The organism is Nocardiopsis alborubida (genome assembly GCF_012396365.1).
GTDB lineage: Bacteria > Actinomycetota > Actinomycetes > Streptosporangiales > Streptosporangiaceae > Nocardiopsis > Nocardiopsis alborubida.
The window spans coordinates 115,222-170,529 of record NZ_JAAXPG010000015.1 but is presented as its reverse complement, the minus strand read 5'-3'; the positions used below and the strand labels follow the sequence as shown (position 1 = coordinate 170,529).

Genomic DNA, 55,308 nt, shown 5'->3' with positions numbered 1-55,308 from the left:
GGGCGGACTGGAGGAACTGCACGCCGAACAGGTTCGGGCCGCCCGCGACCAGCAGCATCAGCAGGGTCAGGGACACCGCCGCGCCGAACCCCCGCTCGGAGAACAGGCCCGGGGGCAGCAGCGGGTCGTCCAGCCGCCGCTGGCGGCGCCAGAAGAGCCAGCCCAGCGCCAGGCCCCCGGCCACGGCGGCCAGCAGCGGCGGCTCCGGCCCCCGCGAGACGACCTCCTGGAGCCCGAAGACGGCCAGGACCAGGGCGGCCGTGGACAACAGGACGCTCGCGGGGTCCAGCCGCCGCGCGCCCGGGTCGCGGAACTCCGGCAGCAGGAACGGCAGGGTCACCAGCGCGAACAGGGCCACGGGCACGTTCACCAGGAACACCGACCCCCACCAGAGGAACTCCAGCAGCAGGCCGCCCAGCGGCGGGCCCAGCGCCATCCCCACGGAGAACGCGCTCAGGTACAGCGCCACGGCGGTCGCGAACTGCCGGGCGCCGGGGAACATCTGCCGCAGCAGCGCCAGCGCGGACGGCGATATCACCGCCACGGACGCGCCCAGCACGGCGCGGGCCGCGATGAGCGTCACGGGGCCGGGGGCGAAGGCGGCCGCGGCGGAGGCGGCCGCGTACACGGCCAGACCGGTCAGGAGCAGCAGGCGCCGCCCCACCCGGTCGCCCAGACGGCCCATGGTCAGCACCAGTCCGGCGCCCAGCAGTTCGCCCACGTGCAGGATCCACAGCGACTGGGCGGCCGAGGGCAGCAGGTCGGCGCCGATCCGGGGCAGCGCCAGGTAGAGCACCGAAACGTCGTTGGCCATCATGAACACGGGCAGGGTCAGGATGGACAGCCCGAGCCACTCGCGCCACGTGGCGCGACGGTGCGGGGCCTGGATGGTCATGGTTCTCCGTGGGTTGTCGGGCGGCTCGGGCGGGGCGGCCGCGGGGGTGGGGCCCGCCGTCCCCGGCGACGGCGGGGAGCCGCCGCCCTCCCCTTCCCGGACCCTCGCTCCGGGAAGGGGAGGGGAAGGTCGTGCCGGCGGACGCGGGGATCGACTCTCCCCCCCAGGGACGGCGTGTCGGTAGCTCCCACGCTCGCCTGACCCGCACTCGGTCCGGCCCCGGTTCGCACCCGGCCCGACCCCGGCCGGCCCCGTTCAGCCCCGGATGGGGCCTTCGCGCGCGGCCCGACCCCGGTCGGACCGGTCGGGGTTTCCGCGCTCGGCTACGGTGAGGCCATGCGCTTCGGTGTCCTGGGTCCCGTCCGCGCGTTCACGGACGACGGCCGGGCCGTGCCGATCCCCGAACGCAAGGCCCGAGTCCTGCTGGCAGGCCTGCTCGCCCACCGGGGCTGGCCGGTGTCGGCGGACCGCCTCGTGGAGTGGCTGTGGGCGGACGGCCTCCGGCCCGGCAGCCCCGGACGCGCCCTGCAACGCAAGGTGTGGGCCCTGCGCCGGGCGCTGGACGAGGCCGAACCCGGGGCCCGCGACCTGGTCCGCCACCACCCGCCCGGCTACCTCCTCGACCTGCCTCCCGCCGCCGTGGACGCCGAGCGCTTCCAGTCGCTGGCGGACGCGGCCCACGGGGCCGTCAGCGCTCGCGAACGGGTCCGGCTGCTCACCGAGGCCCTGGAGCTGTGGCGCGGTCCCGCCTACGCCGACGTGGCCGACGAGGAGTTCGCCCGGCCGGCGGCCGCACGGCTGGAGGAGCGCCGCCTGGGCGCACTGGAGGAACACGCCCTCGCCCGGCTCGACCTGGGCGAACACCGAGGGGTGACCGGTCCGCTGGGCGCCCTCGTGGCCGAGCACCCCCTGCGCGAGCGACTGGTGGCCGCGTACATGCGCGCCCTGTACGAGGGTGGGCGCCAGGCCGACGCCCTGACCGCCCACACGGCCCTGGCCGGGCGCCTGCGGGAGGAGCTGGGGGTGGATCCCGGCCCCGAGGTGGCCGAGCTGCACGGCCGCATCCTCCGGCACCGTCCGGCGTCCCCGGCTTCCGGGGACGCTTCCACGTCCGGGACCTCGATGAAACCCGCTCCCGCAACGGCACGAGCTTCCGAGGCGCCGACGGGACCCGCTCCGCGCGCGGGGGCTGTCCGCACAACACCGGAAGGGCCTGTTCCTGGTACGGGGAGCGCGTCCGCGACGCAGGGGGAGCCGCCCCCGCGTGCGGAGGGCGCCCGCGCGACATCGGGGGAACCGGTCCCCGGCATGGGGAACGCGCACGGAACCCCGGAGGATCCTGCTGCGCAGGCGGGCACCGTACCCGTAGCCCCGGTCGTGCCGTCCGACGCTTCCTCCTCGGCGCCCGCGGTCACCGGCCGCGCGCTCCCTCCCCTGCCGCTCACCGCGCTCATCGGCCGCGAGGAGGAGCAACGGCAGATAACACGGCTTCTGGCCGAGGTCCGCCTGGTCACCCTCACCGGGATCGGCGGGGTCGGCAAGACCCGCCTGGCCCTCGCGCTCGCGCACGAGCTCGCCCCCGGCTTCGGCGGCGGGGCGCACCTGGTCGAGTTCGCCGCCCAGCGAGCCGTACCGGACGCCTCCGCGTCCGAACCGGATCCCGTCACGGCCCTGGCGAGGGCACTCGGGGTCCGCGACGGCGGCGGGTCGGACCCCCTGCGCCACGTGCTGGGCGCGCTGGAGGGCAGGCACACCCTGCTCGTCCTGGACGACTGCGAGCACCTCGCGGACGAGGTCGCCGACCTGGTCGGAGCCCTGCTCGGCCGTCTGCCGGACCTGCGCGTCCTGGCCACCAGCCGCGAACCCCTCGGGGTGCCCGGCGAGGTCCTGTACGGAGTCGAGCCCCTGCCCGTGCCCTCCGCCGACACCCCCGCCGACCGTGTCGGGGCCTCCGGCGCGGTGCGCCTGTTCGCCGAACGCGCCGCCGCCTCCGCGCCCGGGTTCGCCCTGACCCCGGACAACGCCGCCGACGTCGCCCTGCTGTGCCGCCGCCTCGACGGGATCCCCCTGGCCCTGGAGCTGGCCGCCACCCGCGTGCGCGCCCTCGGCGTCACCGGCGTGCTCTCCCGCCTGGACGACCGCTTCCGCCTGCTGTCCACCGCCCGGCGCCACCTGCCCCCGCGCCAGCGGACCCTGCGCGCCATGATCGACTGGAGCTGGGAACTGCTCGACGAGCGCGAGCGCGTCCTGCTGCGCCGCCTCGCCGTGTTCACCGGCGGGTGCGCACCCGAGGACGTCGAGGCCGTCTGCTCCGGCGACGGCATCGACGCCGTCGACGTCGTGGACCTGCTCACGAGCCTGGTCGACCGCTCCCTCGTGGTGGCCGCGGACGACCCCCTCACCGGCCGCCGCCACCGGCTCCTGGAGTCCATCGCCGACTACGCCCGCCAGCGCCTGTCCGAGGCCGGGGAGGCGTACGGACTGCGCGGGCGCCACCTGGACCACTACACCGCCCTGGTCCGCCGGTACGCGGGGCGGATACCGGGCCCCTCCCAGAAGGAGGCGCTCCGACGCCTGGACGCCGAGGCGCCCAACCTGCGCGCGGCCCTGGACGAGGCCGTCGGGCGCGGAGCGGAGGGGCACGCCGCCCGCCTCGCCAACTCCCTGGGCTGGTACTGGTACATGCGCGGCCGCTACCGGGAGGGCCGCCGCCTCACCGGCCGCGTCCGGGACGCGGTGCGCGGACCCGCCTCCACGGAGGCGGCCATGGCCGGGGCGACCGCCGCGGTGTTCGAGATCCTCGCCGGGGCCGGGAACGACCACACCGCCCTGGCCCACAGCGCGCTCAAGGCCTTCGACGACCTGCCCGGGCCGCCCGGCGACACCGAGCTCGAACGCGCCCGCGCGGCCTGGATGATCGGGTTCGTGCTCCACGGCCGGGGAGACCGGGCCGTCAGCGAGGACCTCGTCACCCAGGCGCTGGCCGTCTTCCGCGAGCGCGGCGACCGCTGGGGGCTGGCCGCGTCCCTGACCGCACGGGCCTCGCACGCCCTGGGACGCGGGAACCTGGTCGAGGCGGGTGCCCTGGGGAGGGAGGCACTCGCGCTCTTCCGCGGCCTCGGCGACCGCTGGGGCCAGATGAACGCCCTGACCGTCCTGGCGATGCCGGCCGAGGTCACCGGCCGCCTCGCCGACGCGGCCCGCTTCCGCCGGGAGGCCCTGGGCATGGCCGAGGAGCTGGGGCTGTGGTCCGAGGCCGCCGGGGCGGTGGCCGGGCTGGGCCGGATCGCCCTGCTGGAGGGCGACCTGGACCGCGCCGACGAGCTCCACCGGCGGGCGCTGGACCTGGTGCGGGGGCAGGGGGACGTGCCGGGGGAGCAGTACGCCCGGCTCGGGCTGGGGCTCAGCGCGCGGCGCGGGGGAAGGCTGGAGGAGGCCGAGCGGCACATGCGCCCGATAGCGCGGTGGTCGGCCCGGGTGGGCTGGTTGCCGGGCGCCGCCCTGGCCCTGGCCGAACTGGGCTTCTCGGCGGAGCTGCGGGGCGACGCGGCCGAGGCGCTGCGCCTGCACAGGGAGGGGCTGGCCGCGGCCCGCGGCAGCGGTGACCCGCGCGCCCTGGCGCTCGCGCTGGAGGGAGTGGCCGCCGCGCACACGCTCACCGGCCGCCACGGCGCCGCCGCCGGACTCCTCGGCACCGCCGAGGCCCTGCGAGAGGGGGCGGGCGCGCCGATGCCCGCCGGTGAACGGAGCGACGTGGACCGCGCGGCGGCGCGCGCACGGGCGGTTCTGGGCGAGGCGGGGTTCGGGCGCGCGTTCGCCCGGGGGCGGGCGCGTCCGCCCGCCGACCTCTTCGACGGCGAGGACCCGCACCCCGACCTGGTCTGAGAGCCGGACACGCCTCCGGCGGGGGACGCGCGCGGACCGGCTCCCGCGTCCCCGGCGCGGTGCGTGCGTCCCCCGCCCGCTCCCGTAAGGCCGTGCCGGTCCCCGCGCCCCTCCGCGGTCGTTCCCGCTTCCCTCCGTGCCGCCGCACCGCCGTCTTCGTGCCGCCGTGCCCGCGTCCCGGCCGCCGCACCGCCGTGTCCGCGGGGCCTCCTTGTGTCCTGCGGCACCCGAAAAATAATTAATTAATATTTATTCTTGACGTTGTCTGAGTCACTCTGGCATGCTCTCCAGCAGTTGAGGAAGGCGTCCGCGCAGGTGAGCGCGTGCGCCCTACGCCAAGGAGGACCTCATGGGCAGACGACCGCCGCGCCCCCCGGGCCGCGCGCTCGCCGCTCTCACCGGCGCCCTGTGCGTGCTGCTGCTCGCCGGATGCGGCGCCAGGCTCGGCGAGGACGGCCGCATCGGCGTCGTCTACATGGACGCGCAGGGCTTCTACGCGGGAGTCCGCGAGGGCATGCAGAACTACGCCGAGGACTCCGGACGCGAGCTCCAGCTCCTGGAGCTCAACGCCCGCGGCGACGCCTCGGAGGAGAGCACCTTCGTGGACGTCGTCTCGTCGGCCGACGTCGACGCGCTGGTGCTGTCCCCGGTCTCGGCCACCGCCTCGGTGCCCGCCGTGCGCCTGGCGCACGAGAGCGGGATCCCGGTGATCTGCTACAACACCTGCATCGAGGACGAGGCCGCCAGGGAGTACGTGACCTCCTACATCCTGGGCGACCCCCACGAGTTCGGGCGCCTGCTGGGCGACGCGGCCGCGGACCACTTCGAGGACGAGGGCGTGGAGGACCCCCGGATCGGCGTCCTCAACTGCGAGTTCGTCGAGGTCTGCGTGCAGCGGCGCGAGGGCTTCGAGGAGGCGCTCTTCGACCGCCTGCCCGACGCCCAGATCGTCGCCAACCAGGAGGGCGCCACCATCGACGAGGCCGTCAACGTGGGCGAGCGCCTGCTCACCGCCCACCCCGACCTCGACGCCTTCTACGGGGAGGCGGGCGGCGCCACCATGGGCGCGGTCCGCGCCGTGACCAACCGGGGCCTGGCCGGGGAGGTCGTGGTTTTCGGCAGCGACATGTCCACGGACGCGGCCCGCGCGCTGTCCGACCACCGCGTCCTCAAGGCCAACGTCGACATCTCCGGGATCGCGGTCGGACTGCTGGCCGGGGAGACGGTCGAGCGCATCATCGCGGGCGAGGAACCCGAGGAGTTCGTGACCGAGGCGCCCATCGACCTCTACACCACGCCCGAGGACGGCGAGGAGTGGCTGGAGGAGCACCCGGACGGCGTCCCCTAACCCGGGCGCGCAGCACGCCCGTCCCCTTCGTCCCACCTGTGGAGTACCCATGAGCGACACCTCCGCCGCGCCCCCGCCCGACACCGACGTCGTGGCCCGCGTCCGCGGCGCGACCAAGAGCTATCCCGGCGTCCGGGCGCTGGACCGCGCCGACTTCGAGATCCGCGCCGGAGAGGTCCGCGCGCTGCTCGGACGCAACGGCGCCGGAAAGTCCACCCTGATCCGCCTGCTGTCCGGCGTGGAGGCACCCGACGAGGGCGAGATCGAGATCGGCGGCCAGCCGCTCGGCCAGGGCGGCATCCGCCGGGCGACCAAGCTCGGCGTGGGCACCGTCTACCAGGAGCTCAGCCTGGTCCCGGAGCTGTCGGCGGCCGAGAACCTCTACCTCGGCACCTGGCCCAAGGCCGCGGGGCGCATCGACTACGGCCGCATCAGGGCCGGGGCCGAGGAGGTCTTCGCCGAACTCGGCGTCGACATCGCCCCCGACACCCGGGTCGGCGAACTGCCCCTGGCCCAGCAGCAGCTCGTGGAGATCGCGCGGGCCTTCCGCGCCCGGCCGCGGCTGCTCATCCTCGACGAGCCCACCAGCGCGCTCGCCGCCGGTGAGGCCGAGACCGTCCTCAAGGCCGTCGAGCGCGTCGCCTCCCGCGGCGTCGGCGTCATCTACGTCAGCCACCGCCTGGACGAGATCCGCAGGGTCGCCGACACGGTCACGGTCATGCGCGACGGCACCGTCGTGGAGACCACCCCGGTCCGCGGCGCCACCACCCGGCACATCGTCTCCCTCATGCTCGGAGGCGAGACCAAGGAGGAGAACAGGCCGGTGCGCCGCGCCGCCGCCTCCGGGACACCGCTGCTGTCGGTCCGCGACCTGGCGGTGCCGCCCAAGGTCGACGGCGTTTCCTTCGACCTGCACCCCGGCGAGGTCCTGGGCCTGGGCGGCCTCATGGGCTCGGGCCGGACCGAGGTCCTGCGCGCGCTGGCGGGCTTCACCCCCTCCCGGGGCACCGTGGAGGTGGACGGCTCGCCGGTGGCCCGCCCCACCCCCCGCGCGATGAAGCGCCTGGGCGTGGGCATCACCCCCGAGGACCGCAAGGGAGAGGGCGTCGTCCCCCTCCTGGGCGTGTCCGAGAACATGGTCATGACCTGGTTCGGCGGCGCCTCCAAGGCGGGGACCGTGCTCCCCTCCCGCGTCTCGGACATCGGCCGGGGCCTCATCGACCGGCTCTCGATCAAGGCCGCCGCGACCGACACCCCCATCGTCAACCTCAGCGGCGGCAACCAGCAGAAGGCCGTCATCGGCCGCTGGCTGCACGCCGGGAGCCGCATCCTCCTGCTGGACGAGCCCACCCGGGGCGTGGACGTCGAGGCCAAGGCCCAGATCTACGCCATCGTGCGCGAGCTGGCCGAGCAGGGGGCCGCGGTCCTCTTCGTCTCCAGCGAACTGGAGGAACTCCCGCTCGTGTGCGACCGCGTGCTCGCCCTGCGCGGAGGACGCCTGCGAGGCGAGTTCACCGGCGACGACATCACCCTGGACAACATCATGGCCGCCGCGATGGCGGCGTGAACGGCGAGGTAGAGCAATGACCACCACCACGAAGGTCACCGGCGAGGCGGTCCCCGCCCGCGGCGACCTCATCGGCCGCTACGGCCACCGCCTCAACGAGATCGGCCTCCTGGCCGCCATCCTGATCCTCTACGTCGTCCTCGGACTCTCCGCCTCCGGGTTCCTGAGCCTGGACAACCAGCTCGGCCTGCTGCGCAACGCCGCCACGATCGGCATCGCGGCCTGGGGCGTCACCCTGGTGATCATCGCCGGGGAGATCGACATCAGCATCGGCCCGGCCGTCGCCTTCGCCTCGGTCATCGTGGCCAAGGGCGCCACCGAGTGGAACCTGGGCGTGATCGGCGCCATCATGCTCACCCTGGCCATGGGAGTGCTGTGGGGCGCCCTCGCCGGATGGCTCCGGGCCCGGTTCAACGTGCCCTCCTTCATCACCACGCTGGGGCTGTGGAGCGTCCTGGGCGGCCTGGCGCTGTACATGACCGACGCCCTCCCCGTGCCGCTGCCCCAGAGCGGCCTGCTCGACGTGCTCGGCGGCTCCGTCCTGGGCATCCCGACCGCCGCACTGGTCATGCTCGTGCTCTTCGCGGTCTTCGCCTACGTCGCCAAGTACACCGCCTACGGCCGCTCCGTCTACGCCACCGGCGGCAACGCCGCCGCCGCGCAGCTGGCCGGGCTCAACGTGGCCCGGGTGCGCGTCCTGCTGTTCGCCACCACCGGCCTGCTCTCGGCCATCACCGGCGTGCTGCTCGCCGCCCGCCTGGGCTCGGGCAACGGCGGCGCCGCGGCGGGGCTGGAGTTCGACGTGATCGCCGCCGTGGTCATCGGCGGTACCGCCCTCGCGGGCGGCCGCGGCTCGCTCGGCGGTACCTTCCTGGGGGTCGTCTTCATCACGGTCATCGCCAACGGCCTGGTGCTGCTCGGCGTCAACTCCTTCTTCCAGGACGTGGTGCGCGGCCTCATCATCGTGGGGGCCGTCCTGATCAACGTCGTCATCAGCAGGCGCAGCGCGGCCAACCGGCTCGCCTAGCCATCTCCGAACGGGGGAAACACAGCATGAACGCAACGGCCGCCGCCACCACGCCGCTTCCCGGGACCATGCGCGGGGTGCGCCTGCCCGGGGACTCGACCGCGGTCCTGGACACCCTGCCCGTGCCCGAGCCGGGCCCCGGACAGGTGCTGATCCGGGTCGGCGCCTCGGGCATCTGCGGCAGCGACATCGGGTTCATCTACCACGATCACAAGACGCACCGGGGGGTCGACGGCCCCGCCTACCAGGGCGTCGTCGCGGGCCACGAGCCCTCGGGCACGGTCGTGCAGGCCGGACCGGGCTGCCGCAGGTTCGGCCCCGGCGACCGGGTCATCGTCTACCACATCGCCGGGTGCGGGCTGTGCGACAACTGCCGCCGCGGCTTCATGATCAGCTGCACGGACCCCTCCCGGGCGGCCTACGGCTGGCAGCGCGACGGGGGCCACGCCGAGTACCTGCTGGCGGAGGAGTCCACCTGCGTCCCCCTGCCCGACGAGCTGTCCTTCGTGGACGGCGCGCTCATCGCCTGCGGGTTCGGCACCGCCTACGAGGGGCTGCGGCGCATCGGGGTCAACGGCGACGGAGACCTGCTCGTGGTGGGCCTGGGCCCGGTGGGGCTGGCGGCCGGGATGATCGGCCGGGGCATGGGCGCGGCCCGCGTGATCGGGGTGGAGCCCAACCAGCGCCGCCGCGAGTGGGCCGCCGGCCTGGACGTCTTCGACGCCCTGGCCTCGCCCGAGGAGGCGGCCGACGAGATCGCCCGCGTCACCTCCGGCCGGGGCGCGGCCACGGCCATCGACTGCTCCGGGTCGCGCCCGGGCCGCTCCCTGGCCCTGGAGAACGCCGCCGAGTGGGGCCGCGTCTCCCTGGTCGGCGAGGGCGGCACCCTGGAGACCGAGGTGTCGGACACCCTCCTGCACAAGCAGCTCACCCTGTACGCCTCCTGGGTGACCTCGCTGCCCGCCATGGCGGAGCTGTCGGTGAACCTGGTGCGCTGGGGCCTGTCCCCGGAGCGGGTGGTCTCCGACCGCTTCGACCTCGCCGACGCCGACGCCGCCTACCGCCTGGCCGCGGGCGAGAGCCGGGGCAAGGTGTGCCTGGTCAACGGGGCCGAGCGGTGAGCCGCCCCGTCGAGGTGCGGCGCGACGCCTCCGGGGCGCACGAACTCGTGGTCCTGGACAACGGCGTGCTGCGGCTGACCGCCGCCCCCGCCCTGGGCGGGCGGCTCCTGTCCGTGCGCCACCGCGGCCGCGAGCACCTGTACCGCAACCCCCGCCTGTTGGGCGACGACCTCCAGCCGGTGGAGGGCGTGGAGCTCGGGCCGGTGGACGGTCCCATGAGCGCGTGGAACAACGTCGGCGGCGACAAGACCTGGCCCGCGCCCCAGGGGTGGGACGGCCCCGACGAGTGGGCCGGGCCGCCCGACTCCGTCCTGGACTCGGGCCCCTACACCGCCGAGACCGAGACCGCCCCCGACGGCTCCGCCGTGCTCACCCTCACCAGCGGGGACGACCCCCGCTCGGGGCTGCGGCTCACCCGCCGCCTGACCCTGGCACCCGACAGCGCCGCCTACCGGCTGGACCTGGAGGCGGTCAACGTCTCCGGCACCGCGCGCCGGTGGGCGCTGTGGAACGTCACCCAGCTCGACGGCGGGCCCGGCGGGCCCAGCGGGCAGCGGGCCGGACAGCCGGGCGGACAGGACGGGGCCCGCGGGGTCTACGTGGGCGTGAGCGGCCCGGGCCCGCACACCGTGCCGCTCGTCGCGGGCAACGGCCGCCCCCGGGTGGTCGAGCACACGCCCTCCGTCGTGCGGGTCCCCCTCCAGAACGTGGTCGGCAAGGTCGGCTTCCCCACGGCCTCCGGGTGGCTGGCGGACGTGGGCGCCGGGGGCACCCTCACCCAGCGCTTCGCCGTGCACGAGGGCGCCGAGTACCCGGACGGCGGCTCCAGGGCCGAGGTGTGGCTCGAATGCCCCGTGGACCGACCGCTGGAGCACCTGGGCGGACTGTGCCCGGTCGACCGCGTCACCGAGGTCGAGGCGCTGGGACCGCTCACCGAGCTCGCACCGGGACAGGCCACGGCCCTCAGCGTCGAGTTCGGCCTCGGGTCGGGCACGGGGCCGGTGGCCGGGGTGACCCCCGACGGGTTCTGGAGCGAGGAGCCCCGCTGGGGCGCGCGCGAGCCGGGAGGGCGGCGCCTGAGCGGGGTCTTCACGTCCTCGCGTCCGGGCACGCTCGTCCACCCCGCGTCCGGCCGCACGGTCGCGCACACCCGGCCCGGCGAACCGGCGCGCTTCGACGCCCTGGTCCCCGACACCGACACCGACACCGCGCCCGCCGTCGTGTTCGCGCCCGACCGGGCCTGAGCACCGCGGCGCCGCAGAGCAACGACCGCTCCCGGCCCGGCCGGGGACGCAGCAGAGGACGGAACGACATGACACACACCAGGCACCGCGGAGTCACCGCCGTGGTCACCGGCGCGGCCCGGGGCATCGGGGAGGCCACCGCCCGCCGCCTGGCCGCCGAGGGCGCCTCGGTGGTGCTGACCGACCTGTCCCCGCGCCTGGAGGAGGCCGCCGAACGCATCCGAGCCGAGGGCGGACGCGCCCTGGCGGTGCGGGCCGACGTGAGCGACGAGGCCTCCTGGGACGGGGTCGTGGCGGCGGCCCGGGACGCCTTCGGGCCGGTGGGCGTCCTGGTCTCCAACGCCTACACCTTCGAGCAGGCGCCCGCCCACGAGACCACGCTCGGCTCCTGGGAGCGCCAGCTCGCCGTCAACCTCACGGGGGCGTTCCTGGGGGTGCGCGCCTGCCTGGACGACCTCTCCGCCAGCGGCGGCAGCGTCGTCATCACCTCCTCGGTCCACGCCTGGTTCGGGCTCCCCGGCCGACCGGCCTACGCCACCACCAAGGGAGGGCTGACCGCCCTGACCCGCCAGCTCGCCGTCGAGTACGGGCCGCGCGTGCGCGTCAACTGCGTGCTGCCCGGGCCCATCCTCACCGCGGCCTGGGAGGACGTGGGCGAGGAGGACCGCCGCGACAGCGTCGCGCAGACCGCCGCGGGCCGCTTCGGCGACCCTGACGAGGTCGCCTCCGTCATCTCCTTCCTCGCCTCCGCCGAGGCCTCCTACGTCACCGGCACGAGCCTGCCGGTCGACGGAGGGTGGAGTATCTACAAGGCGTCGTCGTGACGGGACGCCCGGAACGGAGGAAGTGATGGCGGCCTACTCGGGGCGCGGTGTGCACGGCCAGACGGTGCGGTTGCTGGGAGAACGCGTGCTCTCCGGACGGATCGGCGAGGGGGAGACGATCGACCTGGCCGCGCTCAGCGGCGAGCTCGACCTGAGCCTGACCGCGATCCGCGAGGCGATCAAGGTCCTGGCGGCCAAGGGGCTGGTCGGATCCCGGCAGAAGAAGGGGACGTTCGTGCGCCCCCGCGGCGACTGGAACCTGCTCGACCCCGACGTGGTCCGGTGGCGGATCGCCGCGGGCGCGGGCGACGTCTTCTTCGGCGAGCTGGCCGAACTGCGCGACGCCCTCGAACCCGCCGCGGCGCGCCTGGCCGCGCGGCGCCGCACCGACGCCGACGTCGCCGAACTGCGCGCGGCGCTCACCGACATCGCCGACACCGGCCGCGGCCCGGCCGAGGAGGCCGCTCGGGCCGACCTGCGCTGGCACCGCGCGCTGCTGGCGGCCACGCACAACGAGCTGTTCACCCGCACCGACGTCTTCTTCGCCGCGGGGCTCTCCGAACGCGACCGCCTGGTCCACGGGGGCGCCCACGACGACCCGGTGCCCACCCACGGCGCGGTCACCGAGGCCGTCGCCGCGGGCGACCCGCGCGCCGCCGAGTCCGCCATGCGCTCCCTGCTGGAGCAGGCACGGGAAGACCTCCTCCGCGTCACCGAGGACGACGCGGCCGTAGACGATCTGGAGAGATCTCAATGAGAATCACCCGTATCGAGACCTTCCTGGTCCCGCCCCGGTGGCTGATGTGCCGGGTGGAGACCGACGACGGCGTCGTGGGCTGGGGCGAGCCCGTGGTGGAGGGGCGCGCGGAGACCGTGCGCGCCGCGGTCGAGGAGCTGTCCGAACTCCTCCTGGGCCAGGACCCCGCGCCCATCGAGTACCACTGGCAGCGCCTCACCAAGGCCGCGTTCTACCGGGGCGGACCCGTCCTGTCCAGCGCCGTCGCGGGGCTCGACCAGGCGCTGTGGGACATCGCGGGCAAGCGCCTGGGCGTCCCCGTCCACCGGCTCCTCGGCGGTCCCGTCCGCGACCGGGTGCGCGTGTACGGCTGGGTCGGCGGCGACGACCCGGCCGAGCTGGCGGAGGCGGTCGCGGCCCGCGTGGAGTCCGGGCTCACCGCCGTGAAGATGAACGCGTCCGGGGTGATGGGGCGCTCGGCCACCGTGCGCGAGATCGACGGCGTCGTGGAGCGCCTGGCCGGGGTGCGCGACGTGCTCGGCCCGGACCGGGACGTGGCGGTGGACTTCCACGGCCGCTTCAACGCGGCCACCGCCCGCCGGGTCCTGCCCCTGCTGGAGCCCCTGCGCCCCATGTTCGTGGAGGAGCCGGTCCTGCCCGAGTACGGGCACCTGCTCGGCGACGTCGTGCGGTCCAGCCCGGTGCCCATCGCCACCGGCGAGCGCCTGTTCGGCCGGACCGAGTTCCTGCCCGCGCTCCAGGCGGGGGTCGCGGTCGTCCAGCCCGACCTCTCCCACGCGGGCGGGGTCTCCGAGGTGCGCCGGATCGCCTCCCTGGCCGAGACCTACGACGCCCTGCTGGCCCCGCACTGCCCGCTCGGCCCCGTGGCCCTGGCCGCGAGCCTGCAGGTCGCCTTCGCCACGCCCAACTTCCTCATCCAGGAACAGAGCATGGGCATCCACTACAACCAGGACGCCGAACTGCTCGACTACGTCCTGGACACCGAGGTCTTCGCCTTCCCCGACGGGCACATCCACCGCTCCGAGGCCCCCGGGCTGGGAGTGAGCGTGGACGAGGACGCCGTGCGCGCGGCGGACCGGATCGGCCACCGCTGGAGGCCGCCGGTGTGGAGCCACCAGGACGGGTCCTTCGCGGAGTGGTGAGGAAGGGAGTGACGCGCATGCTGTGCGAACCGTGGAGCACCGACCGCTTCGAACTGGGGGAGGGGCTGCGCCTGCGGGGCCGGGACCTGCTCATGGTGGACATCCTCACCGGCCGCCTCCTGCGGCTCGACCCCCGCACGCCGGGCCCGGCCGAGGTGATCACCGCCCTCGACGTCCCCCTGGGCGCGGTCGCCCCCGTCCGGGACGAACCGGGGAGGTTCGTCGCGGCGGCGGGCACGGGCGTGGCGCTGCTGGCCGGGGACGGCGCACCGGAGTGGTTGGCCAGACCCGAGGACGGCGCGGCCACGCCGATGCGGATGAACGACGGCTGCTGCGACCCGGGCGGGAGGTTCTGGGCCGGGTCGATGGCCTACGACGGCACCCCCGGGGCCGGTTCGCTCTACCGCGCCGACCCCGACGGCCGGGTCACTCGGGTCCTGGAGGGCTACACCGTCCCCAACGGCCCCGCCTTCACCGCCGACGGCACCCGCATGTACCTCGCCGACAGCGCCGAGGGCCGCATCGACGCCTACGAGATCTCCCCCGACGGCACCCCCGGGGCGCGGACCGTCCTCGCCCGGGTCGGGGAGGGGAGCCCCGACGGGATGCAGGTCGACGCCGAGGGGCACCTGTGGGTCGCGGTCTGGGGCGCGGGCAGGGTGCACCGCTACGACCCCGACGGCACCCTGGAGCGCGTGGTGGACCTGCCCGCCGCCCAGCCCACCAGCGTGTGCGTCGTCGACGCCCCCGACCCCCGGCTGTTCGTCACCTCCGCCGCGATCGGCCTCGACCGCCCCGGGCCCGGCGACGGCGCCCTCTTCTCGGTGCCCGTGGACGTCTCCGCCCCGGCGGCCCAGACCTTCGGAGGAAACCCGTGACGCCCCAGGTCACCTGTGTCGGCGAGACCATGCTCCTGCTCACCGCCACCGAGCCGGTCCCCCTGGACGGCGCCCCGCTCCTGTCCATGGGCACCGCGGGCGCGGAGTCCAACGTCGCGTGCGCCCTGGCCGCCCTCGGGCACCGGGCCGCCTGGCTCAGCGGCGTGGGTGACGACCCCTTCGGACGGGTCGTCACCCGGAGCCTGCGCGAACACGGCGTGGACGTGTCCGGCGTGCGGACCGACCCCGACCGGCCCACCGGCCTGCTGGTCAAGGACCCCTCGCCCTCGGGCAGCGCGGTCCACTACTACCGCGCGGGGTCGGCCGCCTCGGCAATGGGCCCCGAACTGGCCGGGCACCCCCTCGTCCGCACGGCGGGGGCGGTGCACCTGTCGGGGGTCACCCCGGCGCTCTCGCCCGGCTGCGACGCCCTGGCCGAACGCCTGCTGGCCGACCCGGACCTGACGGTGAGCTTCGACGTCAACCACCGGCCCCGCCTGTGGAAGGAGGGGCAGGCGGCCCCCCGCCTGCTGGAGCTGGCCCGGCTCGCCGACGTCGTCCTCGTCGGCAGGGACGAGGCCGAGGAGCTGTGGGGCACCCCCACCGCCCGTGACGTCCGCGCGCTCCTGCCCGACGTGGAGCGCCTGGTGGTCAAGGACGCCGAGCACGGCGCCACCGAGTTCCGCGGCGGGAGCGAGGAGTACGTGCCCGCTCCGGCGGTGGAGGTCGTCGACCCGGTGGGAGCCGGGGACGCCTTCGCCGCCGGTTACCTGGCCGGAGGGCTGCGCGGCCTCGACGGGCGGGGGCGCCTGCGGCTGGGGCACCTGTGCGCGGGGCGCGTCCTGCGGGTGGTGGGCGACCTCGCCGACCCGCCCCCGGCACGGCAGGTGGACGAACTGCTCAGGGTTCCCGACGACCGGTGGACCGACCAGGCTTCGGCGGCCGTGGCCGCAGTGAGAGGAGACGGACATGAGTGACCAGGGACTGGACGGACTGTTCGGGGGGCACCGCGTACTGGCGATCCTGCGGGGCATGCCCGTGGACACCACGGTCGAACTGGCCGAGCGCGCGTGGGACCTGGGCGTCACCGCGGTCGAGGTGCCCGCACGCGACGCCCTCGGCCTGGAGGCGCTGCGCGCGACCGTCAGGGCCGGGGCCGAGCGCGGCCACCCCGTGGGCGCGGGCACGGTGATCTCCCCCGAGCAGGTGCGCGCCGTGGCCGGGGCCGGCGCCGCCTTCACCGTCGCGCCGGGCTTCGACCCGGAGGTCATGGCCGCCTCGGAGGCGGCGGGGATGCCCCACCTGCCCGGCGTGGCCACGCCCAGTGACGTCCAGGGCGTGCTCAGGGCGGGCGGCCGCTGGGTGAAGGCCTTCCCCGCCACGTCGCTCGGCACGGCGTGGTTCCGCGCCATGCACGGCCCCTTCCCCGAGGTGCGGATCGTGGCCACCGGCGGCATGGACGCCCGCAACGCACGCGAGTACCTCGACGCGGGGGCGCGGATGGTGGCGGTCGGCTCGGCGCTGGCCGACCCCGAGCAGATCCCCCTCCTCGCCGAACTCGTCTGAACGCGCCCGGGGAGCGGTCCGGGCCCCGGGCCCCCGGGTTCCTGGGAGCCCGGGCCCGGGCTCCCAGGGCGCGTCTGGCGGATGCCGTCCGTCGCGTGGCGGGCACGTGCCCGCCGGAGACGCCTCAGGCGCCCTCGGGCGGCTCCGGGTCGGTGGCCCCGGTCAGCAGGGCCGCGGACTCCCCGTCCAACCGCAGGTGGTTGGCGGGCAGGAGGTCGGCCAGCTGGCCGGTGTCGCGTGCGCTGGCCAGCACCGAGGCCACGGACGGGCGGTCCGCCAGCCACGCCAGCGCCACGGCCGCGGGGGAGGCCCCGCAGCGCTCGGCGACCGCGTCCAGGGCGTCGAGCACCCGCCGCCCGCGCGGTTCGTCCAGGTAGGCGCGGGCCTTCCCCGCGCGCGGGCTGTCCACGTCGGCGGAGCCCGGCCGGTACTTGCCGGTGAGGAAGCCGCGGGCCAGGCCGAAGTAGGGCAGCAGCGCCAGGCCGCGCTCGCGCGCCAGCGGCACCAGGTCCGCCTCGATCCCGCGTTCCACCAGGTTGTACAGGGGCTGCACGCACACCGGGGCGTGCAGCCCCCGCTCCTCGCACACGTCCAGCCACGCACGGATCCGGCCGGGCTTGTGGTTGGACAGCCCCACGTGGCGCACCACGCCCTCGTCCACCAACTCGGAGAAGGCCTCGGCGCTCTCGGCCAGCGGCGTCTCGGCGTCGTCGAAGTGCGCGTAGTACAGGTCGATGGTCTCCACGCCCAGCCGTTCGAGCGAGGCCTTCGCCGCCGCCTTGACGTTGGACGCGGACAGGCCGCGGAAGTCGGGGTGCTCGCTGACCTTCGTGGCGATCACCATGTCCGAGGGGCGTCCGCGCGAGGCGAGCCAGCGGCCGATGACCGTCTCCGACTCGCCGCCCCGGTGGCCCTCGACCCACGCGGAGTAGGAGTCGGCGGTGTCGAGGAAGTTCCCGCCCGCCGCGGTGTAGGCGTCCAGGATCTGGAAGGAGGCGTGCTCGTCCGCGGTCCAGCCGAAGACGTTCCCGCCCAGGCACAGGGGGGACACGCGCAGGGACGACTCTCCCAGTTGGCGAAGCCGTACGTGGTTCATGCTCACCCTGCCTTCCGTCGAGTGGTGGATGCGCCGACAGGCTAGACCCGCGGGTGCCGCGAACCGGTGTTTCCTCCCTTCTCGGGGTGTCACACCGGGCGGCCGTTCGGCAGGGGAGAACACCGCCATGGGTGTTTTCATCCGCGCGGGTCGTCGCCGCGGCCCGCGGAGAGGGCGGGGCCGGACTCCTCAGGCCCGTTCCCACGGTGCGACGGCGGTACCGGTGCTGCCTGCGCCCCGGTGCCCGTTCGCCGGGCGCGGTCCCGACCGGGCGCCCGGACAAGGCCCGGCAGCGGGCCCTGTCCGGAAGCGGGCTCTACACGCCGTGGGCGGAGCGGCGCGCCTCGGCGTAGCGCTCGCGCACGTGCGGCGCGTCCACGGGCTCGGCGAAGACCTCCGGCTCGCCGAGGTCCCAGGTCGGCGCCTCGGCGGTCCCCGCCAGCGTCCACGCCGCCTGCCGGGCGGCGCCCACGGCCACGTACTCGGCGGGCCGCGGCACGACCACCTGTGCGCCCAGGACGGTCGGCGCGACCGCGCGCACGGCGGCCGACTGGGCCGCCCCGCCCACGAGCAGCACCCGGCTGACCGGGATCCCGGTGTCGGTCATCGCGGACAGCCCGTCGGCCAGTCCGCACAGCATGCCCTCCACCGCCGCGCGGGCGATGTTCTCCGGGCGCATGTTGGACCGGCGCAGCCCGTGCAGCGACCCCGCGGCGTCGGGCAGCACCGGAGTGCGCTCGCCGTCCAGGTAGGGCAGCAGCACGACGCCCTCGGCACCCGGCTCGGCGGCCAGCGCCAGCTCGTCCAGCCCCGCCAGGTCCACGCCCAGCATCGCGGCGGTGGCGCCGAGCACCCGCGCCGCGTTCAGGGTGCACACCAGCGGCAGGTAGCGGCCCGTCGCGTCGGCGTACCCGCAGATGATGCCGCTGGGGTCCTGCGTGGAGCCCTCGCTCACGGCGAACACGGTGCCGCTGGTGCCCAGCGAGACCACCGCGTCCCCCGGACGCAGCCCCAGGCCCAGGGCGCTGCCCATGTTGTCCCCGGTTCCCGGGGCCACCAGCGCGCCCGAGGGAGTGTGTCCCACGGCCTCGGCCGGTTCGGCCACGCGCGGCACCCGGACCTCGCGCCCGAACGCCCGCGCCAGCAGGTCGGGGCGGTAGGCGTTGTCGGTCGCCGACCAGTAACCCGTGCCCGAGGCGTCGCCCCGGTCCGTGGTGGGCTCGGCCCCGGCCCCGGCCAACCGCCAGGTGAGCCAGTCGTGGGGGAGCATCACCGCGGTCGTGCGGTCGGCGTGCTCGGGCTCGTGCCGGGCCAGCCAGCGCAGCTTGCTCACCGTCAGGCTGGCGTTGGGCACGTTGTCCACGGCCTTGGCCCACTCGGCGGGGCCGCCCAGCTCCTCGATCAGGTCCAGGGCGGTCCCGGCCGAACGGGTGTCGTTCCACAGCAGCGCCGGGCGGACCACCGCGCCGACCTCGTCCACGGCGACCATGCCGTGCTGCTGTCCGGCGACGGAGACGGCGGCCACGTCGTCGAGCAGGCCGGAGGAGGCCTCCTGCAGGGCCGACCACCAGGCGTCGGGGTGGACCTCGGTCCCGTCGGGATGCGGGGCGCGGGCCTCGCGCACCACCGCGCCGCTGTCGGCGTCGCAGACCACGACCTTGCAGGACTGGGTCGAGCTGTCGATTCCGGCGACCAGGGGCATGGTTCTCGCTCCGTGAGGGCAGGGTGGGGTGGCAACCCCCACAACCTAGAGGATCGGGGCGGGTGCTGGAAAGCGTTGTCACTGTCCGTTGTCCCGTTGTGACCGTTTTCCGTCGCGGCGCCCCGCGGCGCGTCGCCCTTTAGTCAACTAAACAAGTAGGGAATGTGGTTAACTGCGGTCATGGCAGTCAGCGCACCACCACAGCATCCGCGGGCGGCCGTCTTCGACGAGCGGTGTCGGCGGCCCGTGTGACCGACTAGGGACCGCCCACGACCTTCCGAAGGACCACGCCATGACCGACACCGCAGCAGCGCCCGCCGCGGCGCCCACCCCGCTCACCCTGGACCGCCTGTCCGAGCTGACCGCAGAGGTCGCCCGGGAGGTCCGCGAGGGGCTCCACGAGGTCCGCTTCGACGCCGAGAACCGCTGGTCGGTCCGGCTGCGCGCCGACGACCACACCGACGTCTGGCTGATCTCCTGGACCCCCGACCAGTCCACGCGCCTGCACGACCACGCCGGTTCGCTCGGCGCGCTCACGGTCGTCGCCGGGGACCTGGTGGAGCGGTACTGGGACGCCGGGCTGCGCGAGCGCGCCCTGCCCGACGGCGGGGGAGGCCGCTTCCCGCTCGGCCACGTGCACGACGTCGTCAACGCCTCCGACTCGCCCGCCGTGAGCGTGCACGCCTACTCGCCGCCGCTGACCGCCATGCACTACTACGGGGTCGGCGGTGACGGGGCGCTGCGCCGCACCCGGAGCGTCCTGACCACCGCCCCCGAGCCGGGCGCCCCCGTCCTGGAGGGCATACCCGGCGGGGGAGGCCGCCGGTGAGCGCCGTCCAACGGCTCCTGGAGAGCGGACGCGCCCGCCTGGACCGGCTCTCGCCCGCCGAGGCGCTGGCGGCCCAGCGCGCGGGCGCCCTGCTGGTCGACACCCGCCCCGCCGCCAACCGCGAGGCCGAGGGGGAGGTCCCCGGCGCGCTGGTGATCGACCGCAACGTGCTGGAGTGGCGGCTCGACCCCACCAGCCCGGACCGGGTCCCCGAGGCCGACTCCGCCGACCGGCTCATCGTGCTGTTCTGCAACGAGGGCTACGCCTCCAGCCTGGCCGCCGTCCAGCTCCAGGAGCTCGGCCTGACCCGGGCCACCGACATGGTCGGCGGCTACCGCTCCTGGCGGGCCCGGGGGCTGCCCGTCACCGGGCCCGCGCCCGGCGGCTGACACCCCGGCCCCCGACCCGGTCCCCGCCGCGCGGCCCCGCTCCCGGGGCCGCGCGAGGGCGTCTCAGCCTCCGGCGGCGGACGCCGACGCCGAAGGCCCCTCGTAGACGTAGCCGACCCTGCGCACGGTGGTGATGAGACCCCCGGCGGGGCCGAGCTTGCGGCGCAGCCGGTGGACGTGCACGTCGATCGTGCGCGTGCTCTGTCCCTTCCGTGCGCTCCACACCCGCTCCAACAGCTCCTCACGGGGGATGGCGCGCCCGGGAGAGGCGGTCAGGCAGTCCAGCAGCTCGTACTCCTGGTAGGTCAGCTCGACCTCCCGTCCGCCGGACCAGACCCGGCGGGCGCCGCGGTCCACGAGCAGTCCGGCGCGCACGCGGGGCGGCGGCCGGTCGGGTGTGCGCGGCTCGTCCACGACGACGCCGTAGACCAGCATGTACCTGTCGCCGTCGGGCAGCGGCAGCACGCCGAGGAGCGAGTGCTCGGAGCCGGGTCCACCGGCCGGGGACGGCGGTTTCCAGGGCGGTGCGGGGACGGGTGGTGCGCCGAGGGGGCTGTGTGCGCTGGGCATGTCACCATGATGCGCCCATGATCATATAATTTCTACCTGTTAAGTAGGGAATATGGTTCGTGTGGCCGATGCCACGTGCCGGGAGCCCGGGAAGTGATAATTCCTACCAATTCGGTGGATTAGGCTCTGATCAGCTTCGCGGTATCCCACAGGGTCCGTGGAGCCGCACCTCCGCCGGGACCCGTACCGGCCGCCGCGGGGCCCGTCCCCGCGATCCTCCATCCACGATCACGAAGGAGCGCACCATGCGCACGACTCCAGCCGCACTCGGAGCAGCCGCCCTCACCCTGGCGCTCGCCGCCTGCGGTGCGCCCAGCGAGCAGGCCGCCGAGTCCGGCGGCGAGGGGGACGTGCTGCGGGTGGGCGTCAGCCCGGTGCCGCACGGCGACATCCTCGCCTTCATCGAGGAGAACCTCGCCGAGGAGGCCGGGCTGAACCTGGAGGTCGAGGAGATCTCCGACTACAACATCCCCAACACCGCCCTGGTCGAGGGCGAGCTGGACGCCAACTACTTCCAGCACCGCGCCTTCCTCGACGAGTGGGTGGCCAACGGGCCCGACGCCGAGCTCACCTACCTGACCGACGTCCACATCGAGCGGCTCGGCCTGTACTCCGACAGCGTCGAGAGCGTCGACGACCTGCCCGACGGCGCCGAGATCGCGGTCCCCAACGACCCGGCCAACCTCGCCCGCGCCCTGGGCATCCTGGAAGCCGAGGGCCTGGTGACCGTCGACCCGGAGGCCGGGGCGTCCGCCACCGAGAACGACATCGTCGACAACCCGCGCGACATCACGGTGACCCCGCTGGAGGCCGCGCAGCTGCCCCGCTCGATCTCCGACGTGGACGCCGCGGTGGTCAACGGCAACTACGCCATCGAGACCGACCTGCCTGAGCAGTCCAACGTCCTGGCCTGGGAGCCCGAGGGCGACGACTACGTCCAGTCCTACGCCAACGGCCTGGTGACCCTGGCCGAGAACGCCGAGGACGAGCGCATCCAGCTGCTCGCCGAGCTGCTGCACGACGAGCGGGTCCTGGAGTTCATCCAGGAGTCCTGGCAGGGCGTGGTCCTGGCCGTGGACGCCGAGGGCGGCATCGTCGAGACCGCCGCCGACGACGCGGCCGAGAGCCCCGAGGCCAGCGCCGACGACGCCGCCGAGGAGAGCCCCGAGGCCGACGCCGACCAGGGGTAGCGGGTCACGGGTCGGCGCCCGGCAGGCGCACGGCCCCGTACGTCCCGTCCGTTCGCGAGGGCGGTGGAGCATCGGGCTCCACCGCCCTTCGTCGTCTCCGGCGGCCGCTGCGGGCGCGACCGGAGCCGACGCGCCCGGGTCGTCCGAGTGACCCGTATCACAGGAGGCGGGAGCCGCGGGCAGCCGCGGCGCCGGGAGCGGGAACGCCGTCCCGTCCGCGGTCGGGCGACGTCCTCCCCGAAGGGCCCTGGGCTGCTCCTTCCCGTGGATCCGCCCCCGGGCTCGTCCGTGCGGCCCCGTACGGGCGCGGGCGTTCCGCGCGGCGGGCAGGAGGGCGGCGCCCTACTTTCACAAAACCTACTCGTTAAGTAGAGTTCTGTCCGGCGGTGCCGCACCCGCACCCCCGAGCCCGAACGCCCGAGCCCGCGAAGGATCCCGATGCCCCCGCGTACGCCCCCGCTCCGCGCCGCCGCCGCGGCCCTGGCCCTCGCCGCGGCCGCCACCGCGTGCGGGGCCCCGGGCGGCGCGGACGACCCCGGGCTCACCCTGGGCTACTTCCCCAACCTCACCCACGCCCCGGCGCTGGTGGGCGTGGAGAACGGCATCCTCCAGGAGGCCCTGGGCCAGGACGTCCCCCTCATCACCCAGACCTTCAACGCGGGCCCCGACGCGATCAACGCCGTCTTCTCCGGCGAGGTCGACGCCGCCTTCGTCGGCCCCAGCCCCACCGTCAACGGCTGGGCGCAGTCCGAGGGCGCCGCCCTGCGCGTCATCGCCGGATCGACCTCCGGCGGCGCGGGCCTGGTCGTGCGCCCCGGCATCGACGGCGTCGACGAGCTGACCGGCACCACCCTGGCCACACCCCAGCTGGGCAACACCCAGGACGTGGCGCTGCGCTGGTTCGCCCGCGAACAGGGGTGGAGCGTGGACACCGAGGGCGGCGGCGACCTGTCGATCCTGCCCCAGACCAACGCCGAGACCGTCAACGCCTTCGCCCTCGGCGAGGTCGACGGCGCCTGGCTCCCCGAACCGCACCTGAGCCGACTGGTCGTCGACGCCGGGGGCGAACTCCTGCTCGACGAGGCCGAGCGCTGGACCGGGACCGGCGGCGACTTCGTCACCACCAACGTCATCGTCAACGCCGACTTCCTCCAGGCCCGCCCGGAGGCGGTCGAGCGCCTCCTGCGCGGCCACATCGACACCGTCGACTGGATCAACGCCCACCCCGAGGACGCGCGGGAGGCCGCCGCCACCCACCTGGACGACCTCACCGGCAGCCGCTCCGACCCCGAGGTCGTCGCCGCGGCCTTCGCCAACATGACCTTCACCGTCGACCCGATCGCACCGTCCCTGGCCGCCGGGGCCGAGCACGCCGAGGCCGTCGGCCTGCTCGACCCGGTCGACCTGAACGGCATCTACGCCCTCGACCCGCTCAACGGCCTCCTGCGCGAGGACGGACGGGACGAGGTCGCCGGACTCCAGGAGGAACAGTGACAGCCACGACCGAGAGCGTCGGCACCGTACGTGCCTCCGCCATCGAGATCGACCGCATCTCCAAGGTCTTCGGGGAGGGCACCGGCGCCGTCACCGCCATCGACGGCATGTCCGTCTCCGTGCGGGCGCGGGAGTTCGTCGCGATCGTGGGCGCCTCCGGCTGCGGCAAGAGCACCCTGCTCTCACTCGTGGCGGGACTGACCCGGCCCACCACCGGAACCGTGGACACGGGCGGGCACCGCGTGGCCATGATGTTCCAGGAGGCCTCCCTGTTCCCCTGGCTCACCATCGGCGGCAACATCGAGATCCCCATGCGGGTCAACGGGGTGCCCAGAGCCCGGCGCCGCGAGCGCGTCGCCGAACTGCTCGACCTGGTGCGCCTGGACGGCTTCGCCCGCAAGCGCCCCCACCAGCTCTCCGGCGGCATGCGCCAGCGCGTCGCCCTGGCCCGCGCCCTGGCCCAGGACGCCGACGTGCTGCTCATGGACGAGCCCTTCGGCGCCCTGGACGCCATGACCCGCGACATCCTCCACGACGAGCTCGAACGCATCTGGCGGGAGAGGTCGCTGACCGTCGTGTTCGTCACGCACAACGTGCGCGAGGCCGTGCGCCTGGGCGACCGGGTCATCCTGCTCTCCAGCCGCCCCGGCCGCGTCATCGAGGAGTTCACGGTGGAGGGCGAGCGGCCCCGCCGGATCGACTCCGCCGAGATCGCCTCCCAGGCGGCCCGGATCACCGACCGGCTGCGGGCGGAGGTGTCGCGCCATGCCGGCTGACCCCAGCACGCGGGACCGCCACGTCCAGGGGCTGGACGCCCTGGAGATGGGGCCCCGGAGCCGGTCCGAGCGCCCCACCGCCGCGCGGGTGGCGGCCAGGGCCTGGGCGGTCACCTGGCCCAAGCTGGCGGCCGTGGCCATCGTGCTCGTGGCCTGGCAGGCCGTGGTGTGGAGCGGGTGGCGGCCGGTCTACGTGCTGCCCGGCCCCGACCAGGTGCTGCCGCGCCTGTTCGCCGAACTCTCCTCCGGCGAGTTCTGGGAGGCCCTCGGGGTCACCCTGCGGCGCGCCCTCGCCGGCTTCGCGCTGGCGCTGGCCGTGGGCGTGGCCCTGGGGCTCGCCGTGTCGCGCTTCGCGCCGCTGCGCGTGGCGATCGGCTCCCTCATCACGGGCCTCCAGACCATGCCCTCCATCGTCTGGTTCCCCTTCGCGATGCTGCTCTACGGCATCAGCGAGTCGGCCATCATGTTCGTGATCGTCCTGGGCGCGGCGCCCTCCATCGCGGGCGGGCTGACCTCGGGGATCGACTACGTGTCCCCGCAGCTGCTGCGGGCGGGCCAGGCCATGGGGCTGCGCGGCGTGCAGCACTACACGCTGCTGATCGTCCCGGCCGCCCTGCCGATGTTCGTCACCGGCCTCAAACAGGGGTGGGCCTTCGCCTGGCGCTCGCTCATGGCGGGCGAGCTGCTGGTCATCATCGACCAGCAGAACTCCATCGGCTGGGCGCTGAGCCAGGCCCGCCAGTTCAACGACTCCGAGGGCCTGCTGGCCTACGTCCTCATCGTGTTGTGCGTGGGCATCCTCATCGACGTGTTCTTCAACTGGGCCGACCGCTCCATCCGCCGGCGCTGGGGCGTCACCGCGTCATGAGCACCGGGTTCCACCCGTCGTCCCCGGCCAGGTAGGCCTCGGCGGTGTGCCCGGCGGCCTCGGCCGGGTCCATCTGCGGACGGTCCCCGGTGACCAGCGCGCCGGGGCCGCAGTTGCGGTACTCGCGCATCCGGAACCGCCGCCAGTCGTGGCCGGAGGCCATCGCGATCCACCCCTCCTCACGGAAATGGGGGCCCATCCAGGAGTCGCGGACCAGCACCCGCGGCTCGGCGTCCGGGTGCGAACTGGGCACCCAGGGGCGGCCCAGGTAGACGGTCCCGGCGGGTGCCTGGCTGGTGAAGCGGCTGCGGGTGACCAGGAAGCCGAACTCCCGGCCGGGCCGGGTGCTCGGCGCGGTCACGTAGCCGTTGTCGGTGTCGCTGCCCCGGTCCAGGGAGTGGAACTCGCACGCGTCGAACACGGCCGTGCCCCGGCCGAAGACGAAGTCCACGTCGCCCTCGACGTAGCAGCCGCGGTAGTACTGCCGGGAGGGGGTGTCCTCGTCCGGCGAGTCCGCGTACAGCGTGTCCTGGTGGCCCAGGAAGCGCACGTTGTCGAAGACCAGCCGGTCCCCGGTGGCGCGCACCGCGACCGCCTGGGTGGCGGTGACGCCGGGGTGCTCCTCGCGCAGCCAGGAGTTCTCGAAGGTCAGGTCGCGAACGTGCGTGCCGTCCCCGGAGACGACGACGCTGGCGCTGCCGGACGTGCCGTGGGTACTCCCGTCGGGCTTGGGGGTGCCCGCCGCGCGGTCGTACGTGAGGACCACGTCGCGCGGGTCGCCGGTCGCGCCGAGCAGGGTGATGCCGGGCCTGTCCGCGGGGATCACCACCGGCTCGCGGTAGACGCCCGCCCCGACGCGGATGGTGACGCGTTCGGCGCCGCCCGCGGGCACGGCGTCGACCGCGGCCTGGACGCCGGTGTGGTCGCCGGAGCCGTCGGCGGCCACGGTGATCACCCGGCCCTCCGCTCCGGGGGAGGGCCGGCCGGGGCGGGAGGCCTCGCCCGCGTGCGCTGCGCCGGAGGCGGTGGGGGAGCTGCGGCGGACCATGGGAGAGGCCCCTCTCGTGTGGTAAGCGCTTTCTTCAAGGGGGGAGACACCCCTGCAACCGATTGCAGAACTGTCTCCGACGCGGCCGCGCCCCGTCAACCCCCGGACACGTCGAGGGGCCCGGCGCGACCGCCGGACCCCTCGTCACGTGCGTTCCGCCCTAGGTGCGCACCAGCGGGGTGTCCACCAGGTGCTCGGCCACGAACCAGGCCTGGAGCTCGTTGGTGCGGATCACGTCCGACACCAGCAGGTCGTTCGTGCCGTCGTCCCCCAGCTCCTGCGTGCGCGCGGCGGCGTCGTGGCAGTCCTCCAGGATCGCCTCGTGCGCCTCCAGCAGGCGGGAGAGCATCGCGGGCACCTCCTCGACGCCGTCGGGCGGGCGCGGGATGCTGGTGATCTCCGCGACGTGCCGGGGGTCGCCGACCGCCACACCGCCCAGGGTCTGCACGCGCTCGGCCAGGTCGTCGATCAGCGCGGTCTGCTCGCCGGCGTGCTTGTCCATCAGCAGGTGCAGCTGGTAGAAGGTGTGACCGCGCATGAGCCAGTGGTGCTTCTTGTACAGGTCGTGCAGGATGCGCGTGTCGCACAGCACCTGGTTGAGCCGCTGGCACGAGTACATCCGGGTGTCGTAGGACAGCCCGACCGGGAACTGGCGGACCGTCCCGAACTCCTGGATCTCCTCGCCGCTCTGGTGCAGCCAGGGCTGGCTGCTCCTGGGCTTGGGCGCTCCGGCCTTGCGGTCTGCGGTCGTCACTCTGGTCCCCCTCCAGTCGGTGTGACTCGTGTCGCGGGGAGCGCGCACGGCGGCGCGCTCCGTCTGCCAGTCTCGGCTACCCACCGCTCCCGGGGCCCTAACCTCGCGCCAACCGCGGGTAAGTTTCCCGTGCTTTCACCGGCCAGAGGGGCCGTCAGGTCCCGGGGCGGCGGTGCGCCGGGCCGCGGCGTACCGGGACCGTCGGAGACGGCCGCTAGTGTCCGGCTGGAGCATTCCCGAGAGAGAGGGATCCCATGAGCTGGGACGTGCTGTTGACGCCGGCGCCCGCGGACGCGGAGTCCGTCGACGACATCCCCGAGGGCCCGGGGCCCGAGCCCATCGCGCCGCTGTCACGGCTCCTGGCGGCGCTACGCGAGGCCTTCCCCGCGGCGGACCTGTCCGATCCGGCCTGGGGATACCTCCGGGACGAGGAACAGGGGTGGGGGATGGAGCTCAACATCGGCACCGCCGACCCGGTCAGGAGCGTGATGCTCCACGTCCGCGGCGGTGACGCCGTGTCCGCCGTCCTCCGGATGGCCGAGGTGCTCGGCTGCCGCGCCGTCGACTGCTCGACGGGCGACTTCCTGCGCGGGGAGGACGACGACGGCGGATGGAAGTCCTTCCAGGACTACCGCGACCGGGTCCTTCTCCAGGTGTCGCCGGAGGGGGACGAGCCGTCCGCGGCGTCCTGAGCCCGTCCGTGCGGGACGGCTCAGGGGGCGACGGCGCAGGCGGTCTCCAGCACGAACCGCTGCCAGGGCCGGTGCGGGTCGTGTCCGGTCAGCTCGCGCACCCGCCGCAGCCGGTAGCGCAGCGTCTGGGCGTGCACGTGCAGCGCCTCCGCGGCCGTGGTCGCCGCGCCCTCGCGCAGGTAGGCCCGCAGCGTCTCCAGCAGGTGGGCGTTGCCCTCGGCCAGCAGCGGCCCCAGCACGGTGCGGCGGACCGCGGCCGGAGTGACCGGACCGCCGTTGATCAGCGCCAGCACGCACGCGTCGGAGGCCCCGAGCAGCCCCCGGGAGTCGAAGGCGTGCGGGGGCGCGGTCTCCAGGGCGTCGTCGGCCAGCCGGTAGGCGGCCGACATGTCGGTCAGCGCGCGCGGCTCCAGCACGCACCCGCGCCAGGGGCGCCCGCCGAGTACGGCGGTCACCCGGTCGGCGTCGTCGGGGGAGAGCAGCAGCACCACCCGCCCCGAGCGGGTGGTCACCAGCGGGTCGGCGCCCACCGGTTCCACCAGGCCCAACAGCTCCACCCCGGCGGCGAGCGCGGCCGTTCGCGGCGGCGCCCCGTCGGAGGGGCCGCCGTCGGCCTCGGCCACCACCAGCACCGCCGGGTCGGGCGGGGCGATGCCCAGGGTCCGAGCCCGGTCGCGGATGGCCCCGCGCGAGGCCTGCCGACCGATCAGCAGGTCGTCCAGGAAGGCCCGGCGGGCCCGCTCCAGGTCGGCGTCCAGGCGGTGCGCGGCCTCGGCGTGGCCAGCGGTCAGGCTCTCGGAGATCTGGTCGATCGAGGTCAGCCACAGTTCGCCCAGAGCGAACACGTCGGCGGCGTCGAGCCGGTCGGACGCGAGTTCGGCGACCAGGCGCACCGCCGCCGCCGAGCCCACCCGGTGCGCGCGCACCACCGCGCCGATCGAGCGCCCGTCGGCCGCGCGCGAGCGGCCGATGCCCCGCAGCCGCTCCACGTCCTCGGGCGGCAGCCGCGTCGCCCCGGCCGCCCACAGCTCCAGCGACCGGCCCATCAACCACCCGGTGATCGCCCGCACCTCCGTGAGCTGGGACCCGTGCAGCGCGCGGTAGGCCGGGACCTCGGCGTGCACCTCGGCGACGATGCGTTCGACCAGCCCGGCCCGCTCCCGTGCCAGCTCGGCACCGACCCGGGCACGCTGTTCGTGTCCCATCGCCCCACCTCCAGAACGGCCAGGGAAGCCTATCGGCAGCGTCTTCGTCCCCGGGGACGGGAAGGACGTGTGGGCAGGCCGCTTCCAGCGGGGCAGGAGAAAGGAGAGAGCACAGTGGCGCGTGAGAGGTTCCGCTGTGGCGGAGGAGGCCGAGGGGACGCGGCGCGGGACACCGCACCGCCCTCGCCGGGACCCTCACCGCCCGCACGGCGCCCCCTGTGTCCGGGATGTCCCTCCGTGGCGGCGGTCACCGGACGTGGACGGTAAAAAGCCCGCACAACCACGGCGCATCGGGGACCGCGACCCGCCCGGACGTGGCAGTATGCGACTGCGGTAGGGGGAAGACCGCACGCTGGAAGAACAAGGCAGACCGTTCGGCGCTGACGGGGGATGAGACAGATGCAGCAGATGACAGTTCCAGAACTCACTCTGGGTAATGGTCTGCGCATTCCGCAGCTGGGCTTCGGTGTGTGGCAGGTGCCCCAGGAGGAGGTCGTGGCGGCCGTCTCCACCGCACTGGAGACGGGCTACCGCAGCATCGACACCGCGGCCGCCTACGGCAACGAGGAGGGGGTCGGCGAGGCGCTGCGCCGTTCGGGCCTGGAGCGCGGCGAGCTGTTCGTCACGACCAAGCTGGCCAACCCCGACCAGGGCTACGACGCCACCCTGCGCGCCTTCGAGGCCAGCCTGGGGCGCCTGAACCTGGACACCGTCGACCTGTACCTCGTGCACTGGCCGATGCCCCGCAAGAACCTGTACGTGCCGACCTGGAAGGCGCTGGAGCGCCTCTACGCCGAGGGCCGTGTCCGCGCCATCGGCGTGTCCAACTTCCAGCGCCCGCACCTGGAGCGGGTCATGGAGGAGGGCGGGATCACGCCCATGGTCAACCAGATCGAGCTGCACCCCCTGCTCACGCAGGCGGACATGCGCTCCTTCGACACCAGGCACGGCATCGTCACCGAGGCGTGGAGCCCTCTGGGACACGGCAAGCTGCTCGACCACCCGACCGTGGTCGCGGTCGCCGAGGAGCACGGGCGCACGCCCGCGCAGGTGCTGCTGCGCTGGCACATCCAGCTCGGCAACGCGGTGATCCCCAAGTCGGTGACCCCCGAGCGCATCCGCTCCAACTTCCAGGTCTTCGACTTCGAGCTCTCCCGCGCGGAGATGGACCGGATCAGTGGTCTCAACACCGACAGCAGGTTCGGCCCCGACCCCGACGACTTCGACGGCGTCTGAACCTCCCCGCCGTCCGCCGGGGCGCGCGGGCGGACCCCTCCTAGCCGCGCAGCTCCCGGTGCCTGCGGGCCCCGGCCAGGACGGCCTCGGTGCCGTTGCGGCGCATGCGGCCGACGTAGACGGCACCGCCGACGAAGATGGCGGCGACCACCCCCAGCACGGCGACGAGGGCGAGGGCGGAGAGCATCAGAGTGAACGACATGCGCTCATCGTAGCCGCACGTCCGGCGGATCCCGAAAGGGGCCGTCCGGGACGGGCGGCGGGCGCGACACGGGCAGGGAGGGACCGCCGATGGGCCGGACACCGCACGAGATCGTCAACCCGCTCACCCTCGCCGAACCGACGGGCTTCTCCCACGCGCTCGTGGTCAGTCCCGGGCGGGTGGTCCACGTCGGGGGGCAGCGCGCGCACCGCCCCGACGGCAGGATCGTCGGGTCGGGACTGGCGGAGCAGTTCGACCGCGCGCTCGCCAACGCGGTGGAGGCGCTGCGCGCCGCGGGCGCCGAACCCGCCCACGTGGTGGACATGCGCGTCTTCACCACGTCCATGGCGGCCTACCGGACCCACAGCCAGAGCATCGGTGCGGTCTACCGGCGCCACATGGGCCGCTTCTACCCGCCGATGACGGTGCTGGGGGTGGTCGACCTCCTGGACCCCGACGCCCTGGTGGAGGTGGTGTGCACCGCCGTGGTCCCCGAGGCGGCCGGAAGCGGACCCATGCGCGCCGAGCAGGTCTGGACACCGGCCGAGGAGGCCGGACAGCCCGGGGTCACCGTCTCTGCGGACGGGGTCGGTCCGCTCCCGGCCCGGGAGCAGCGCCCGTAGCGGTTGCGTCCTCGCGTGCCGGTGCCCGGCCGGGAACGCCCGCGGCGGCTCCCTCCCGCCGCTCCGGCTCCCGGTCGGGAACGCCCGCGGCCGTCGCGTCCGTCCGGTCGGCGCCGCTCGCGGTCCCCCCAGTGCCCACCAGCACCACGGCCACCGCGCACACCGCCATCCCCGCCAGGGCGCCCGGACCCACCGGATCGCCGAACATCAGCCACGACCACACCAGCGTGGTGGGCGGGGTCAGGTACAGCAGGGCCGACACCCGGGCCACGCCCGTGCGGGACAGGACGGCCCAGTACAGGCCGTAGCCGCCCAGGGTGGACAGCAGCACCACCCACACCACCGCCGCCCAGAACCCGGGATCGGCGGGCGGGGCCAGGGTTCCGGTGGCCGAGGCCAGCCCCGTGAACAGCACGGCGCTCACCGCGCACTGCACCGTCAGCGCCTGCACCACCGAGCCCCCGGGGCGCGTGCGGCGCTCCAGCAGGGTGGCGGCCACCAGGGACAGCATCGCCCCGAGCGGCAGCAGGTAGCCCCACCACGGCGCGGCGCCCGGCCGGAGCAGGTCCGCGCCCACCACCAGGCCGACCCCGGCCAGTCCCAGCGCGAGGCCCGCCAGCTGGCGCGGCCGCACCCGCTCGCCCAGCAGCGGGACGGCCAGGGCGGTCGCCACCAGGGGCTGGAGGGCGGCCACCAGGGCGCTCGTCCCGGCGGCCACGCCCGCCTGCGCGGCGGCGAAAACCCCGTACAGGTAGCCGGACTGGGCCAGCAGGCCCAGCACGGCGTGCGCCGCCAGGTCCCGCCGCGACATCCGCTGGCGGCGCCACAGCCACCACCCCGCCAGCAGGGCCGTCACGACCAGGAAACGCCAGGCCAGCAGGGTGGTCGCGGGTGCGTGCCGGGCGCCCAGCTCCGCGCCGACGAAACCGGAGCTCCACATCACCACCAGTCCGGCGGCGAGCAGGAGGGGCGGTGCGGAACGGGAGGGGCGTGTCTTGGTGTGTTCCATGCGGGCAGGTAAACACACCGGTCGGTATACTCACAATGTAGTCCGCACGAGACGTCCCCCGGCGGCGGGGGACGCGACAGAGGGAGGGGCACCGTGCCCGGTACCGCGACGACACCGCTGACCCCGGCCGCGCGCCGCGTCCTGGACGTGGCGACCGAGCTGTTCTACACCCGCGGGATCAACACCGTGGGCATGGAGCTGGTCGCCGAACGGGCGGGGGTGACCAAGAAGACCATCTACGACCGGTTCGGCTCCAAGCAGCAGCTCGTCGTCCAGTACCTGCGCGCCCGCGACGCCCGCTGGCGCGCGTACCTGGACGGCTACCTGGGGCGCGCCCGGACCCCGCGGGAGCTGGTGGCCGCCACGTTCGACGCCCTGGACGACTGGATGGGCGAGGAGAACCCGCGCGGCTGCGCCATGGTCAACGCCTACGCCGAACTCTCCGACCCCGAGCACCCCGGCCGCGCCGTCGCCGAGGAGCAGAAGCGGTGGCTGCGCGGCCTCTACGCCGACCTCGCCGAGCGGTCGGGGGCCGGGGACCCGGGCGCGCTCGGCGACGCGCTGGCCATGCTGCACGAGGGCGCGGTGGTGGCCCGCAACGTCACCGGGGTCGCCGACGCCGCGCGCACCGCCCGCACCGCGGCGGACGCCCTGATGACCGCGCACGGCGCGGACTGAGGGGATCGGGTGCGGGAGAACCGCTCATGGGCCGACCGGAACCGTCGCCGGTGTGACGCAACGGTTCTGACCTGCGATGATCTTGTACTCGTAGCGGGTCTCGGCCGTCGAGGCCCGCTACGAGTACAAGATCAGGGGGGAGGGGCGGGACCGGTGGGAGCTCAGGCGTAGCCGAGCCGTGACAGCTCCGTGCCCGCCACCTCGCGCACGTCGCCGTACTGGTCGCGCGTCAGGCGCTCGCGCCACGACCCCACGCCCCAGGACTCCGCGGTCAGCAGCTCCGAGGCCGACACCCGCGCCCCGGTGAACTCCCGCAGCCGTTCGGCCGTGTCCACCTCGCCGCCGTGCACGTCCTCGTAGCGCAGGGTCAGCAGCTGCTCGGCGCTGATGGAGCGGCGCAGCAGCGCCGACATGCGGATCGCCCCGCGCCAGCGCATCGCGCACTTGGCGGCGGTGGAGCCCTCCGTGAACGCGGACAGGTCCGACTCCTCCTCCAGGCCGAAGAAGTGGTTGGGGAACTCGTGGTCGAGCTTCATGAAGCTCGGTTTGAGCCAGGCCAGCGAGCGCTCGTCCTCCATCATGTCCGCGATGACGTCGCGGCCGTCCCGGATGACCTGGACGAACAGGGCGTCGGGGAAGGCCGCGTGCAGGGCGGTGGCGCAGAACAGCAGGTCGGGGCTGGCGTCGCCGTAGCGGCGCACCTCCGCGCTGTGCTCACAGGGTTCGGCGGCGGCGTTGGCGGGCACGCGCGCCCACGGCCCCGGGCAGCGCGGGCAGGTCAGGGGCGTGAGCTGCCAGGCCTCGGCGTAGGCCTCGCGCAGCAGGCTCGCGGTCCCGGCGACCTTCTCCAGCGCGAGGGAGGGGCGTCTGGCCACGGCGTAGACGGCGTTGAGCACGCCCGACGAGCCCGCGCCGAGGTGCAACCCCGGCACGCGCGACAGGGCACGGGCGATCTCGGCGACTCCCGAGTGGGGAGCGCCCAGGACGAACACCGGGCGCTCGACCTTGGTCCCGTTGACCACGAGGATGTAGGACGGCTGCTTCATGACGGTGTCGATTTTTGCACCCTTTGCCCACCTCGTGTGCATCGGCAGGGGATGTGGCCTCCGTGCCCCTCCTGTCCCCCTGAGGTTATGCCCCGGGTTGGACCGGGGCCGCGCACCGTTCCGGCCTCGGGCGGGGCGGCGGGGCGACGGAGGGAGCACCGGGCGGAGCGGCGAGCGCGGTGTCGGACGCGGTGGGGCGAACGGTCCCCCGGCCGCGTAAGAATGGGGGGTATGGCCTCGACCACCACCGACTCAGCGCCCTTCTCCGACCCCGGGGAGTTCGAACGGGCCGCCGACCTCCTGGAGTCCGCCGAGCGCGTCACCGTGCTCACCGGGGCGGGCGTGTCCACCGACTCCGGCATCCCCGACTTCCGCGGCCCGCACGGGGTGTGGACCACCGATCCGGACGCGCAGGCCCTGTCGGACATCGACATCTACATGGGCGACGTGGACGTGCGCCGCCGGGTGTGGGCCCAGCGCCGCACCCACCCGGTGTGGCGCGCCCGGCCCAACGCCGCGCACCGCGCCCTGGCCGGACTGGAGGCCACCGGACGGCTGCGGGCGCTGGTCACCCAGAACATCGACGGCCTGCACCAGCGGGGCGGGGTGTCCGAGGACGCGGTCATCGAGGTGCACGGCACCATGCTGTGGGTGGTGTGCATGGCGTGCGGGCTGCGCACACCGAGCGAGACGGTGCTGGCGCGCCTGGACGAGGAGTCCGACCCCCGCTGCCTGGAGTGCGGGGGCATCCAGAAGTCGGACACCATCTCCTTCGGGCAGCGGCTCGACGCGGAGGTCGTCGACGCGGCGACCAGGGCCGCCCGCGAGTGCGACGTGTTCCTGGCCGTGGGCACGTCGCTGACGGTCCACCCGGTGGCGGGGCTGTGCGACGTGGCCATGATGGCGCGGGCCAGCCTGGTCGTCGTCAACGCCGAGCCCACGCCCTACGACGACTTCGCCGGCGCCGTGGTCCGCGGCCCCATCGGCGAGGCGCTCCCCGCCCTGGTGGAGCGGGTGCGCGCGGCCGGTCGGTAGGAGAGCGGGGACCGGCTCCGCCCGGGCGGAGCCGTGGTCAACGCGCTCAACCGCCGCTGGTGTACCGGCCGCTCTCGGCCGGAACCGGACGGAGCCGGGCGACGGTGTCGACGGCCTGTTGTTCCCCGGTCTCCCCGACACCGTCGGTGGCACGGAGTTCCGGTTCCGGCGCCCATGAGGCCCGGACGAGTCCGAGGACGCGGTCGAAGACCTGCTCGTGCGTGTACGGGGCCAGGGCGCGCAGGACCGGGACGACCGTCTCCTCCCGGAGCTGGGAGCCGACCACGACCGCCCGCACACCGTTGAGGTAGGAGTTGACGGTGTTCACGAGTTCGGTGCCGAACGCGGACGCCTCGGCCACGAGGGCCAGGTCCTCCGCCGCCTGCCTGAGCGCCACCAGTTCGAGGCGCCCGAGGGCCCGCTGTGCGAGCAGGCGCCGGTAGCTGCGCAGGCGCTGCTCGGGGTGTTCGGTGACGGGCTCCAGCCGCAGCCGCATGACCTCGTGGACCTCCGTCCACGCCTCCTCCGAGTGGACGTCCGCGTACCAGGTCGCCAGGTCGTCCGAGACGTGGCGCAGGTAGGGCAGCAACCCGAGCAGGAAGCGCGCGGACGTGCCGTTGACCCGCATCGCCGTCGACCGCAGCAGACGGGAGGTGGTCTTGTTGTGGGGCACGGTGATCTCGTAGGGGTCGAGTACGGACGGTTTGGCGTCCACGTTCATCCGCAGTTCGAACCCCGTGCTCTCCCCGACGTTGACCGGTGAGGAGTCGTCCAGGTCCACGACGGTGACGCCCCCGCCCGCCTCCCACCCGTTCAGGTGGCGCACGCGCAGGGCCGCCACGATGCTGAACCACTCGATTCCCGGCAGGGTCCGCCACAGCGCGGCCGTGTGCTGCCAGTCCTGGAGGGTCTCGGGGGAGTCCGGGAAAAGCTCCCGGATGTCGACCGGCTCCCCGCGCACGAGGCACAGCAGGATCATGAGGTTGCTGGTGTAGTTGGCCTCGCGGCGGGTCAGCGGCAGCCGCGTGGGCTCGTAGGCGGTGTAGGAGCGGTTGTCGGCCGGGAAGGGCGCCTCCTGGAACAGCTCCACGAGCAGCCGCGCGTAGTCCTCGCGGGCCCCCGGTTCCTCGGCGAACCGGCGTTCCAGGAGTTCGGCGAGGAAGTCCACGACCTTCTCCCGGCCCGCGTAGCTGGCGAAGGAGGACAGGGCGTACAGCTCGCCGTCGTCGGGGCGCGCGCTTCGCCCCCGGCGCCGCGAGGAGCGCGAGCGGGACTCGTCCAGCTCCTCCAGCGCGATCGCCACGGCCCGTGCCACCAGGTACTCCCCGAAGGTGGCGTGCAGGAACTCGAAGACGCTCGCGGTGCCGTCACCCGTCTGCGCGCGGGCCTCGTGGACGAAGAAGAACCTGCCCAGCACCTGGTGCGCGGGGTCGATCCGTCCGTGCAGGTCGGCGTCCTGCGCGCGCACCGCCGCGTCCGGCATGAGGACCACCAGGTCCCGGTCCAGCTCGTCGGCGTCCACACTCTGCTTGCGCCGGGTGAACATCGCCAGCGCGGTGACCTCCAGACGGCGCAGCTCGTCCTCGATCGCGTCGTCCAGGTCCCGGTCGTTGAGGTGGGGCCGGTGCTTCTCCACCTCCCTGCGGGCGAACTTCCTCAACAGGCTCTCGTACAGCTCACCGTGGGAGAGGGTGTCCGAGGCGCGCCGCAGGGCGTTGCCCTCCGCGTCGTAGATGAGCAGCATCAGCAGCAACAGGGGTTGCTCGGCCAGCTCGCGGTAGCGCACCAGGACGTCAGCGGTCAGGGGCTCCAGTCCGGAGGCGGCGAACGCCCGGGAGTTCGCCCTGTTCCACACCTGGAGCATCTGCCCGATCCGGGCGTCGTCGAAGGGCTCCAACCGCATGACCATGGAGCCGTCGGGGAAACGGGCCCGGTCCGCCACGACGGTGCGGCTGGTGACGATCACCGCCGTCGGCTGGCCCAGCGCCTCCTGCTGGCGCTGGAACTCCTGGACCCGCTCCAGGTAGTCGGAGCGGTCGACCCCGGTCGCCTGGAGGAGTTCGTCGAAGCCGTCCAGGATGACCACGGGCAGCGCTCCGTCCGCCGACTCCGCGAGTTCGCGCCAGGACACACGGGTGTGCAGCGTCGCGGCGAGTCCTTCCTCGATCTGCGTGTGGATGGGCGCGTTCGGCTGGACCGAGCGCAGCTCCACCCGGATCGGCAGGAAGTCGGCGGCGGGCAGGCTGGCCGCGAGCATCTCGGTGAACTTGGACTTGCCCGCACCCGGGTGGCCCAGAATGACCGTGGGGACCTCCGTGGCGACCGGGTGGACCAGGTGGGCCGCGATGACCGGTTGGAGGTCACCGGCCACGGGCAGCCGGTCCCACCACTCCTCGGTGGAGGGCGTACCGCTGTGCACCGCGTAGGCGGCGCGGCCACGCGGCGGGACGTAGGCCTCCTCCAGCGGGGGCAGGGACAGGCCCGGGGGTATGTCGTCCGAACGCAGCACGGGCTGGCGCAGGACCGCCTGGTACCCGGCGGACAGCTCCCGCCGCCGCAGGTCCACCGTGCGCTGGGAGCTGATCCGCTCCAGGCACCGACGCAGCTCTCCGAGCCCTGTTCCGACGACCTCGCGCGTGTGCTCGTGTTCGGCGAGGTGGACCCACATGCCGAACTCGGGGATGTCGGCGGCGAGCTGACGGTAGGACTCCTGGTATCGGCGGGAGGCGTTCGCGGGGACGAGGCGCCGCATGTCCCGCAGAAGGCTGTGGTCCTCGGAGGTGATTCCGTGCCTTTCGGACACCGCGAGCCCTGTCAGGGCCACCGCGAAGTCCCTGAACAGGAAGTCCGAGAAGAAGCGGGCGACCCAGCCCGACCCCAGGGACACGGCGGGAGCGGTCCCGGAGTGCGCGAGGACGCGGTCCATCAACCCGGCCTGCTCCTCCCCTGTGAACTCCAGGTCGGCCAGGGTGAAGGGGGCGTCCAACTCGGCCAGGGTCTCGTCCACCGCCTCGAAGAAGGCGACGACGACGATGATCTGGTGCGCGGCCTCGATCTTCTCCGTCCGCGACATCCGGCTCTCGCCGCTGATCTTGTCCCGGATCCCCTCGATGGCCCGCCGCCCCCCGCTGACCAGTGCTCCCCGCAGGCCGAAGAGGTCGGGCACGCCCACCAGCCCCAGGCCTCCGTCGGCCAGCCTCTCGGCGAGCCCCATCACCTCCGAGTCGTTGTGGCCGAGGATCTTGAGCGCGTCCGCGTAGGTGAGCCGTTTCGCCATCGGGGGTGCCTCTTCCGGCGTCGAGGGGAGGGGGAACACAGTCGGACCCGGCACCGGGGGCGGTGCCGAGTCCGCAGGTCAGCATGGGTCTCGGGGGTGAGGGGGAGTGAGTGCGGTCCCGTGGTGGGATCCGCTAGGGCAGCTCCCAGTTCACCAGTTCGGAGTTCTGCTCCTTGAGCATCTCGTTGGCGCGGCTGAACGGCTTCGAGCCGAAGAACCCGTTCTTCGCCGACAGCGGGCTCGGGTGCGCGGACTCCACACACGGCACGCCCGGCATCAGCGGGCGCAGGTTGCGTGCGTCGCGCCCCCACAGGATCGCCACCAGCGGCTTGTCGCGCTCGGCGAGTGCCCGGATGGCCTGCTCGGTGACGGCTTCCCAGCCCTTGCCCCGGTGCGAACCGGCCTTGCCCGGCTCCACCGACAGCACCCTGTTGAGCAGCAGCACGCCCTGCTGGGTCCACGGGGTCAGGTCGCCGCTGGAGGGCATGGGCACGCCCAGGTCGTCGACCATCTCCTTGTAGATGTTGCGCAGGCTCGCGGGCAGGCGCACGTCGGGGGCGACCGAGAAGCTCAGGCCCACCGCGTTGCCCGGGGTCGGGTAGGGGTCCTGGCCCACGATGAGCACGCGCACGTCCTCGAAGGGCTGCTTGAAGGCGCGCAGGACGTTCTCACCGGCGGGGAGGTAGGTGCGGCCCTCCGCGACCTCCTGGCGCAGGAAGTCACCCATCGCGGCGATCTGCGGCGCGACCGGCTCCAGGGCCTCGGCCCAACCGCTGTCCATGATTTCTTTCAGGTCCTTCGGCATGGCCAGAACACTAGCGGCAGCGGGCGACATCCACGTCCGCTTCGGGCCTGCCCCGCTCCTGGGAGCGCACTTTCTCACCCGCGGACGCGGAGCCGGGCACCCGTCTCGTCCACGTACTTGTGCACGGAGCGTTCGGGAACACGGTAGGAGCGGCCCACTCGGACCGCCGGGAGGACTCCGGCGTGAACCATGCGGTACACCGTCATCTTCGACACGCGCATGATCGTGGCCACCTCCGCGACAGTCAGGAAGCGCATCTCCTCATGGGGTGCCTTCGGTCCGCGCCGAAGTGACGGGACGGGCACCCGGTCATCGAGCCCCAGGATCTGGGCGGCGAACGCGTTCACCCACGCTCGCGTGTCCGGGTCCGCCGCTCCGGACTCCCGTAGAACCTCCAGGAGGGCTGTGGTGTCCAGAGGACGCCCCAGGGTGAGGACCTCCACCCCCACCGGCCGACCGTCGGCGGAGTAGTCCACGACGAACGGGCCGTAGTCGAGGGTTCTCTCCACGCGAGCGTCGGTGAGAGTCAGGTAACCCGCATCCGCTTCCTGGTCGATCGTCACTCTCCGAGGCGCTGCCATGGGAATCACGATACTTCCACCACCGTCTTGATCACAGGGTCTGGCGTTCCCCAGGTCGTGTCCTTCACCGCCACGTAGATCTTCCTGCCGTCACCGGTGTGTCCGTACAGCTTGTAGGAGTTGTTCGCGGAGTCGCGCTCCTCTGCCAAGGGGCGTCGCAGAACTGCCAGGACGTCATCCTCGGCGATGCGCCTTCGCCGCATCCTCTCGAGAAGGTGGGTGGTCATTCGCGGAGGCATCTACTCTGTCGCCTTCAACACGATATCGACCACTCGCACGGCCCGGACTCCGCCGGCACGCACTCTCACGGTCCATTCACCGGTCTCGTCGATCACCACGTGGAGAGGGCTGGCCCAGACACCCGCATGGCTGGACGGGGGTGTGTCGGCTGTTCCGCTCACGGCCAGTGCGACCTCTCCGGAGGGGCGAACGATCTCCAGGAGTACCTGCTGGAGCCGTTCTGCTCCGCTGGTCTCCAGGAGCGCGAGGGCCACACCGAGTTCCACTTCACAGGGCACCTGATCCACGGCCAGCACACGCAGTGCCGGGTCACGAATCGAGAGGACGTCTCCGTCAACTCCGATCTCCCGCCCGAGAAGGAAGATGTGGTCGGGCGGGGCGCTGGTCTGTCCCATAGGGCCTGAGACTAGGCCGAGGCGAGGGGACGGCGCAGAAGAACGGCACAATCGCACCGGAGTTTTCGCACCGGGATCATGACCGGCTTCCCGCCCTGCCTTCTGGGAGCGGTCCTGCCAGTGGTGCACGTGGGCGCGGATGCGTTCGGTGGCCGCGTTTCGCGCGCTGCGCAGAGGCATGACGTGGATGGACGAGGCACGTACTACGGGCGGCGCCACCGACCACGAGGACCGTGGACCGGTGGCGGGAATGTCTGGAGCACCTGCCCTCAGGCGTCGGGGACGAGCACGACCTTCCCGACGACGGTGCGGGACTCGGCGAGGGTCATCGCGCGGGAGGCCTCCGAGAGCGGGACGTGGGCGGCCACCTGCGGTGCCAGGACCCCGTCGGCGAGCAGCCGCAGCACCTCGGTCAGGTCCTCGCGCAGCCGGGCGCGGAAGGCGTCGGCGTGACGGCGGCGTCCGGCCCAGAAGTTGTAGAAGTGGGCGCCGCGGCCGTTGGGCAGGGCGTTCCAGACCAGGAGTCGCCCGAAGAGCGCGAGCACGGGCAGCCGGGAGCTTCCCTCGACGTCCTTCGTCGACGCGGTGCCGTAGGAGACGAGCGTGCCGCCGCGGCGGAGCAGGCGCCAGGAGCGGACCAGGTCCTCCCCTCCGACGTGGTCGAACACCGCGTCCACGCCCTCGGGTGCCAGCGCTCGGATCCTGTCGTACACGTGCGGGTCGCGGTAGTCGACGGGGGTCGCGCCGAGCGCGCGCACGGCCTCGTGGTGACGCGGTGCGGCCGTGCCGATCACGGTGATCCCCTCGTGCCGGGCGAGCTGGACCAGGGCGGTGCCGACGCCGCCGTTGGCGCCCAGCACGACGACGGTGCCGCCCCGCTTCACGCGGGTCGTGCGGTGCAGCATCTGCCAGGCGGTGATGCCGTTGACGAGCAGCGTCTCGACCTCCGCCGGGTCGGCTGCCTCCGGCACCGCGACGAGGTCGCGTGCGTCCAGGAGGAGGTGGCTGGCCCAGGCGCCGGTCTTGGTGACGGCGGCGAAGCGGCGCCCGACGAACGAGGCGTCCACGTCCGGACCCACGGCCTCGACGGTGCCGACGACGTCGTAGCCCGGCACGAACGGGAACGGGGGCTGGTCGAAGTACTTGCCCAGGCGCATCTGCTGCTCGGCGAACGAGACCCCGGTCGCCTCCATGCGCAGCAGGACGTGGCCGCTCCCGGGAGCGGGCAGCGCCTGGGGCCGCACCTGGAGGCCGGAGGGCTCGACCCGGCCGGGCAGCAGGACCTGGGTGGCGGTGATGGTGGCGTTCATCGGGGCTCCTGTCGGGACACTCGGACTAACACTTGTAAACTTACAGGCGTAACCTTAAGGGTGCAAGACAGGCCGCACAAGCTTCCAGCCGTAAGGTGACACCATGAAGGACACGAAGGACGCGTCGGCGCCGCGCACCCGTAACCGCCGAGGCCAGGGCGGCCTCCTTCGCGAGGAGATCGTCGACGCCGCGGTGGGGATGCTCGACGAGACGGGGGACGAGCGCACCATCACCCTGCGGTCCGTCGCGCGCCGCGTCGGGATCGCGGCGCCGTCGATCTACCCGCACTTCCCGGACCAGCCCGCCATCATGCTGGCCGTGGTCCGCAGGGCCTTCGACGAGCTCGCTGCGGCGCTGAACGCGGCGGTGGCGGAGGCGGGCACCGACCCCCGCGCGCGCCTGTACGCCGCGTGCCACGCCTACCTCGGCTTCGCCCGCTCGCGCCCCGAGCGGTACCGCACCATGTTCGGCGGCCTGTGGATGCCCACGCTCGGGGACTCCTCGGTGACCGAGCGGGAACTCGTCACCCTCGGGGACGAGAGCCTGCGCGTGCTCGGCGAGGCGCTCACCGCCTGCGTCGACGCCGGGATCTCCGCCAGTACCGACCCCGGCGCCGACGCGGTCGGGCTGTGGCTGGGCCTGCACGGGCTCGCCCACCAGCGCGCCGTGACCCGGGTGTTCCCCGGCCCGGAGGACATCGGCGCGCGGATGATCCCGGCACTGGCCCGCCTCCGCGAGGACTGAAGGCCCCCGCACCGCCTCGGGGGCAGGCTTTCACGGCAGCGGACAGGGGGCGTGTCCGCTCATGCGAAGAAGGTGTAGAGCACGTAGACCGTGAGCACGAGCACCCAGGTCTCCCCGACCCACGCGGTGACGGCGAAGATCCTGTCACGGGTTTTCCCGCGGCGGACGACGGCGAGGAGCTCCTCCCTCCTGGCGTCGAACGTCCGCTGGAACTCCTCCCTGCGCTCCTCTGTTCGTAGGTCGATGGCCTCGACGCGTTCGGCGAGCCGGGCGACGGCCTCGGTCGACTCGTCGAGGTCCATGACGGCCAGTTCGGAAGGACGCCTGGCGCCCTTGCCGGTGACCTTGCCGTAGACCCGGCGTTCGCACTCGCGCACTGCGGCGAGCTTCTCCCTGATCGCCTCTTCGCGGATCTCGTTCTCCTGCTGTCTGCTCTCAGCCAGGAGCATGGCGTCGACCGTGCCGCCCTCGATGCGCACGAGGCGCCGGACGGAGCCGCGGTGGACCCATGAGAAGAGGAGAAAAGCAGGAAGGGCGACCAGAAGAAAAATGATGGTGGTGGCGGGCATGCGTCTTCCTTCGGGATGCCGTGTTCTTCGGCGAGGGGAATTGGGTGTCGGCGGCCTGTGCTTCGGGCGTGAAGTCGGGTTTCGCGCGATCATTCCCGGGACCCTTGGCGCCGGGGCTCCGGCGATAGGGGAGGCCGTTGTCCTCATGAATCCTTGAAAACATTTCAAGGTTCCGGTGATTTTTTCCCCGGTCCTCTGTTTCGTGCTGGGGGTCTCATTCCCCTCTGTGTGCAAGGTGGAGGGAGACGACTTCCTCTGCGCGCTCCAAGCTTTTAAGCATGTCTCCGACCTGGTATTGGATCGCTCCTCCAGCGGTGTCTTCATGTGCTCGTTCGAGTGCTTGGCTGAGTAGATCGCACCTGCCTTGTGTGGCCCCGTTGGCACGGGCGAGGCCGCCGCGCTCCTCGTGGAGCCTCCCAAGCCTTTCGTCAAGGGAGAGAAGATACTCGTCCGTCGGTGGGAGAACTCCTTTCCTCGCTTCCCTGGAGCAATGAAGCCTGTATGCGATGAGAATGACGACTGCGGCTGCCATGAGCGCGACGATCTGTATAGTAGTCGCTGGCATATTGGCGACTCCCTCTCTCTTCGCCCTTCTGGGCGTGTGACACTGTTCATCTGCTTGTTGTCCCTCGGGCCGGGCGCCACTGTGGCCGGCGTCGTCGTTCCCGTGCCTCCGTGGCACCCCATGAATCCGATTTCCCGAGGTGGAGCGCCTTACCGGCCGGTGCCTTCGTGCGGAGGCGCCCAGGCGTGCTGACGTTCTGCCCGTGCGACTCCGGTGCCAGGCGCGCGGGTGCCGCCGAACAAGCTCAGGGCAGGTCTGCCTTCGGCTGCTGAGGTAATAGGGGGAAGGTTCTTCGCAGGTGGGTTGGCGGTTTTGTCGGCAGGGTTCCGGTGCGCTGAGGAGCTGTCAACGTCCATGCTCATAGATATCAGTTCCCTGTGACATTCCGGGGATACGGTTGGCCGGATGTGGACAGAACCGAACCCGCTCCTCACCGACAGTTTCCGCTGTGGCCCCTCTCGTGGCGGGAGACTCTGGACCGCTGCGGCCTGTGGCTTCCTCGGGAAACGCGTTGGACTTCGCTTTGCGCTGTTCCTGCCGGTGGTGTCCGCCTGCCGTCCGCCTCTGTTGTCTCCCCCGCACAAACACGCACGGCAATCAATGGGGTCTGCGTCACTTCTGCTTCCTGCCGATGGTCGGTGATGGAAATCCGAGCGATCGCAGCGGACGGGGAAACCGATCGACCGGCGAACAGGGGCGGTTGCCTCAGGGGTGAGCCGCCCGTCCCCGAGGGCTTTCGCGCAGCGCCGCGACAGCGGCCGCGCCTCCGGCACGGCGACGCCCCCGCGCCCCGGTTGCGGGGTCTCGTGGGCGCGGGGGCGTGCGTGTGCTCCGGTGCTGCTCTGCTTGGGCGGGGGACGGGAGCGGGCGGAAGGAGGGTGGTGGGGGAGCGGGCCCGTGCGGGGACGGCCGGGCGGGTCGCGGCGGCCTACTCGGCGCGCCATCCCCCCTGGCGGGTGGTCAGGTTCAGCGCGGTGGTCACCAGGGGCACGTGGCTGAACGCCTGGGGGAAGTTGCCGACCTGGCGGTTCTCGCGCGGGTCCCACTCCTCCGCCAGCAGGCCCACGTCGTTGCGCAGGGACAGCAGCCGCTCGAACAGCTCGCGGGCCTCGTCCTGGCGGCCGATCGACAGCAGCGCGTTGGCCATCCAGAAACTGCACGCCAGGAACGCGCCCTCGTTGCCGGGCAGCTGGTCGGCGGAGTCGTCCAGGTCGGTGCGGTAGCGCAGCACGAACCCGTCCACCATCAGGTCCTTGCGGACCGCCTCGATGGTGCCGACCACGCGCGGGTCGTCGTAGGGCAGGAAGCCCACCTCGGGGATCAGCAGCAGCGCGGCGTCCAGCTCCTTGCTGCCGTAGTACTGGGTGAACGTGTTGCGCTGGGGGTCGTAGCCGTACTCGCACACCTCGGCGTGGATCGTGTCGCGCAGGGCCCTCCAGCGTTCGATGGGCCCCTCCTTGCCGAACTCCTCGATGCTGCGCACCGCGCGGTCGGCCGCCACCCAGGCCATCACCTTGGAGTGCACGAAGTGCTGGCGCGGCCCGCGCACCTCCCACAGGCCCTCGTCCGGCTCGTCCCAGCACCACTCCAGGTAGTTGACCAGCGAGCGCTGGAGGCCCCACAGGTAGTCGCCGCCGCGGATGTTGTGGCGGCGGGCCAGGTGCAGCACGTCCATGACCTCGCCGTAGACGTCGAGCTGGTACTGGCCCACGGCGGCGTTGCCGATCCGGACCGGGCGGGAGGCCTCGTAGCCCGGCAGCCACTCGGCCTCCCACTCGGTGAGCCTGCGCTCGCCCCGGATGCCGTACATGATCTGCATGAGCTGGGGCTCGCCCGCGATCGCCCGCACCAGCCACTCGCGCCAGGCCAGAGCCTCGTCCTTGTAGCCGGAGCGGATCATCGCCTCCAGCGTGATGGTGGCGTCGCGCAGCCAGCAGTAGCGGTAGTCCCAGTTGCGCACCCCGCCGATCTCCTCGGGCAGGGAGGTGGTGGGTGCGGCGACGATCCCGCCGGTGGGGCGGTAGGTCAGGGCCTTGAGCACGATGAGGGAGCGGATCACCGCCTCGCGGTAGGGGCCCTCGTAGGTGCACTGGTTGACCCACTTCTCCCAGAAGCGCTCGGTGCGCGAGAGCGCCTTCTCCGCGTCCAGGTGGTCGGACTCCTCCACCTGGGAGGGGTGCCAGGTCATCACGAAGGGCACCCGCTGGCCCGCGGTGACGGTGAAGGTGGCGTCGTGGGTGAAGTTGTGGCCCTGGAGGGGGATGGGCGTGCTGAGCCAGATGGCGTCGGGTCCCGCGATGGCCACCAGTTCGGCCCCGGTCCTGTGCACCCAGGGCACGACGTGGCCGTAGTCGAAGCGGATGCGCATGGTCGTCTCCATGCGCACCGAGCCGCTCAGCCCCTCGACGATGCGCACGATGTGCGGGGCGCCGCCGCGCGGCGGCATGAAGTCGATGACCCGGACGGACCCCGAGGGAGTGTCCCACTCCGACTCCAGGATGAGCGTGTCGCCCCGGTAGCGGCGGCGGGTGGCGCGCGACTCGCCCTCGGCGGGGCGCAGGGTCCAGCAGCCGTTCTGCTCGTCGCCCAGCAGCGCGGCGAAACAGGCGGAGGAGTCGAAGTCGGGAAGGCACGCCCAGTCGATGGAACCGTCGCGCCCGACCAGCGCGGCGGTCTGCATGTCGCCGATCATTGCGTAGTCTTCGATCCAGCCGGGCACGCGGCTCACCCCCATCACGTCGTCATGGTCTGTGCGGTCGGCGCCTCGTGGAGCGCGCGGTGCCCTGTGACGGCCGCCCGCGCGCGCACCCGTGTGCGCGTCCCGCCGGGGTCCCGTCTCCTGCCCGCCATGGGGGGCGGCACCGCCGCCAGGCGCCGTTCGGGCCACGTTCCGCCTCCGCACCAGCCGCCGGTTGCCTTCCACCCGGTTATGTGCCCAGGTGAGGGCAGCCGAAAAGGCCGGTGCCCAGGAACCGTCCCGAACACGGTCCTTTCCGTTCACCGCGCTCCCCATCTTCCCCTCTCCGCCAAGGGCGCGCCACCCGCAGGTGCACGTGCATCGGAAGGTGCAGCGAGGTATGTGGTGAAATGGGGGCGTTTGTCAGACCAGAAGTTATGACGCGGTGATCAAGATCCGGTGACGGGAAGGCCAAGGTCCGCCGGAATGGGCGTACTTGAGCCGTCCGCAACCCCCGCCGGTCCGCCGGAGCCGTGCGCGCGGCGGTACCGCGGAGCGCCGACGCGCTCCGGGGACGGGGGCGCCGAGGACGTTCGCTTCGGGGCGGGGTCACTCCGGCCGTACGGCCCCCGGCGCACCCCCGCGATCAGCGCCCCGGGACCGGCGGCGCCCCGCCTCCCCGGCAACCGGTTCGGGCACGCGCATCAGCGGTAGGAAGACCTGGGCCAGCGGACCGATCGCCACCGCGAACACCAGCGTGCCCACCCCCACGGTCCCGCCCAGGAGGAAGCCGGTGACCACGACGGCCACCTCGATCACGGTCCTGGCCAGGCGCACCGACCACCCCCGGGCCGCCAGGCCGGTCATCAGTCCGTCCCGGGGACCCGGACCCAGCTGGGCGCCGATGTAGCAGCCGGTCGCGACCGCGCACACCACCACTCCGAGCCCCAGCAGCAGCACCCGCACCACCAGTGACTCCGCCTCGGGCAGCAGCCACAGGAACAGGTCCACCGTCATGCCCACGACGACCACGTTGCTCAGCGTGCCCAGACCCGGCTTCTGGCGCAGCGGGATCCACAGCAGCATCAGCGCCGCGCCCACCAGCACGCTCCACGTGCCGATGGACAACCCCGTCTGGCGGGACAGCCCCTGGTGCAGCACGTCCCAGGGCATCGCGCCCAGTCCCGCGTGGACCAGCAGGGCGCCGCTCAGGCCGTAGAGGACCAGGCCCGCGTACAGCTGTGCCAGGCGGCGCAGCCGGGGCCGGGGCAGGGCGGGGGTGACCAGCACCCGGCCCAGTAGGGCGGCGGCCGCGTCACGGGCGGGACGGGGCTGTGCGGTCACGGGACACCTGTCTTTCCTGGGATCATCGGATGAGAACCCGCGCGGGGCACGGACACACGGTCTCGGCGAAGGCGCGGCCGGAAACGCCGGGCTCCGGCCGGGGTTCCAGAGTGCGCGAGGCGAGGCGACCGGCCGGGCCGTCCGCCGTTCCTCCCACGGTCACCCTCGCCGGACCCGGGTCCAGTAAGAGGGCCACCTGGGTATCGTGGCGGATGCGGCGCCTGGAATGAAGAGCCAATCCAGGTAACTGGCCCTTTCAACGCGGCGACAGGGGACGGCATGGCGAGACAGAGCGGCCACCGCGCGGCGGAGCGTCCCGGGGGCGGCACCCGGCGGATCAACGGGCGCCTGCTGGCGCGCCTCATCGGTGAGGCGCCCGTGGAGCGCCCCTTCTACCTGGCCATCGCCCGCGCCGTCAGCGGACTGGTCCTGGACGGCCGCGTGCCCACCAACACCCGCCTCCCGGCCGAACGCGACCTCGCCGCCGCCCTCGGGGTCAGCCGCAACACCGTCACCGCCGCCTACGCCTGGCTGCGCGACAACCGCTTCCTGGAGAGCAGGCAGGGCGCGGGCAGCTGGACCGTCCTCCCCGACTCCGCGACCAGCGAGCCCTCGCCCTTCGTCCCCACCGCCGAGCACATCGACCTGGGCGTGGCCGCGCCCCCGGCGGTGGAGGGGCTGCGCGCCGCCGCGTTCCGGGCCGCCGAGCAGCTTGCCGCGCACGTGGGAGGGCTCGGCTACTACCCCTACGGGCTGCCCGAGCTGCGGCACGCCATCGCCCGCCGCTACGTCGAGCGCGGGCTGCCCACCACCCCCGAGCAGATCTTCGTCACCAACGGCGCCCAGCAGGGTGTCGCGCTGGCGGTGGACATGCTCGTGCAGTCCGGCGACGAGGTCCTGGTGGAGTCGCCCACCTACCCGCACGCGCTGGACGTCATCCGCCGGGCCGGGGCGCGGGTGCGCACCGTCGGGGTGACCCCGCAGGGCTGGGACATGGAGTACCTCGTCGACGCGTTCCGCCAGTGGAAACCCGGCCTGGCCTACCTCATCCCCGACTTCCAGAACCCCACCGGCGCCCTGATGGACGACGAGGAGCGCCGGGTCCTGGTGCGCGAGGCGCGCAGGGCGGGAACCCACCTGGTCGTCGACGAGACGGTCGCGGAACTGGCCATCGACTCCGGCGACCTGCCCGCGCCGGTGGCCGCCCACGACACCGACGGCCGGGTGCTGACGGTGGGATCGGTGGCCAAGCTGCTGTGGGGCGGCCTGCGGGTGGGGTGGGTGCGCACCACGCCGCCGATGGTGGCCCGGCTGATGGCCACCCGCCAGCGCTTCGACCTGGCCGGGGCGGTGCTGGACCAGCTCACCGCCACCCATCTGCTCGCCGACGTGCTGCGCATCCGGGCCGAGCGCAGCCGCCAGCTGCGCCGCAACCGCGACGCGCTGCTGCACGCCCTGCGTGAGCGCCTTCCCGACTGGCGGCCCAGCGTGCCCGGGGGCGGGCTGGTGCTGTGGGCGACCCTGCCCCACCCCGTGGCCAGCGCGCTGGCCACGGCCGCGATCCGGCACGGGGTGCACCCGGCCGCCGGACCGGTGTTCGGCGCCGACGGAACCCTGGAGCGCTACCTGCGCCTGGCCTACACCCAGCCGCCGGACGTGCTCGTGGACGCCGTGGAGCGCCTGTCCGCCGCCTACACCGAGACCCTGGTCCACCCAACGCAGCCCCGGGGGCAGCTCTACGTCTGAGGGCACGCCGAGGGGAGGGGAGGGCACGAGGTCCCCTTGCCAACAGCTCACCACGCCCGGCTGCCCCGGCACCACCCCGGATCCGCGCCTGTGGACAAGCGGTCCGGCCGCTCCCGCGTCCTCAGGCGCCACCCGCGGGCACGGCGAAGCGCTGGGCGAAGCGGACCACCTCGCCGAGCACCTCGTCCCGGTTGGTCTCGTTGAACACCTCGTGCCGGGCGCCGGGGAAGACCCGCGCGGTGAAGTCCTCGCCCATGATCGCGGTGACGCCCACCCGCGTGTCCTCCAGCGGCACCAGCCGGTCGTCGGAGCCGTGCACCCACAGCAGCGGCAGGGGGCCCACGCTCCCGGCGGCCAGACCGCGCCCGATCTCGGTGAGCATGGCGTTCACGGTGGCGCGTTTGAAGGGTCCGTGCCAGACCAGCTCGTCGGCCACGTACGCCTCGCCCACGGCCGGGTCCCGCGAGAGCGTGGACGGGTCGATGGGTGCGTCGGGGATCTCCTCGGCCGCGGCGAGCCGCTCCAGGGCCTCCCATCGGCCCAGCACCGGCCCGGACAGCACCAGCGCGCTCACCCGCCCGGGGTGGGTCTGGGCGTAGCGGGAGGCGATGAGCCCGCCCATGGAGTGGCCGATGAGCACGAGCGGCAGCGTCCGGTAGGCGGTGCGCGCCTGGGTGACGAGCCGGTGCACGTCCTCGACCACGCCCGCGTAGTCGTCGATCAGGACCCGCTCGCCGGAGGAGCCCCCGTGCCCGCGGTGGTCGGCGCCGTAGACCACCGCGCCCGCCCGGACCAGGTCCTCGGCCACCGCGTGGTACCGGCCCAGGTGTTCGCCGTAGCCGTGCACCAGCACCGCGAGCCAGGTCGGCTCGCCCTCGGTCGGGGCCCACGCCCGCGCCGCCAGCTTCCCCGAACCGTCCGGTCCGCCCGCCAGGGCCCACTCGCGTGTGGTGATCACCGTGTCCCGCCTCCTCGCCCGAGCCTTCGTCTGCGACGATCGAAGCCGTGCGCGACCGTCGGATGGTCACCCTACGGCGCGGCGGGGCCGGTGCGCAGCACGGCGGAGCGGGCACGCGCCCTCCGTGGCCCCCGGTGGTGTGGGATCACCCGATACACCGGCCGGTCTCTCGTGTCCGCCCACGAAAAACGGCATATGACGCGTTTGACTCTGCCCGTCACTTACAGGGATCTTCTACGCTTATCTATGGGTACCCCTCGGGCCGGGTACACCTCCGTACACGGACCGCCCGACAACCCGGACTGGAGAGGGTGACGCCCGTGCTGGCCGACTCCTACGGACGAGTGGCGACCGACCTGCGGGTCTCGCTCACCGACCGCTGCAACCTCAGGTGCACCTACTGCATGCCGCCGGAGGGGTTGGAGTGGTTGCCCAAGCCGGAACTGCTCACCGACGACGAACTCCTGCGCCTCATCCGCATCGGTGTCACCCGCCTCGGCATCACCGAGGTGCGCTTCACCGGCGGAGAACCCCTGCTCCGCCGCGGCCTGCCCGGCCTCGTCGCGGGGACCACCGCGCTGGAGCCCCGACCCCACACCGCCCTGACCACCAACGGCATCGGACTGGCCCGCATGGCCCCCGCCCTCGCCGAGGCCGGGCTCGACCGTGTCAACGTCTCCCTCGACACCCTGCGCCCCGACGTGTTCGAGACCCTCGCCCGCCGCCGCAGGCTCAACGACGTCCTCGACGGCCTGGCGGGCGCCGCGGAGGCCGGGCTCACCCCCGTCAAGGTCAACGCGGTGCTCATGCGCGGCGTCAACGACGACGACGCCCCCGACCTGCTGCGCTTCTGCGTCGAGCACGGCTACGAGCTGCGGTTCATCGAGCAGATGCCGCTCGACGCCCAGCACGGCTGGCGGCGCGACACCATGATCACCGCCGAGGAGATCCTCGCCAACCTCGAAACCGAGTTCACGCTCGACGCGGCCGACGCCGACACGCGCGGCAGCGCCCCGGCCGAGCTCTTCCACGTGCGCGGAGCCCACTTCCCCAACGGGGAACAGGCCACCGTCGGCGTCATCGGATCGGTCACCCGGCCCTTCTGCGGCGCCTGCGACCGCGTCCGCCTCACCGCCGACGGACAGGTGCGCAACTGCCTGTTCGCCCGGGAGGAGTCCGACCTGCGCTCCCTGCTGCGGGGCGGCGCCACCGACGAGGAGATCGCCCGGAGCTGGACCGCCGCCGTGTCCGCCAAGCTGCCCGGACACGGCATCAACGACCCCAGCTTCCTCCAGCCGTCCCGGCCGATGTCGGCCATCGGCGGCTGAACCCCGGCCGCGGCACGCCACCGGCGCGCCCGGCCCCCGAGCCCGTCCCGCACCAAAACCCGTTGCCTCCCTCGCCCGGCTCTGGCTTGATGTCCCAGGGGCACGACCGCGTACGCGCCCCGTACGAACGACCCCACAGGCCGTGCCGGGAAAGGGAGGTGGCCTGAACATGCCCTACACCGAGGTTTCCGGGGAACGCGTCCCCATCCGCATGTGGGCCGCGCCCGACGAGGTCGAGGCCGCGGCCATGGAGCAGCTGCGCAACGTCACCCGCATGCCGTGGGTGCACGGTCTGGCCGTCATGCCCGACGTGCACTACGGCAAGGGCGCCACCGTCGGATCGGTCATCGCCATGCGCGACGCGGTCAGCCCCGCCGCCGTCGGCGTGGACATCGGCTGCGGCATGACCGCCGTGCGCACCGACCTGACCGCCGAGCGCCTGCCCGACGACCTCCGGCGGCTGCGCTCCTCCCTGGAGGCCGTGATCCCGGTCGGCCACCACGCCCACGGCGAACCGGTCGACCCCGCGGCCGTCCCCACCCTGCGCGAGGCCGACTGGTCCGGCTTCTGGGCGGGGTTCGACGCCCTGGCCGACGCCGTGCACCCCCGCCGCGAGCGCGCCCTCCGCCAGATGGGCACCCTCGGCGGCGGCAACCACTTCCTGGAGGTGTGCCTGGACGACGGCGGCGCCGTGTGGCTGGTGCTGCACTCCGGGTCGCGCAACATCGGCAAGGAGCTGGCCTCCCACCACATCGAGCGGGCCCAGGCGCTGCCGCACAACCAGGACCTGCCCGACCGCGACCTGGCGGTGTTCGTCACCGGCACGCCCGAGATGGACGCCTACCGCCGGGACCTGTTCTGGGCCCAGGAGTACGCGCGGCGCAACCGCGACGTCATGATGGGCCTGGCCTGCCAGGCCCTGGCCGGGCAGGTCCCGGGCGCCCGCTTCGAGCAGTGGATCTCCTGCCACCACAACTACGTTGCCGAGGAGACCTACGACGGGGTGGACGTGCTCGTCACCCGCAAGGGCGCCATCCGCGCCGGTGCGGGCGACCTGGGAATCATCCCCGGGTCCATGGCGACGGGCACCTACATCGTGCGCGGGCTGGGCAACCCGGCCTCGTTCAACTCCGCCTCGCACGGGGCGGGACGGCGGATGAGCCGCAACAAGGCCCGCAGGACCTTCACCGAGGCCGACCTGGTCGAGCAGACCAGGGGAGTGGAGTGCCGCAAGGACCGGGGCGTCGTGGACGAGATCCCCGCCGCATACAAGGACCTGGAGGCGGTGATCGGGGCCCAGACCGACCTGGTCGAGGTGGTCGCCCACCTGCGCCAGGTGGTGTGCGTCAAGGGCTGAGGCGGGGCGAGGGCCGAGCCCCGCGACCTCCGCCCCCCGGGGCGCTCCGTCCGCACGGACAGCGCCCCGGGGGCGGCGTACCCTTCCCTGCATGGGACACCGACACCCGAGCAAACTCAAGAACTCCGAGGTGAGCCACGCCCGCGCCCGCTGGCTGCTGCGGGCGGAACTCGACGGCTGCGACGAGTGCCGCAGGGAGGGGGACCGCGAGGCCCTGACCGACCTCGCCGTCGGCGGCGTGTTCGACTCGCTCCTCACCGGGTTCGTGCTGTCCCGCACCCAGCACTGGTACTCCCCGAGCAGGCCGGTCCCGTACCCGGCCACGGTGTACCGCATCGCCCCCGTCGACGAGCGCGACTTCTGGCGCCAGCCCACCCAGCACTGCATGCGGGTGTGCACGGTGCGGGGCTCGGAGGACACCGGCGTGGACACCGCGCCCGCGCTCAAGGAACTGCGGCTGATGTCGATGGACCACCGCAGGACCGTCCTGGACGACGTGATGGACGGGCTCGCCGAGACGGAGGGGTGAGCACGGCGCCGCCGCCGTGGGCCATGCTGGGACCATGAACGAGACCCTGGACGCCGTCGTCCTCGCCGGGGGCGCGGCCCGCCGCATGGGCGGCGTCGACAAGCCCGGGCTGTCCGTGGCCGGACGCACCCTGCTGGAGCGCGTCACCGACGCCGTCCGCGCCCACAACGCCGGGGCGGGGGACGGGGGCCGGACGATCGTGGTCGGCCCGCCCCGCGAGAGCCCCCGCGCGCTCTACGTCCGCGAGGACCCGCCCGGCTCCGGCCCCGTGCCCGCGCTGCGCGCCGGACTGCCGCACGTGCGCACCCCCCGGTTCGCGCTGCTGGCCGCCGACCTGCCCCACCTGGACCCCGGACACCTGGCCGCCCTCCGCGCCGCCGCCGACGAGGACGCCGACGGCGCGGGCGCGGTGTTCGTGGACTCCGCCGGGCGCGAGCAGTGGCTCACCGGCGTGTGGCGCACCGAGGCCGTGCGCGCCGCCCTCGCCGACTACCCGGGGCGCTCCCTGTACGGGCTGCTCGGCCCCCTCGCCCCCCGCACGGTGGCCCTGACCGACGACCTGGCCGTGGCCGACTGCGACACCCCCGGCGACCTCGACCGCGCCCGCAGGATCCTGGAGCCGCCGACCGGTTGAGCACCGCCGGCGGGCTGGGAAACCGCTGACCGGTCGGGGCGCGCCGACGGGTGGGAGCCGTTGACCGGTCGGGTGCCGTGACGGGCCGGGTGCCGCCCCACCTGCTGGCGTGTGAACCCTTCGACCAGGGGAACGTGGACCGGCTCCTCATGCCGCTCCGGTCTCCTCGCGGCCGGTCGGAGGTCGAACCGCAGACACGGGAGGAGGTGGTGCGCCGACTGTTCGGTGCGGCCTCGGCGACACAGGGCGCGGCGGGGGAGACGGCGGCCCTCCTGGGCCTGCGCCTGGTGGAGGAGGCGGGGGACGAGGCCGACTGGGACGGGCCCTGGCCGCGGCTGCTCTCCCGCGCGGGCGACCTCGGCCACGAGAGGGTGCGCGCCGCCGTCTGGCGGATGGTGGTGTAGCGGGGCCCTCCCGGGCGGGGGGCGCGGTCTCCGGCCCTTCCCCGGCGGTCCTTGCCGTCCGGGAGGCGCTCCCCGCACCGGGGGCTCCCACCGACCTCGGAACCGCAGTCTCCGCACCCGGACGGGCCCTGCCGGCGGGTCAGCCCTCGAACTCGTCCATGGGGACGGTCTCGCGCAGGAACCCGCGCATGTCCAGGAAGGAGGACAGGTACTCGCGGTGCTCGTCGCAGGCCGTCCACACCTTGCGGCGGTCCGGGGTGTGCAGTTTGGGGTTGTTCCACACCAGAGCCCACGTCGCCTCGGCGCGGCACCCGCGCCGCGAGCACTGTGTCTCCGCCGGTTTACCCAATGCTGACCCCCAAGCCGGGAAACTGCCTCCATGGTCAAGCCACGGGCACGTTCGGGTCTTCGCCTCCGACCGCCCGCGCGGGCGGTCCGGGGCCGGACACAAGGCGACGCCGGGTGGTTACGGGGGCAAACCACCCGGCGTCGCAGGCGATGTTCCAACGGGGGCTCGGAACACCGCTTCCGCGCTTCGACGGGGGACCGAAGCGCTAGAACCCAATGTACACCGATGCCCCCCGGTGTACGTCAAGAGTCAGTTACGACGTTGTCTCGGGAGAGTTCCGTCGATACGGGGCCTTAAGTCCCTTACCAGTACTCACCTGGCATTTCCCCCATAACATCTGGCCCGCAGACCACGATCACCGGGTCAAGGGAACCCCAACCACGGGCCCCACGGACCCCCGCGAACGGCAAAGCGCCCGGCCCCTCCGCGCCGGTGCGAGACGGGTGCGCCGGGAGGGCTCCGTGTGGCTTCGGGGGATTACGGGGAGGCAGGAGACGGGGGGTCGCGCTCCGCGCGGCCGAGAACCGACTACGCAGGGGGTCCTACATGTCTCACAACACCTACCGCGTCACGGAGATCGTCGGAACCTCGCCGCAGGGGATCGACCAGGCCATCCGCAACGGCATCGACCGCGCCTCGGCCACGCTGCGCGGACTCGACTGGTTCGAGGTCACCGAGATACGCGGCCACATCGAGGAGGGCGACGTCGCCCACTTCCAGGTGGGCCTCAAGGTGGGCTTCCGCCTGGAGGAATGAGGACGGGCGGGCGCGCTCACGGCCCGTGTCCGCCGTGGCCGCG

Annotated in this window: 53 protein-coding genes and 1 pseudogene (1 of these 54 only partly in view); 31 read left to right on the top strand and 23 right to left on the bottom strand. The window is 73.5% G+C overall.

The genetic code is table 11. The features are described from left to right. Positions 1 to 895, bottom strand: the 5' portion of a protein-coding gene (locus HGB44_RS17290) for an MFS transporter (RefSeq protein ID WP_061079024.1). 626 nt of this gene lie to the left of the window's left edge; only the first 895 of its 1,521 coding nucleotides appear in the window; it begins with the start codon at positions 893 to 895; the stop codon falls past the left edge of the window. 336 nt (positions 896 to 1,231) lie between these two features. On the opposite strand from HGB44_RS17290, the gene HGB44_RS17285 reads away from it, so the two are divergent. The 12 genes from HGB44_RS17285 to HGB44_RS17230 all read left to right on the top strand — a co-directional run bounded on the left by HGB44_RS17285 (position 1,232) and on the right by HGB44_RS17230 (position 16,254). Further along, entirely contained in the window at positions 1,232 to 4,780 is a 3,549-nt protein-coding gene (locus tag HGB44_RS17285; protein ID WP_168444043.1) for an AfsR/SARP family transcriptional regulator, read from the top strand. Between the two features lie 349 nt (positions 4,781 to 5,129). Continuing rightward, positions 5,130 to 6,128, top strand: a complete 999-nt coding sequence (locus HGB44_RS17280; protein ID WP_061079026.1) for a substrate-binding domain-containing protein — start codon at positions 5,130 to 5,132, stop codon at positions 6,126 to 6,128. A gap of 49 nt (positions 6,129 to 6,177) precedes the next feature. Then, a complete protein-coding gene (locus tag HGB44_RS17275; RefSeq protein WP_061079027.1) occupies positions 6,178 to 7,695 on the top strand; it encodes a sugar ABC transporter ATP-binding protein in 1,518 nt (505 codons plus the stop codon). A gap of 16 nt (positions 7,696 to 7,711) precedes the next feature. After that, complete coding sequence (locus HGB44_RS17270) at positions 7,712 to 8,722, top strand: ABC transporter permease (RefSeq protein ID WP_061079028.1); 1,011 nt, start codon at positions 7,712 to 7,714, stop codon at positions 8,720 to 8,722. Positions 8,723 to 8,748: 26 nt separating this feature from the next. After that, positions 8,749 to 9,843: a zinc-dependent alcohol dehydrogenase family protein gene (locus HGB44_RS17265; RefSeq protein ID WP_061079029.1), complete on the top strand. Its 1,095-nt coding sequence runs from the start codon at positions 8,749 to 8,751 to the stop codon at positions 9,841 to 9,843. Continuing rightward, on the top strand, positions 9,840 to 11,087 hold the full coding sequence (locus HGB44_RS17260) for a hypothetical protein (RefSeq protein WP_061079030.1): 1,248 nt from the start codon (positions 9,840 to 9,842) through the stop codon (positions 11,085 to 11,087). Before HGB44_RS17265 ends, HGB44_RS17260 begins: the two co-directional genes overlap by 4 nt. 68 nt (positions 11,088 to 11,155) lie before the next feature. Beyond that, positions 11,156 to 11,911, top strand: a complete 756-nt coding sequence (locus HGB44_RS17255) for an SDR family NAD(P)-dependent oxidoreductase (protein ID WP_061079031.1) — start codon at positions 11,156 to 11,158, stop codon at positions 11,909 to 11,911. 25 nt (positions 11,912 to 11,936) lie between these two features. Next, positions 11,937 to 12,668, top strand: a complete 732-nt coding sequence (locus HGB44_RS17250) for a FadR/GntR family transcriptional regulator (protein ID WP_061079032.1) — start codon at positions 11,937 to 11,939, stop codon at positions 12,666 to 12,668. After that, positions 12,665 to 13,810: a galactonate dehydratase gene (dgoD, locus tag HGB44_RS17245; RefSeq protein WP_061079033.1), complete on the top strand. Its 1,146-nt coding sequence runs from the start codon at positions 12,665 to 12,667 to the stop codon at positions 13,808 to 13,810. Before HGB44_RS17250 ends, dgoD begins: the two co-directional genes overlap by 4 nt. Positions 13,811 to 13,827: 17 nt before the next feature. Beyond that, complete coding sequence (locus HGB44_RS17240; protein ID WP_061079034.1) at positions 13,828 to 14,688, top strand: SMP-30/gluconolactonase/LRE family protein; 861 nt, start codon at positions 13,828 to 13,830, stop codon at positions 14,686 to 14,688. Next, on the top strand, positions 14,685 to 15,665 hold the full coding sequence (locus HGB44_RS17235; RefSeq protein ID WP_082768221.1) for a sugar kinase: 981 nt from the start codon (positions 14,685 to 14,687) through the stop codon (positions 15,663 to 15,665). The genes HGB44_RS17240 and HGB44_RS17235 overlap by 4 nt, the downstream gene beginning before the upstream one ends. Then, entirely contained in the window at positions 15,658 to 16,254 is a 597-nt protein-coding gene (locus tag HGB44_RS17230; protein WP_061079035.1) for a bifunctional 4-hydroxy-2-oxoglutarate aldolase/2-dehydro-3-deoxy-phosphogluconate aldolase, read from the top strand. Before HGB44_RS17235 ends, HGB44_RS17230 begins: the two co-directional genes overlap by 8 nt. A 124-nt stretch (positions 16,255 to 16,378) precedes the next feature. Here the strand turns inward: HGB44_RS17230 and HGB44_RS17225 are convergent, their stop codons facing one another. Next, complete coding sequence (locus tag HGB44_RS17225) at positions 16,379 to 17,350, bottom strand: aldo/keto reductase (protein ID WP_061079036.1); 972 nt, start codon at positions 17,348 to 17,350, stop codon at positions 16,379 to 16,381. Between the two features lie 316 nt (positions 17,351 to 17,666). Next, complete coding sequence (gene xylB / locus HGB44_RS17220) at positions 17,667 to 19,052, bottom strand: xylulokinase (RefSeq protein WP_061079037.1); 1,386 nt, start codon at positions 19,050 to 19,052, stop codon at positions 17,667 to 17,669. A 292-nt stretch (positions 19,053 to 19,344) separates the two neighbouring features. Here xylB and HGB44_RS17215 point away from each other — a divergent pair, with 292 nt between their 5' ends. Beyond that, on the top strand, positions 19,345 to 19,881 hold the full coding sequence (locus tag HGB44_RS17215) for a cysteine dioxygenase (RefSeq protein ID WP_061079038.1): 537 nt from the start codon (positions 19,345 to 19,347) through the stop codon (positions 19,879 to 19,881). Continuing rightward, a complete protein-coding gene (locus tag HGB44_RS17210; protein WP_061079039.1) occupies positions 19,878 to 20,270 on the top strand; it encodes a rhodanese-like domain-containing protein in 393 nt (130 codons plus the stop codon). The genes HGB44_RS17215 and HGB44_RS17210 overlap by 4 nt, the downstream gene beginning before the upstream one ends. 63 nt (positions 20,271 to 20,333) lie before the next feature. Here the strand turns inward: HGB44_RS17210 and HGB44_RS17205 are convergent, their stop codons facing one another. After that, positions 20,334 to 20,840, bottom strand: a complete 507-nt coding sequence (locus HGB44_RS17205) for a winged helix-turn-helix domain-containing protein (RefSeq protein ID WP_061079040.1) — start codon at positions 20,838 to 20,840, stop codon at positions 20,334 to 20,336. 245 nt (positions 20,841 to 21,085) lie between these two features. Here HGB44_RS17205 and HGB44_RS17200 point away from each other — a divergent pair, with 245 nt between their 5' ends. The 4 genes from HGB44_RS17200 to HGB44_RS17185 all read left to right on the top strand — a co-directional run bounded on the left by HGB44_RS17200 (position 21,086) and on the right by HGB44_RS17185 (position 25,168). After that, complete coding sequence (locus HGB44_RS17200) at positions 21,086 to 22,030, top strand: MetQ/NlpA family ABC transporter substrate-binding protein (RefSeq protein WP_061079041.1); 945 nt, start codon at positions 21,086 to 21,088, stop codon at positions 22,028 to 22,030. Positions 22,031 to 22,468: 438 nt separating this feature from the next. Continuing rightward, positions 22,469 to 23,524: an ABC transporter substrate-binding protein gene (locus HGB44_RS17195; RefSeq protein ID WP_061079042.1), complete on the top strand. Its 1,056-nt coding sequence runs from the start codon at positions 22,469 to 22,471 to the stop codon at positions 23,522 to 23,524. Then, positions 23,521 to 24,300 carry an ABC transporter ATP-binding protein gene (locus HGB44_RS17190; protein WP_061079043.1) on the top strand — a complete coding sequence of 260 codons (780 nt, stop codon included), beginning with the start codon at positions 23,521 to 23,523 and terminating at the stop codon, positions 24,298 to 24,300. Before HGB44_RS17195 ends, HGB44_RS17190 begins: the two co-directional genes overlap by 4 nt. Next, positions 24,290 to 25,168, top strand: coding sequence for an ABC transporter permease (locus HGB44_RS17185; protein WP_061079044.1), 879 nt, complete (start codon positions 24,290 to 24,292; stop codon positions 25,166 to 25,168). Before HGB44_RS17190 ends, HGB44_RS17185 begins: the two co-directional genes overlap by 11 nt. On the opposite strand, the gene HGB44_RS17180 is transcribed toward HGB44_RS17185, so the two are convergent. Both HGB44_RS17180 and HGB44_RS17175 read right to left on the bottom strand, forming a co-directional pair. Then, the gene (locus tag HGB44_RS17180) at positions 25,155 to 26,216 is read right to left on the bottom strand and encodes a pectinesterase family protein (RefSeq protein ID WP_061079045.1); all 1,062 of its coding nucleotides are present in this window, start codon (positions 26,214 to 26,216) and stop codon (positions 25,155 to 25,157) included. The two genes, HGB44_RS17185 and HGB44_RS17180, sit on opposite strands and share 14 nt — an antisense overlap. Before the next feature lie 160 nt (positions 26,217 to 26,376). Further along, a complete protein-coding gene (locus HGB44_RS17175) occupies positions 26,377 to 26,970 on the bottom strand; it encodes a Dps family protein (RefSeq protein ID WP_061079046.1) in 594 nt (197 codons plus the stop codon). A gap of 254 nt (positions 26,971 to 27,224) precedes the next feature. Between HGB44_RS17175 and HGB44_RS17170 the strand changes: the two genes are divergently transcribed. Next, on the top strand, positions 27,225 to 27,662 hold the full coding sequence (locus tag HGB44_RS17170) for a hypothetical protein (protein ID WP_061079047.1): 438 nt from the start codon (positions 27,225 to 27,227) through the stop codon (positions 27,660 to 27,662). Between the two features lie 20 nt (positions 27,663 to 27,682). Here the strand turns inward: HGB44_RS17170 and HGB44_RS17165 are convergent, their stop codons facing one another. Then, entirely contained in the window at positions 27,683 to 28,867 is a 1,185-nt protein-coding gene (locus HGB44_RS17165) for a PucR family transcriptional regulator (RefSeq protein ID WP_061079048.1), read from the bottom strand. 408 nt (positions 28,868 to 29,275) lie between these two features. Between HGB44_RS17165 and HGB44_RS17160 the strand changes: the two genes are divergently transcribed. Further along, positions 29,276 to 30,103, top strand: coding sequence for an aldo/keto reductase (locus HGB44_RS17160; RefSeq protein ID WP_061079077.1), 828 nt, complete (start codon positions 29,276 to 29,278; stop codon positions 30,101 to 30,103). Between the two features lie 40 nt (positions 30,104 to 30,143). Here the strand turns inward: HGB44_RS17160 and HGB44_RS17155 are convergent, their stop codons facing one another. After that, a complete protein-coding gene (locus HGB44_RS17155) occupies positions 30,144 to 30,305 on the bottom strand; it encodes a hypothetical protein (RefSeq protein WP_168444042.1) in 162 nt (53 codons plus the stop codon). Between the two features lie 89 nt (positions 30,306 to 30,394). Between HGB44_RS17155 and HGB44_RS17150 the strand changes: the two genes are divergently transcribed. After that, a complete protein-coding gene (locus HGB44_RS17150; protein WP_061079049.1) occupies positions 30,395 to 30,928 on the top strand; it encodes a RidA family protein in 534 nt (177 codons plus the stop codon). Here HGB44_RS17150 and HGB44_RS17145 read toward each other — a convergent pair. Continuing rightward, positions 30,873 to 31,937 carry a DMT family transporter gene (locus HGB44_RS17145; RefSeq protein ID WP_061079050.1) on the bottom strand — a complete coding sequence of 355 codons (1,065 nt, stop codon included), beginning with the start codon at positions 31,935 to 31,937 and terminating at the stop codon, positions 30,873 to 30,875. The genes HGB44_RS17150 and HGB44_RS17145 overlap by 56 nt on opposite strands. A gap of 93 nt (positions 31,938 to 32,030) precedes the next feature. On the opposite strand from HGB44_RS17145, the gene HGB44_RS17140 reads away from it, so the two are divergent. Further along, on the top strand, positions 32,031 to 32,615 hold the full coding sequence (locus tag HGB44_RS17140) for a TetR/AcrR family transcriptional regulator (protein WP_061079051.1): 585 nt from the start codon (positions 32,031 to 32,033) through the stop codon (positions 32,613 to 32,615). Positions 32,616 to 32,776: 161 nt separating this feature from the next. Here HGB44_RS17140 and HGB44_RS17135 read toward each other — a convergent pair whose 3' ends face one another. Further along, positions 32,777 to 33,661: a sulfotransferase family protein gene (locus tag HGB44_RS17135; protein ID WP_061079052.1), complete on the bottom strand. Its 885-nt coding sequence runs from the start codon at positions 33,659 to 33,661 to the stop codon at positions 32,777 to 32,779. Between the two features lie 231 nt (positions 33,662 to 33,892). Between HGB44_RS17135 and HGB44_RS17130 the strand changes: the two genes are divergently transcribed. After that, positions 33,893 to 34,696: an SIR2 family NAD-dependent protein deacylase gene (locus HGB44_RS17130; RefSeq protein WP_061079053.1), complete on the top strand. Its 804-nt coding sequence runs from the start codon at positions 33,893 to 33,895 to the stop codon at positions 34,694 to 34,696. Positions 34,697 to 34,742: 46 nt separating this feature from the next. Here HGB44_RS17130 and HGB44_RS17125 read toward each other — a convergent pair whose 3' ends face one another. The 7 genes and pseudogenes from HGB44_RS17125 to HGB44_RS17100 form a co-directional block, all read right to left on the bottom strand. After that, positions 34,743 to 37,973: an NACHT domain-containing protein gene (locus HGB44_RS17125; RefSeq protein ID WP_061079054.1), complete on the bottom strand. Its 3,231-nt coding sequence runs from the start codon at positions 37,971 to 37,973 to the stop codon at positions 34,743 to 34,745. Between the two features lie 133 nt (positions 37,974 to 38,106). Beyond that, positions 38,107 to 38,778, bottom strand: coding sequence for a uracil-DNA glycosylase (locus HGB44_RS17120; protein WP_082768222.1), 672 nt, complete (start codon positions 38,776 to 38,778; stop codon positions 38,107 to 38,109). A gap of 74 nt (positions 38,779 to 38,852) precedes the next feature. After that, entirely contained in the window at positions 38,853 to 39,035 is a 183-nt protein-coding gene (locus HGB44_RS32010; RefSeq protein WP_061079078.1) for a helix-turn-helix domain-containing protein, read from the bottom strand. Positions 39,036 to 39,221: 186 nt separating this feature from the next. Further along, a pseudogene (locus HGB44_RS32005) lies at positions 39,222 to 39,359 on the bottom strand (DUF2283 domain-containing protein); the annotation flags it as partial. 5 nt (positions 39,360 to 39,364) lie between these two features. After that, positions 39,365 to 39,586, bottom strand: a complete 222-nt coding sequence (locus HGB44_RS17110; RefSeq protein ID WP_061079056.1) for a DUF4258 domain-containing protein — start codon at positions 39,584 to 39,586, stop codon at positions 39,365 to 39,367. Between the two features lie 12 nt (positions 39,587 to 39,598). Next, positions 39,599 to 39,994: a hypothetical protein gene (locus HGB44_RS17105; RefSeq protein WP_231972270.1), complete on the bottom strand. Its 396-nt coding sequence runs from the start codon at positions 39,992 to 39,994 to the stop codon at positions 39,599 to 39,601. A 269-nt stretch (positions 39,995 to 40,263) separates the two neighbouring features. Continuing rightward, positions 40,264 to 41,304 (bottom strand): medium chain dehydrogenase/reductase family protein, encoded by a 1,041-nt coding sequence (locus HGB44_RS17100; RefSeq protein ID WP_061079058.1) that lies wholly within the window; start codon positions 41,302 to 41,304, stop codon positions 40,264 to 40,266. Between the two features lie 103 nt (positions 41,305 to 41,407). On the opposite strand from HGB44_RS17100, the gene HGB44_RS17095 reads away from it, so the two are divergent. Continuing rightward, on the top strand, positions 41,408 to 42,049 hold the full coding sequence (locus tag HGB44_RS17095) for a TetR/AcrR family transcriptional regulator (RefSeq protein ID WP_061079059.1): 642 nt from the start codon (positions 41,408 to 41,410) through the stop codon (positions 42,047 to 42,049). Positions 42,050 to 42,108: 59 nt separating this feature from the next. Here the strand turns inward: HGB44_RS17095 and HGB44_RS17090 are convergent, their stop codons facing one another. The 4 genes from HGB44_RS17090 to yczE all read right to left on the bottom strand — a co-directional run bounded on the left by HGB44_RS17090 (position 42,109) and on the right by yczE (position 47,204). Beyond that, positions 42,109 to 42,618 (bottom strand): hypothetical protein, encoded by a 510-nt coding sequence (locus HGB44_RS17090; RefSeq protein WP_061079060.1) that lies wholly within the window; start codon positions 42,616 to 42,618, stop codon positions 42,109 to 42,111. A 214-nt stretch (positions 42,619 to 42,832) separates the two neighbouring features. Next, positions 42,833 to 43,150 (bottom strand): hypothetical protein, encoded by a 318-nt coding sequence (locus HGB44_RS17085; RefSeq protein WP_168444041.1) that lies wholly within the window; start codon positions 43,148 to 43,150, stop codon positions 42,833 to 42,835. Between the two features lie 961 nt (positions 43,151 to 44,111). Then, positions 44,112 to 45,917 carry a glycoside hydrolase family 15 protein gene (locus HGB44_RS17080; protein ID WP_231972273.1) on the bottom strand — a complete coding sequence of 602 codons (1,806 nt, stop codon included), beginning with the start codon at positions 45,915 to 45,917 and terminating at the stop codon, positions 44,112 to 44,114. A 552-nt stretch (positions 45,918 to 46,469) separates the two neighbouring features. Next, positions 46,470 to 47,204, bottom strand: a complete 735-nt coding sequence (yczE, locus tag HGB44_RS17075; protein WP_061079061.1) for a membrane protein YczE — start codon at positions 47,202 to 47,204, stop codon at positions 46,470 to 46,472. Between the two features lie 279 nt (positions 47,205 to 47,483). On the opposite strand from yczE, the gene yczR reads away from it, so the two are divergent. Then, positions 47,484 to 48,950, top strand: coding sequence for a MocR-like transcription factor YczR (yczR, locus tag HGB44_RS17070; protein WP_061079062.1), 1,467 nt, complete (start codon positions 47,484 to 47,486; stop codon positions 48,948 to 48,950). A 121-nt stretch (positions 48,951 to 49,071) separates the two neighbouring features. On the opposite strand, the gene HGB44_RS17065 is transcribed toward yczR, so the two are convergent. After that, on the bottom strand, positions 49,072 to 49,908 hold the full coding sequence (locus tag HGB44_RS17065) for an alpha/beta hydrolase (RefSeq protein ID WP_061079063.1): 837 nt from the start codon (positions 49,906 to 49,908) through the stop codon (positions 49,072 to 49,074). Positions 49,909 to 50,228: 320 nt separating this feature from the next. On the opposite strand from HGB44_RS17065, the gene moaA reads away from it, so the two are divergent. The 5 genes from moaA to HGB44_RS17040 all read left to right on the top strand — a co-directional run bounded on the left by moaA (position 50,229) and on the right by HGB44_RS17040 (position 54,160). Continuing rightward, complete coding sequence (moaA, locus tag HGB44_RS17060; protein WP_082768225.1) at positions 50,229 to 51,236, top strand: GTP 3',8-cyclase MoaA; 1,008 nt, start codon at positions 50,229 to 50,231, stop codon at positions 51,234 to 51,236. A gap of 169 nt (positions 51,237 to 51,405) precedes the next feature. Then, on the top strand, positions 51,406 to 52,593 hold the full coding sequence (locus HGB44_RS17055) for an RtcB family protein (RefSeq protein WP_061079064.1): 1,188 nt from the start codon (positions 51,406 to 51,408) through the stop codon (positions 52,591 to 52,593). 91 nt (positions 52,594 to 52,684) lie between these two features. Further along, positions 52,685 to 53,122 (top strand): hypothetical protein, encoded by a 438-nt coding sequence (locus HGB44_RS17050; RefSeq protein ID WP_061079065.1) that lies wholly within the window; start codon positions 52,685 to 52,687, stop codon positions 53,120 to 53,122. A gap of 34 nt (positions 53,123 to 53,156) precedes the next feature. Further along, positions 53,157 to 53,756: a molybdenum cofactor guanylyltransferase gene (mobA, locus tag HGB44_RS17045; RefSeq protein WP_061079066.1), complete on the top strand. Its 600-nt coding sequence runs from the start codon at positions 53,157 to 53,159 to the stop codon at positions 53,754 to 53,756. A 77-nt stretch (positions 53,757 to 53,833) separates the two neighbouring features. After that, positions 53,834 to 54,160, top strand: coding sequence for a hypothetical protein (locus HGB44_RS17040; protein WP_061079067.1), 327 nt, complete (start codon positions 53,834 to 53,836; stop codon positions 54,158 to 54,160). A gap of 139 nt (positions 54,161 to 54,299) precedes the next feature. Here HGB44_RS17040 and HGB44_RS17035 read toward each other — a convergent pair whose 3' ends face one another. After that, positions 54,300 to 54,509: a hypothetical protein gene (locus HGB44_RS17035; protein WP_013152454.1), complete on the bottom strand. Its 210-nt coding sequence runs from the start codon at positions 54,507 to 54,509 to the stop codon at positions 54,300 to 54,302. Between the two features lie 546 nt (positions 54,510 to 55,055). Here HGB44_RS17035 and HGB44_RS17030 point away from each other — a divergent pair. Further along, a complete protein-coding gene (locus tag HGB44_RS17030) occupies positions 55,056 to 55,265 on the top strand; it encodes a dodecin (protein ID WP_013152455.1) in 210 nt (69 codons plus the stop codon). Positions 55,266 to 55,308: the final 43 nt, after the last annotated feature.

What these genes read in the sequence shown, in the direction of transcription:
- HGB44_RS17105 (WP_231972270.1), bottom strand. Translation starts at nt 39,994, where the DNA reads ATGGGACAGACCAGCGCCCCGCCCGACCACATCTTCCTTCTCGGGCGG.
- HGB44_RS17200 (WP_061079041.1), top strand. Translation starts at nt 21,086, where the DNA reads ATGCGCACGACTCCAGCCGCACTCGGAGCAGCCGCCCTCACCCTGGCG.
- HGB44_RS17240 (WP_061079034.1), top strand. Translation starts at nt 13,828, where the DNA reads ATGCTGTGCGAACCGTGGAGCACCGACCGCTTCGAACTGGGGGAGGGG.
- HGB44_RS17130 (WP_061079053.1), top strand. Translation starts at nt 33,893, where the DNA reads ATGGCCTCGACCACCACCGACTCAGCGCCCTTCTCCGACCCCGGGGAG.
- HGB44_RS17225 (WP_061079036.1), bottom strand. Translation starts at nt 17,350, where the DNA reads ATGAACCACGTACGGCTTCGCCAACTGGGAGAGTCGTCCCTGCGCGTG.
- mobA (WP_061079066.1), top strand. Translation starts at nt 53,157, where the DNA reads ATGAACGAGACCCTGGACGCCGTCGTCCTCGCCGGGGGCGCGGCCCGC.
- HGB44_RS17030 (WP_013152455.1), top strand. Translation starts at nt 55,056, where the DNA reads ATGTCTCACAACACCTACCGCGTCACGGAGATCGTCGGAACCTCGCCG.
- HGB44_RS17135 (WP_061079052.1), bottom strand. Translation starts at nt 33,661, where the DNA reads ATGAAGCAGCCGTCCTACATCCTCGTGGTCAACGGGACCAAGGTCGAG.
- HGB44_RS32010 (WP_061079078.1), bottom strand. Translation starts at nt 39,035, where the DNA reads ATGCGCTTCCTGACTGTCGCGGAGGTGGCCACGATCATGCGCGTGTCG.
- HGB44_RS17125 (WP_061079054.1), bottom strand. Translation starts at nt 37,973, where the DNA reads ATGGCGAAACGGCTCACCTACGCGGACGCGCTCAAGATCCTCGGCCAC.
- HGB44_RS17085 (WP_168444041.1), bottom strand. Translation starts at nt 43,150, where the DNA reads ATGGCAGCCGCAGTCGTCATTCTCATCGCATACAGGCTTCATTGCTCC.
- HGB44_RS17250 (WP_061079032.1), top strand. Translation starts at nt 11,937, where the DNA reads ATGGCGGCCTACTCGGGGCGCGGTGTGCACGGCCAGACGGTGCGGTTG.
- HGB44_RS17050 (WP_061079065.1), top strand. Translation starts at nt 52,685, where the DNA reads ATGGGACACCGACACCCGAGCAAACTCAAGAACTCCGAGGTGAGCCAC.
- HGB44_RS17205 (WP_061079040.1), bottom strand. Translation starts at nt 20,840, where the DNA reads ATGCCCAGCGCACACAGCCCCCTCGGCGCACCACCCGTCCCCGCACCG.
- HGB44_RS17145 (WP_061079050.1), bottom strand. Translation starts at nt 31,937, where the DNA reads ATGGAACACACCAAGACACGCCCCTCCCGTTCCGCACCGCCCCTCCTG.
- HGB44_RS17095 (WP_061079059.1), top strand. Translation starts at nt 41,408, where the DNA reads ATGAAGGACACGAAGGACGCGTCGGCGCCGCGCACCCGTAACCGCCGA.
- HGB44_RS17090 (WP_061079060.1), bottom strand. Translation starts at nt 42,618, where the DNA reads ATGCCCGCCACCACCATCATTTTTCTTCTGGTCGCCCTTCCTGCTTTT.
- yczR (WP_061079062.1), top strand. Translation starts at nt 47,484, where the DNA reads ATGGCGAGACAGAGCGGCCACCGCGCGGCGGAGCGTCCCGGGGGCGGC.
- dgoD (WP_061079033.1), top strand. Translation starts at nt 12,665, where the DNA reads ATGAGAATCACCCGTATCGAGACCTTCCTGGTCCCGCCCCGGTGGCTG.
- HGB44_RS17280 (WP_061079026.1), top strand. Translation starts at nt 5,130, where the DNA reads ATGGGCAGACGACCGCCGCGCCCCCCGGGCCGCGCGCTCGCCGCTCTC.
- HGB44_RS17100 (WP_061079058.1), bottom strand. Translation starts at nt 41,304, where the DNA reads ATGAACGCCACCATCACCGCCACCCAGGTCCTGCTGCCCGGCCGGGTC.
- HGB44_RS17165 (WP_061079048.1), bottom strand. Translation starts at nt 28,867, where the DNA reads ATGGGACACGAACAGCGTGCCCGGGTCGGTGCCGAGCTGGCACGGGAG.
- HGB44_RS17230 (WP_061079035.1), top strand. Translation starts at nt 15,658, where the DNA reads ATGAGTGACCAGGGACTGGACGGACTGTTCGGGGGGCACCGCGTACTG.
- HGB44_RS17215 (WP_061079038.1), top strand. Translation starts at nt 19,345, where the DNA reads ATGACCGACACCGCAGCAGCGCCCGCCGCGGCGCCCACCCCGCTCACC.
- HGB44_RS17180 (WP_061079045.1), bottom strand. Translation starts at nt 26,216, where the DNA reads ATGGTCCGCCGCAGCTCCCCCACCGCCTCCGGCGCAGCGCACGCGGGC.
- xylB (WP_061079037.1), bottom strand. Translation starts at nt 19,052, where the DNA reads ATGCCCCTGGTCGCCGGAATCGACAGCTCGACCCAGTCCTGCAAGGTC.
- HGB44_RS17265 (WP_061079029.1), top strand. Translation starts at nt 8,749, where the DNA reads ATGAACGCAACGGCCGCCGCCACCACGCCGCTTCCCGGGACCATGCGC.
- HGB44_RS17150 (WP_061079049.1), top strand. Translation starts at nt 30,395, where the DNA reads ATGGGCCGGACACCGCACGAGATCGTCAACCCGCTCACCCTCGCCGAA.
- HGB44_RS17080 (WP_231972273.1), bottom strand. Translation starts at nt 45,917, where the DNA reads ATGGGGGTGAGCCGCGTGCCCGGCTGGATCGAAGACTACGCAATGATC.
- HGB44_RS17285 (WP_168444043.1), top strand. Translation starts at nt 1,232, where the DNA reads ATGCGCTTCGGTGTCCTGGGTCCCGTCCGCGCGTTCACGGACGACGGC.
- HGB44_RS17055 (WP_061079064.1), top strand. Translation starts at nt 51,406, where the DNA reads ATGCCCTACACCGAGGTTTCCGGGGAACGCGTCCCCATCCGCATGTGG.
- HGB44_RS17160 (WP_061079077.1), top strand. Translation starts at nt 29,276, where the DNA reads ATGACAGTTCCAGAACTCACTCTGGGTAATGGTCTGCGCATTCCGCAG.
- HGB44_RS17155 (WP_168444042.1), bottom strand. Translation starts at nt 30,305, where the DNA reads ATGTCGTTCACTCTGATGCTCTCCGCCCTCGCCCTCGTCGCCGTGCTG.
- HGB44_RS17270 (WP_061079028.1), top strand. Translation starts at nt 7,712, where the DNA reads ATGACCACCACCACGAAGGTCACCGGCGAGGCGGTCCCCGCCCGCGGC.
- HGB44_RS17110 (WP_061079056.1), bottom strand. Translation starts at nt 39,586, where the DNA reads ATGACCACCCACCTTCTCGAGAGGATGCGGCGAAGGCGCATCGCCGAG.
- HGB44_RS17185 (WP_061079044.1), top strand. Translation starts at nt 24,290, where the DNA reads ATGCCGGCTGACCCCAGCACGCGGGACCGCCACGTCCAGGGGCTGGAC.
- HGB44_RS17120 (WP_082768222.1), bottom strand. Translation starts at nt 38,778, where the DNA reads ATGCCGAAGGACCTGAAAGAAATCATGGACAGCGGTTGGGCCGAGGCC.
- HGB44_RS17275 (WP_061079027.1), top strand. Translation starts at nt 6,178, where the DNA reads ATGAGCGACACCTCCGCCGCGCCCCCGCCCGACACCGACGTCGTGGCC.
- HGB44_RS17255 (WP_061079031.1), top strand. Translation starts at nt 11,156, where the DNA reads ATGACACACACCAGGCACCGCGGAGTCACCGCCGTGGTCACCGGCGCG.
- HGB44_RS17170 (WP_061079047.1), top strand. Translation starts at nt 27,225, where the DNA reads ATGAGCTGGGACGTGCTGTTGACGCCGGCGCCCGCGGACGCGGAGTCC.
- HGB44_RS17195 (WP_061079042.1), top strand. Translation starts at nt 22,469, where the DNA reads ATGCCCCCGCGTACGCCCCCGCTCCGCGCCGCCGCCGCGGCCCTGGCC.